Origin of the sequence: uncultured Muriicola sp., assembly GCF_947258935.1 — a bacterium.
Classification (GTDB): Bacteria; Bacteroidota; Bacteroidia; order Flavobacteriales; family Flavobacteriaceae; genus Muriicola.
On the sequence record NZ_CAMYKH010000019.1, the window covers coordinates 1 to 45,823 of the forward strand.

Sequence of the window (45,823 nt, forward strand, 5' to 3'; positions counted from 1 at the left end):
TTTCATGTCCTCGTTTTGTCCCCAATCTGCAGGGAAAGCACTTACCGCAACTTTCGTAGGCGGCAAAATCGAACAGATGCTCAATGTAGCGCATCATGGGATAATTTTCCGGGATACTAACCACTGAACCGTGTCCCAGTAAAAACCCAGCATTTGCAAAGGATTCAAAATCCAGGGTAAGCTCGTCCAGTTTTTTAACAGGAACTACCCCACCTAAAGGACCTCCTATCTGTAAAGCCTTTACCGGGCTTATAAATCCACCTCCAAGTTCATAAATCACTGTTTTCATCGGAGTTCCCATGACCACTTCGTAGATCCCGGGGCGTTTAAAAAAACTGTCCAGGCACACCAATTTAGTACCTGAAGACTTCTCGGTGCCAATTGCCTTCCAAGCGGCCCCTCCCTCGCTGATAATGTAGTGTACCGCAGCCAGGGTTTCGACGTTATTTACTACGGTAGGTTTGTTGAAGAGCCCGCGTTGGGCGGGATATGGAGGACGGATCCTGACTTCAGGGCGCTGTCCTTCTATGGAATTGATCAGTGCTGTTTCTTCCCCGCAAATGTAGGAACCCTGAGCCTGAATTATTTTAAATTCAAAATCAAAACCGCTTCCATGTATGTTTTGCCCAACCAGGGCATGGTCTTTTAGCTGCTCAATGGCATTTTGAACAATGTTTACTGCCTCCGGGTACTCGGCCCGAATATATACAATCCCGTGATGTGCTCCGGTTACGTAGCCGCTAACTAGCATGCCAAAAAGCACCGAATGAGGCCGCTGTTCCAGCAAATACCTGTCGGAATAAGCCCCGGGGTCCCCTTCGTCTGCATTGCATATAATGAATTTGACATCCCCTTTCGCCTTGCTGCAAAACTCAAGTTTGAGGCCCATAGGGAATCCTGCACCCCCTCTGCCCCGAAGGTTGGAGGTTTTGATCGCTTCCAGCGGCCCTTCTGGTTTATTTTGTAACACCTCCAGCCAGGGTTTGTAATATTCTTCAATACTGCTAAAGGGCTTGGTCAGAATGCCCTCATGGTTGGCACCCACATGGTAAGTATCGGGCCGGCTTTGGGCTTTGTCCTTAACGATGGCCGTCAGTTTATCGATAGCTGTTCCCGAAAAATTTCGGCCCTGAAAATGAAAAGAAGCATTTTCGTGGCATCGCCCCAAACATGTCATATGCCCAATCTGATTCGCAGAGAATTCCGTCCTGAGTTTTTCTAGTACCGCTGCTTGGGTGCCAGCACACTCACATGCCGTACCGTTACATACATACACTTTTTTACCCTTGTTTTCGGGTTTGAGAAAGTCGTAAAAAGAAGCTGTCCCGAAGGTATTGGCTTTGCCGATCAAAAACTCCTCCGCGAGCAGGGCAAGTTCCTTTTCATCTGGCGTACCGGCAGGCTGCGCCAGGTTTCCCAGTTTGTCAAAAAGGTTTTCTTGAAGGCCTTTACGGCCAAGTAGTTCGCTTAAATTGTCGGACATACGCTAGCTTACTTTAGGGTTCAGGGAACTAACTCGGTTATTGTTTAATCGATAGGGGTGGGCGTAACAGGTGGCCCGTCCTTCACGACAAAAGCCAAGAAGGGTAATACCGAATTCTTTGGCATAATCCACGGCCAGGGAAGACGGAGCCGATACGGCGGCTAAAAATGGGATTCCCGCTTTAAATGCTTTAATAGTTATCTCGTAGGAGATGCGCCCGCTGACCGTCATCGATTTGGCTTCGTCTAACCTTCCCACTAACAGCAACCACCCGATTGCTTTGTCCACGGCGTTATGGCGCCCTATATCTTCCTTAACCACCAGCAGGGATCCATTGGCATCGAATAGTGCAGCTGCATGGGTACCCCCGGATTGTTTGAAATCATGCTGGCCACGATTCATTTGCACAAACATATCTGTAAAACTTTCTGCGGAAAATTGCGTGGATGCCTCTATGGTCTCGCCCATATAGTTCTGTTCCCCAAGTTCTGTTTTACCACAAATCCCACAGGAAGAAACAGACAACAGACTTCGGCTGTTGGAATAGCCGACACCCAGATAGGCCTGCGGGATTTCTAAATCTACAACGGTTACAATGCCCTCTTCATTTTCCTTTTGAAATATGGTCTTAGGGTGAAACTGTGTTGAAGATATTATGGCTTCGCTGTGCAACAACCCGCGGATCAGGTCGTTATCTGCGCCCGGTGTCCGCATGGACATGGTGAAGGGCTTTCCATTAATGTTGATTTGCAGGGCTTCTTCCACGGTAAGGGCATCGACCACCGGGTCCACCCCTTGCACGTCAAATTTTTCCCCCTGATAGTTACGCGTTGCCATTATTACGACTCGTTTAATTCAATTCGCACGCTATCTTGTTTATTAAATATACGGGTTTTTCGGTAATTCGGGATAAAGCCAGGGGCTTGTGTGGTGTTAAAAAGTTTGTCAATGGTCTCGTCGGTATTTTCGTTTGGCAATAAATAAAGATTCCTCCCATTTTTACTATTCCTCCTTAAACCAACTGGCGTATTTTACATAGGAGTTGGCAATGCGCAGTATCTCACCCTGACTTAGTTCCGGACTAATATCTTTTAACTTTTTTGCGGGCATCCCACCATAAACCGTTCCCGACGGCACTACGGTGCCTTTGGTGAGCACAGCTCCGGCTGCTATTATGCTATTAGAGCCCACTATACAGTCGTCCATAATAATACTACCCATACCTATCAATACATTATCCTCAACGGTACAGCCATGTACAATTGCGTTATGAGCTATGGACACGTTATTTCCAATGTTTGTTGGTGCTTTTTGGTAGGTACAATGAATAATAGCACCATCTTGTACATTTACCTTATTTCCTATCCTGATATAATGCACATCGCCACGGATCACCGCATTGAACCATACACTACATTCATCACCCATGACCACATCACCAACAATAGTGGCATTATCAGCTATAAAACACTCTTTGCCGAATTTTGGGGTCTTCCCCTTAATTGTTTTAATTATCATAGCACTAAATTGTAATTAACACGGGTAATCTACCTCTCATTTATTCGAAATACGAAAGTAATTCCTTTTTTCTGGAAGCAGACACCATCAACTCTTTACCATTCGAAATTACAACACTTCCGCCTTTGCCTTTTCTATATTTTACTACCTCATTAATATTCACCAGAAAAGATTTATGAATGCGTACAAAATGAAATTCTGCGAGAGATTCCTCAAAATATTTGAGGGTCTTACTTACTAGAATCTTCCTGTCAGCTATAAAAATCTCGGTATAATTGTCATCGGCTTTACAATATAATATATCCGACACATTGAGTACCTGAAAACCATCTAATTGTGGTAACGTAATCTTGCCTTCTGCTTTCTTTATTGTTGTGGATAAAATTCGATCATTCAAGAGATCTTCCTTCGAAATAATCTCCTCCACATAGGCGACAGATTTTATAAGCTCATCTATATTTATTGGCTTCATAAGATAATATGCTGCATGCTGGTTTAGCGCTTCTATGGCATACTGATCATAAGCTGTAACAAAAACTGTCTCAAAAGTCCTGTTGGGCAATTTCTCAAGAAGGTCAAAAGCATTTCCAAATGGCATTTCCACATCCAGGAACACCAAATTGGGCTGTTCACTTTTAATAAGAGTAATCCCTTCTGCTATGTCAGCTGCTTCACCCACAACATTTACCTCACTGCAATAGTCTCTGAGATAATTCCGGAGTATTTCCCTGCTAGTAACCTCATCATCGATAATAACAGCTCTTAACTTCATCAACTTTTATTTAATGTTAAAATAACCTGCGTTCCCGAGCCATTCTCATTCAAATCCCTGACCTCAACCGAAATATTATTTTTGTACATATCATTCAAAATGGCGATTCGTTTTTTAATATTCCGCATGGCAGTAGATCGTTGTTTTTTTTGATGCTGCGTCTTTAATGCGGCCGACTTCTTTCTGCCTATACCATTATCTTCTATACAAATCTCCAGGCTTTCATTATTTTTTTGTGAGACACTAATTTTTAGGAGACCTGAAGATTCTCTATAGCGAAGTCCATGCCAAATAGCATTTTCGATATAGGGTTGTAACAGCATCGGAGGTATTTTATAGACCTCCCGGTTGATAGAATCTTCCACTTCCATGCTGTACGAAAATTTATCAGGGAACCTGGAATGCTCCAGTTTCAAATATAATTCCAGTAATTCAATCTCCTTATTTAGTGCTATAAAATCTTCTTCTGAGTTTTCGAGAACCGTACGCATCAGCGTGGAAAAATCGCTCAAATACCTGTTGGCGCTTCTTTCGTCGTGTTTGGAAATATAGTTATTGACGGAATTCAAGGCATTAAAAATAAAATGGGGGTTCATCTGGGATCTGAGCGATTTTAAAGCTAACAGGTTGTTCGCCAGTTTTTGTTTTTGTGTACTTCGGTAGAAAAAGAAGGCTGCAAGCGACATGAAAAGCATCCCGAATAGCAAAGAATAAATGACCCACAACTGCCTCTTGTTACTTTCTTCTGTCAACCGCTGCTCTGCCAGGGCCAGGTCATATTTACTCTGAGATAATTCTCGCTCTTGTTCCAGGCCTGTAATGCGGTTCTGGGATGCCGCTATTTCCCGATTTAACCTAGCTGCCCGTGATATTTCCTGTTCTTTGCGGCTATATAAGGTGTCTACTACGGCAACGTACTTTTGATAGGTTTCCAAAGCCCTGTCAAAATCACCTTGGCGACTGTATACCTCAGACAATTTCCTTGTGGCATCTTTTTGAACAAATAGATCTTCTTCTTGGTCTGCGGTTGCAATACTCCGTTCCAAATAGGGAACGGCCTCATCGTATTTATCCTGGGCTATATAAGCATTGGCAATTTTATAGTTGATTCGCTGACTGGTTATAGAGTCAGCACTTTTTAGATTACCTAAATTTTTACCAACAGGGGCCTGAATTTGCTCCATTTCCTGTAAGCTACTTTTCCGCAACTGTATCTCATCATCATACTGATTTCTTTTATTCAGAAAATCAGCTACCTTTTCTTTTTCCTGAATTGCTCTTTTCGGTGTCTGTTTCTTAGCCTCTCTTAAGGAATTATCATAATAAGCATTCGCTTCTTCCAAACGGTTCACTTGTGAATAAGCATCGGCAATTTTGGAATTTAGATCTGGAATTTTTGGACTGATCTGATTTTTTGTCGCAATTTTTAATCCTTCCTGATAATAGGCAACTGCCTTATTGGTATCTCCCAAACCTGAATGGGCTTCACCCAGGTTTTCATAAATTTCCACCCGCTGATAGGGTACAAGAGCCGTGTTTTTTTCCAAGGGTGTTAAGATGGTTATCGCTTCTTCCCATTGACGGTTTACATTATAAACTTTTCCCAAAGCAATTGCGGTACTGCTGCTGTAATGCGCTTCAAGCGCATCTTTATAATTGACGATTGCAAGGTCTAACTGCTGATAGTAATTATACACCTCTGCCAGTACAACAAGAGATGCGGCCAGTTCCTTTTTATTACCCCTATTCCCTAATTCTGCAATAGAACTGGCGATATAATCTATACTTTTTTCAATATTGGTCGGTTTAAACATCCTGGCCGAATCCAGATAAGCCTTATGCCGGGCAGTACCAGCAACAGAAAGGGCCTTTGCTGTTCTGCTAGCGGAAATTTCATTATAGCCTTCCACCAATACCAAAATCTTATCATCACCTTGAATAGTATGGTTTATAGTCTCAAACTCTGCGCTGGTAAACGTTAATATGTCCCCTATCGCAGCCTTAATCGAAAATTCGCCCAGGGCATTTGTAGAAGTATAACGTCCTTGGTTAGAAACTACTTCGGCCCCAGCAATAGGAGCATTACTATTTTTCTCTTTAACCGTCCCTTTAATGCTTAGTTCCTTTCTTTGATTTTGTGTCTGGGAGTTAGCATTAGAAACGACCAGGAGCATCGCTATTACTAAAAGTAATTTTACTCGCATGATTCGTATTATTAGGATAAACTTAGTCCATTTGAATCGTTTTAAAAAATGGTCTTTGCGCCGATCCTTGCAATAAACGTATGCTTTTTTAAACTTCCCGAAAGCAACCTGCCTGTTCCCTCATTCAGATGACCTGTTCACTCATTGCCGGTTTTTTAAAAAAAAGTTGCACCGTACTTTTCACCTAATATCATAACCCTTTAAATAAAAACAAATGAAAAAGTATGCCCACAAAACAATGATGCTCTTGTTATTACTATTTATAGGAACAAGCTTTGCTCATAATCAAAAATCTGCAGAACACTTCTCATCTAATGATCTCCAGAGTAACCCGGAATCTAAAATACATTCCAGGCAGCCTGTGGTGAAAATCGCGCTATTGTTAGATACCAGTAATAGTATGGACGGACTTATCAATCAGGCAAAATCACAACTCTGGGACATTGTTAACCAATTTGCCTATGCTAAATGTGGTAACAATAGTCGCCCTGGCCTGCAGATAGCGCTTTACCAGTATGGTAACAATGACCTAGCGTCACAGGAGGGATATGTGCAGCAAGTACTTGGTTTCAGTAGTGACCTGGATGAAATCTCGGCAAAATTATTTTCGCTTACGACAAACGGGGGAGAAGAATATTGCGGACAGGTAATCCACCAGTCCCTGCGACAATTAGATTGGGGTAAAAATCCAGACGATTTAAAAATGATATTTATTGCAGGCAATGAACCTTTTACACAGGGTAAAAAGGATTTTAGGGAATCTGTTATAAATGCCAAAGAGAAGGATGTAATTGTGAATACCATTTTTTGCGGCGATTACAGACAAGGAATAAAAACTCATTGGCAGGAAGGCGCCCTACTTGGCGGAGGGGAATATATGGCCATTGACCATAATAGGCAGGTTGTACATATTAAAACTCCCTATGATGAAATCATCATCCGACTGAATGCACGATTGAATAACACATATGTATCATATGGTGCCATGGGTGTTAGTCGTATGGCCATACAGGAGGAACAAGATTCGGAAGCCATGGAATTGCAGGAGGCGGTAGCCGTAAAACGTGCCGTAAGTAAAAGTTCTGAAATTTACAATAATGCAGAATGGGATCTTGTAGACGCTTCCTCAAGGAAAGATTTTGACCTGGCTAAAATTAAAAAAGAAACGCTCCCTGCTTCGCTCAGAGGAAAATCTGAAGGACAGATACAGGAATTCCTAGCCGAAAAAAAAGCAGAACGTCAACGTGTTCAGAAGGAAATACAGCAGGCAAATGCAAAACGAGAAGAATATCTGGCCAAGCAAGAGAAGAACGAAACAGGAGAACTAGAGCAAGCTATGTTAAAAGCCATTAAAAAACAGGCTGCTCAAAAAAATCTGTATTGGGAGTAAAATTTAGAATAGTCAAGATAAACGGACTTCAAGATTCTTCTTGGAGTCCTTTTCTAGTTGGCAGCAGGGCAAAAACAATCGAACCTGTTCTGACGTTCCGGACCAAAATCGTACCCCAGGGTGATCTGGTGGAAACCACCATTGTCAAAACGAATGTCCCCATTCTGATAAGAGTAATTATAAGAGAACATAAAGCGGTTATAGTTCACTCCAATAATAGGCGTGAATAGTTGTAAGCGCTGCTCCCCAAACTGTCCATTGGCTTGGTACTGAGCCCCATCAAAGCTTCTGCGATAGGAAAGTCCGGCCCAAACGGTCCCAAACGGAACATCTTTATAAACTTTTGCATTAAGATCTACTGTTTCTTCTTGCGTAAATTCAGTGATCTGAAATAAGATCGAAGGTTCTACTCGCCATTCAGTTTTTCCAAAAATATAGCCTACGGAAAACAAATACCTCCTTAGATTATCAAATTCAATGGCAGTATACAAGTCTCTTCCACTCCCAAGTGCATTTAATAAGGTAGCGTGGGCATAGAATTCCATATAATTATAAGACATGCCAAAATCGACATTAAAATAACCTACACTATTCCTCGCACCGGAAATAATCGGATCTGGAATAACCGACCGGAATTCGGTTTCGTCCAGGCTGCTAAGGATAAAGCCAGCACTAAGTCCAAAAGACAACTGATTAAGTAATCTGATATCTTCTCCAAATTGCAAATGATGGGCATATGTACCCTTTAAGCCTGTTTGTGAATGGTAGCCATTAGCGTCATTGAACAAGATAACTCCTACCCCACCTGGGCTCTCTCCTAACCTCCAATTAACACTTAAAGTCTGTAAATTGGGTGCTTCATCTACATTAAACCATTGTTTTCTGGCCGTAAGCCGTATTTTACCTCCCAGCCCTATACCCGCCATAGATGGGTGCACCAGATAGTAATTATCCGATAAATAATCAAAATAAACAGGGATGCCCTCTTGCGCATTAGAAGTACCAATGAAGCCGAGGTAAGCAATTAAAATAAAAAAGAGTTTTCTCATCTAGGATGGGACAAAGTGAATGGCTGTACGTTCAAATATAATGTATAACGGCTTAAAGCGAACATTATTATATGCTGGTTAGCTTGAAAAATGGTTGTATTTTTGCTTAAAATAGACAGCATGAAAGAGTATATAATTACCGTGAAGGAGACCAATACCCCGGCTATCTTAAAATTTGAGGCCAATCACTTTCTTACAACCAACACCAATTACGAGTTCAAAAATATAGATGAGGCCAAAGCGTCCCCATTGGCGCAGCAACTATTTTACCTTCCTTTTGTAAAGACAGTATACATTTCCGGCAATTTTATTGCCTTGGAACGATTTGATATTGTCGCCTGGGAGGATGTACAAAATGAAGTAGCCCAGCAATTAGTAGAATATCTTAATTCTGGTGCCCCTGTGATCATTGAAGAGGCCCCAGCAACTAAAGTGGCTATTACCTTGTATGCAGAGGTAACTCCAAATCCGTCTGTGATGAAATTTGTGGCCAACAAGAAATTAGTGCCTGCCACTTTTGAATTTAAGAACATTGATGAGGCCCAGGATTCTGAATTGGCTAAAGCACTCTTCCATTTTCCTTTTGTAAAGGAAGTTTTTATGGATGAGAACTACATTTCAGTTATGAAGTATGAGGTAGCGGATTGGAATGATATTACCATGGAACTTCGGGAAATGATCCGTGTTCATATTGCTGAAGGAAAAGAAATTGTATCGGCACAGGCAGAGACAACTCAAAGTAACAAAAATCCCGAAAAACAGGCGGCAATTGCATCCGATGACGAAACCTCTCAACAGATCATCCAGATCCTGGAAGAATATGTGAAACCGGCGGTTGCCATGGATGGGGGGAATATTCTCTTTCAATCCTATGATGAAGAGCTAAAGACCGTGAACGTGATTTTACAAGGCGCTTGTAGTGGCTGCCCCTCTTCTACCTTTACCTTAAAAAACGGCATTGAGACCATGCTTAAAAACATGATGGGAGATAAGATACATGAAGTTGTTGCTATCAATGGCTAATACCCTTCTGAATACTTGCAATTTCTTCAAATTCTTCGGACCTTTAAAGGAACCTAAAATGTAAGTATTATGTCAATTTTAAAAGTAATAGAAGTATTAGCAAATTCTAGTGAAAGCTGGGAAGATGCAACCCAAAAAGCGGTCGCTCAGGCCTCTAAATCGGTAAAAAACATTCGTTCGGTTTATGTGAATGAACAAAGCGCCACCGTAAAAGACGGAAGGGTAGATGATTTTAGAGTAAATGTAAAGATCACTTTCGAAGTGAAGTAGGTCTTTTAAAAAAAATATAAAGCACCTTTATTGGTGCTTTTTTTTTGATCATTTTGTAAAGCTGCATACCTTGAATACACCCTCAGCACATACCAATGCCCTGATCCGTGAAACCAGTCCGTATCTTTTACAGCATGCCCACAATCCGGTAAACTGGAATGCCTGGAATCCCGAAGTCCTTGCCCAAGCTAAAAAAGAAAATAAACTGATTTTGATCAGTATAGGGTACGCCGCTTGCCACTGGTGTCATGTGATGGAACATCAGTGTTTTGAAGATGAGGAAGTCGCCGAAGTAATGAATCAGCATTTTGTCAATATAAAGATAGACAGGGAAGAAAGACCAGATGTGGACCATATCTATATGGATGCATTACAGATGATGACCGGAAGCGGTGGCTGGCCCCTGAATATTGTGGCTTTACCAGATGGCCGCCCTTTCTGGGGAGCTACCTATGTTAGGAAGAACGATTGGATCACGGTTTTAGAACAATTGGCAGCACTCTATAAGACCGATCCTAAGAAGGTAACAGACTATGCCCAAAATTTGGCGAACGGCCTTCAAAGCATCAATCTCATTCCTACTCCGGAAAAACAGGAAACGATCACCAAAGAAGCCATAAAAGGTGCTGTCTCCCAATGGTCACAATACTTTGATACTTTTTTGGGAGGACATAAGAGGGCCCCAAAATTTATGATGCCTGTAAATCTCGATTTCCTCTTGCACTATGCCACCTTATTTCAGGACAGGAATATCACAGATTATGTGCACACTACACTTACCCGCATGGCCTATGGAGGCATTTATGACCATTTGGGAGGAGGGTTTTCCCGCTATTCGGTAGACACCAAATGGCATGTTCCGCATTTTGAAAAAATGCTCTATGACAATGCCCAATTAATCTCCTTATACGCCAAGGCCTTTGGAGCCAATGGTAATATTTTGTACAAAAAAGTGGTAGAGGAAACCATTACCTTCCTGACACAGGAATTGATGTCCCCAGAAGCCGGATTTTATTCTTCCCTGGATGCTGATAGTCTCGATCAAAAAGGTAAGCTTACCGAAGGGGCTTATTATGTATGGACAGAAGCGGCACTGCAAGAACTATTAAAGGATGATTTTGCCCTCTTTAAAGATTATTACAATATAAATTCCTACGGATTTTGGGAGGAGGAACTGTATGTCCTGATCCGGGATGCCACTGATGAAGAGATAGCCAACAAACACCACCTTGATGTTGAAACCCTCAATAAAAGAATTGAGAAATGTAAAAAACGCCTGTTGACCAAGCGAGAATTACGTCCCAGACCAAGGTTAGATGATAAGATATTAACCTCCTGGAATGCCTTGATGATCAAAGGTTTGGCTGAGACCTATCGCTATCTCGGCAATGCGAAGTATCTGGTCATGGCTAAAAAAACCGCTGCCTTTTTAGAACATAGGATAGTTAAAAAAGATGGGAGTCTATACCATAACCATAAGGAAGGAAAGAGCACCATTGAAGGGTTTTTAGAAGACTATGCCACTCTGATCGATGCATATTTGGCCTTATATGAAGTTACTTTTGAAGAAGTGTGGCTGAAACGGTCTGCTTCACTAATGGACTACTGTCTACTACACTTTTTACAGGAAGAAAGCGGTTTGTTCTATTTTACTTCCGATACCCAGGAGGTTATGGTTAGAAGGTCGCTGGAAACTACAGACAATGTGATTCCTGCCTCCAATTCTATCATGGCTCATTGCTTATTTAAACTATCGGGCTATTACCCCAAAGCCGATTATTTTGCTCATTATGAAAAGATGTTAGCCCATATGCGTGAAAGCATCCTGAAAAATCCCAATAGTCATGCTCACTGGCTTCAACTCCCGCTATTTCATATTTTTCCGTTTCGGGAAGTGGTTATCACCGGAGAATCTTATCAGGAATATGCTGCTATCATCAGGCGTCAATATTTTCCAAATATTCTCCTTGCCGGAACAGATAATAAAGGGACACTCAACCTTTTTGAGAATAGGATGGAACCTGCGAAAACTCTGATCTATGTCTGCGAAAATGGGGCATGCCAACTTCCGGTATCGTCGCCAGATGAAGCACTTTCATTACTATGAACTCTCTAAAGGCTTAACAAGACTTTAAAGAATAAAATTTGACAATACTCTTAAATTTCCGTTGCTTTGCAGCCTAATAAAATAATATGGCCTCATTTTCAGAATATACAGAATATTTAGACCAGGGTGTACAGTGGATTATAGAGATCTTACCAAACCTTATAACAGCCACAATAATACTTGTTGTAGGTTATTGGATCGTGAAAATCATTAACCGACTGGTTCATAAATTCTTTCAAAAAAAAGATTACGATCTGGCATTGGAGTCGTTCCTCCAAAGCTTTATCAGCATTGCCTTAAAATTATTGCTCTTTGTATTGGTGATAACCCAGTTGGGAGTAAAATCATCTTCCCTAGTGGCATTGGTTGGTGCGGCTGGTTTAGCCGTTGGCCTCGCCCTGCAGGGTTCACTTTCCAATTTTGCAGGAGGGGTACTGATCCTGGTCTTTAAACCATTCAGGGTAGGCGATTTTATTTCGGCTCAGGGAGTTGATGGTACGGTAAAGGAGATCACTATTTTCACAACAAAATTGAATACATTTGGGAACCAGGTGGCCATTCTGCCTAATGGTCAACTCTCCAACAACAACATCATTAATTACAATGCCGAGGATACCCGCAGGGATAAGATCGATATCGGCATAGGATATGGTTCCAACATCAAAAAAGCCAAAGAGATCCTGCTGGATATTTGTGCCTCTCAGGAAGGGATCATGAAAGATCCTGCTCCCGCAGTATTTGTGGGCGCATTGGCAGATAGTTCAGTAAATCTAACCTTGAGATTCTGGGCAAAAAATGAAGATTTCTGGGCAGCGCACTTTTTTGTGATGGAAGAGACCAAGGCCCGTTTCGACAAAGAAGGTATTGAGATCCCTTTCCCACAATTAGATGTACATCAGAAAGGATAGTTATTCAAATTAAAGGGAATGGAAGATCATTTCTTCTTCTGCTGAAGAATAAAATCCTTTAAGTAATAGGGTTCGAAATACGCGACATCTTCAAACGAACCTTGCTGATATTTTCTATAGGCCTCCATAGACATTGTCTTGGAGGATGGTATAAGAGAATCGTCAAAAGAAAAGTTGGGATGCGTAAGTACATCCATGCACTTTGCAGCGCCACTCCCAACAAGACAAACTTTTCCTTTCATTGCAAATTCCGCAAAGGAAGCAGGTTCAATGATCACTGCCTTGGTAGGCACTACTTCAGCATGGTCTGCATCAAAAACCGCAGCATAGACCTCCATTCTTCTCGCATCCAACATCGGAATAACTACCCCGGAAGCAATCTCCTTCTGCAGGGCCATTCCCTTAAGAGTTGCTGTAGATATCAATGGAATATCCAGTACGTAACATAGCCCTTTAGCTGCTGAAACTCCTATTCGGAGTCCGGTGTATGAACCAGGACCCTTACTAACCGCTATAGCATTTAGCTGCTGTAGTGATACACCTGCCTCTTCCAGAACTTCTGAGATAAAAAGATGGAGCTGTTCCGAATGGGAAAAGGAAGGACTGTTATGTTCCTTACTAGCCAAAAGCTCCCCTTCCCTGGCAAGGGAAACGGAGCAATTGGTTGAAGCTGTTTCTAACTGTAAGATCAAGGCCATAAGGCCACAAAGATAGATTAGTTTAGAACAATAGGAAGACCATAGAAGAATTCCAGGACCTTAATTCTAAAGATATAATTGTACTTATTGCGAATTACCTCGGCCTCAGCGTTGTCTACTCTGGATTGTGCCTGACTAAAATCGAAAGCGTTCATTAGGCCTACTTCAAAGCGATCTTTGGTATAATCATAAGCCAGCCTGCGAGCATCGAGCGTCTTTTGAGAAGCTTCATATGCCTTTGCCGTATTTTCAACATCTACATAAGCCTGATTGATAGTAGTTTCAAGGTCTAGTTTGGTCTGTTCCAATTGCAACCTGGCCTGTTCCACACTGATCTGAGAACGTCTGATGTTATTGCGCGTGCTGAATCCATTAAAGATAGGGATGTTCATCTGAGCCCCATAAGAGATCCCATCGTTGATCCACAACTGATCCTGGAAGGCTATCTTTTCACCTGTGAACGGATCCCTTGTTTGATCAGAATACCGGGTGTTGTAGTTAAAAAAGGCTCCAATTGTTGGGAATACCGCCCCTTTGGCAATTTCAAGATCTTTTTCTGCGAGATCTACACCAGTTTCTGAAAATTTAATGTCGTTTCGAAAGGACAATGCCTTGTCAAAGATCACTTTAGGTGAATATTTAAGAATGTCTGATGGTGGAACATTAAAATCTTCATCCGCGATATCGAAATTCTCATAGTCCGTGATCTGCAGGAGTTGAGCAAGCGCAATTCTTGATAACAATACCAAATTTTGGTTATTGATGATCGTCTGCTCCTGAGTAGCTGCCGTTGCTTCTACTTCCAAAAGATCACCTCTTGGTACTACACCCGACTCCACTAGTTCCTTGGTCCGTTTCAGATCCTCAACAGTAACTGCATATTGGGCCTTAGCCACCTTTAATGATTCCTTGTTAGAAAGAACGCTTAAATAGTTATTGGCAACATTCAGCCTAATATCATCTACAAGATCATTGAGCCGATATTGGTTGGAAACCTCACTGAGTTTTGCCCTGTTTATCCTGTGAATATTTCGAAGTCCGTCAAACAATGTAACACCAGAAGTAACATTGGCACTGGCTGAAAAAATAGTTGCAGAAACAAATCCATTGGTCGTAGGATCCAGGATAAGTCCTGTACTACCAGAGGTACTCGTCTGTGCATTTAAATTAGGCAGCATATTTCCTAATGCATCCGATTTATCTATTCTTGCATTCTCCAGGTCTAGTTCAAATTGCTCAATTGTGAGGTTATTATCTACTGCAAATGTGACACATTCCTCCAAGGTCCATTTTCTCATTTGTGCAGTGATTGTTCCCACAGACAAAAGGAATAGTAGTATGGATATTTTAAATCTCATGGTCTCGTTTTTTGATTGCTTATTCTTTGATTACTTGCTATTATGATCAGGAGTTAGATTCTTCCTCTTCGTCTTCTTCTTCACCCTTTTTAATCGGCTCCGTTTTATTCCAGATCTTCACATTGTCACTTTCAGTAAGACCAGAAACTATTTCTACATTTACTCCGTCAGAGATCCCTATTTCAATGTCTTTTCGTTCAAAGTTCTGATCTCCCACAGATAGCTCAACATAAGGCTTATCTGTTTCCTTATCGAATTGTAAGAGGGCTTCTGGAATTACCAGGATGCTGTCCCGTTTCTCAAGAACTAAAGATGCGTTCGCACTGTAACCTGCCCTGATGAAGATAGAGTCGTTTACCTTTACATCTCCTTCAATTTTGAATTGAACGGCACCTGCTTCCTCTACACCTTTTGGAGCAATAAATTTAAGTAACGCCTCAAATTTTTGATCCTCTATTGCCCCTAAACTAATTTCTAACGGCATTCCAAGCCTTAATTTTCCTACTTCACCTTCATCCACTTTTCCTTCGAAGATCATTTGGCTCAGGTCAGCAATAGTGGCTATGGTTGTTCCATCGTTAAAGTTGTTACTCTGAATAACCTGGTCACCTACTTCAACCGGGATCTCTAAAATAGTACCATTCACTGTAGCCCTAATATTGGTATTGGCACTAGCCGATCCTCCCGCAGATCCAATTCGGATGATCTGATAATCTGCCCTGGAATTCTCCAGTTCAAGTACCGCCTGGTCATACCTTAATTTAAGGGCATTAAAATCCTGGCTAGAGATGACCCCTCTATCAAACAATTGTTTGTTTCGGTCGTACTCAATTTTAGTATTGTTTAAAGATGCTTCAGCATTTCTTACCCTACCTCTGGCAGAGTTAAGCGACTGCTCATTGGGAACCACTTTGATCACAGCTATCAGATCACCGGCTTTTACCGGGTCTCCTTCCTCCATAAATATCTTTTCAATGATCCCGGATATTTGAGGCTTGATCTCTATCTCATCCTGAGGTATGACCTTCCCTGTGGCTACCGTTTTCTTTTCAATATTGGCAATAAAAGGATTCTTGGTTTCATAGGTAACAGCGCCTTTACTATTTGATTTAATAAAGAAAGCCGCGGCCCATAAAGCTCCTAAGGCTAGGACTGCTATTAGTCCATATTTTACATATTTGTTCATCTTCTTACTGTGTTATTTAAAGTTGTTAGTTATTACTCTTCTCGTAAGGCATCTATGGGTTTTATACTCACAGCACGTTGCGCCGGAATAAGGCCTATTAAAGTACCTAAGATCACCATCACCAATAACGCTCCAATGACCAGGGGTATGGGCACCGTAGGATTGGTATAAGGAAAATCTGAATCCTGTGTTAAATTGTTTATTAAATTCAAAACTCCGGCTCCCATAATAATACCTATGACCCCTGCGATCATGGTAAGGAAGACAGATTCTAAAATGATAAGCGATCTTACTTCGTTAGGAGTGGCACCTAAAGCCCTGCGTATCCCCAATTCCTTGGTACGTTCTTTTACCGAGATCAAAAGAATATTCCCAATACCAATAACACCAGCTAAAATGGTAGCAAGACCAACGATAAGTGATACAAATGTGAGCCCATTAGCAAACCCCATGATCTTATTAAAGATCTCTCCCAAATTAAAAGCTCCAAAGGCTCTTTCATCATCCGGGTGCACTCTATGAATACTTTTTAAGACAGATTTAATGTCTTTCTCAACCTGTACAACATCGGCATCGTCATAAGCCGCAATTGTAAAATACTGTGCATTGTCAGCAGTGTTATACAGCTTTTGAAAAGTTGAAAATGGAATATAAATATCCCCATCCGTGCCAAATGGTGTAGTTTGTGTAAATTTATGAACACCCACTACCTGGAAATAGATCCCATCAATTCTTATATATCCTCCAATAGGATCCTCATCTTTTTCAAACAATTCCTGCTCCGTACGCTCCCCAATTACACATACCTTCCTGGCCTGTTCCTCGTCTTCATCATTTATAAAGCGACCATTGTCATAGATCTTTTGCGTTGCCATCTTTGCGATAACCGGAAAGTATCCATAAACAGGATAACTGTTCGATTTTAGACCTCTTACTCCCTGGGCCGCTTCTCCTCCAAACACACCTTTGGTGTTTACCGGAGCTATGTATTGTATTTCAGGAATTCTGTTTTCCAGAGTAATCGCGTCACCTACCTTTAATCGCATTCGCCTTCCAGTTTTATAGCCGGCGTAAGGCATGCTTGTAGACTGTGACCATGCCCAAATACTGTTTTTGGCAACGGTCTCAAAATTACGCTCAAAACCGTTATCCAAACCTTTGGATGCACCTGCGAGTACTATATAGATAAATATCCCCCACATTACCCCAATCACCGTGATTATGGTCCGCGTTTTATTCTTTCCGATAGAACCGAAGATTTCTTGCCAGGTATTTTTATCAAATAAAAATCGCATATTATTCGTCGTTTAGAGCTTCAATCGGTTTTATTCTCGCTGCGCGTTTTGCAGGTATATAGCCGGCCAAACTTCCAAAAAGGATCAAGACCAGGGTTGCAGATATAGCAAGTCCTGTGCCGATGCCCGGATTTAATATAAAATAGTCGTCCATTAGCTTATCACCCAGGGTACTTAAAAGCGCCATCCCAATGATCATTCCTAAAAAGCCCGATATGGTGGTGATAAAGATAGATTCTAATAGAATTACTGAGATCACGGAACGTGGGGTTGCCCCAATAGCCTTACGGATCCCAATTTCCTTGGTACGTTCCTTCACTACATATACCATTATATTGCTGATCCCAATTATTCCGGCAATGATAGTACCGAATGCTACCAAAGCAGCTATAATGGCCAATACCCCGGCAAAGTCCTGGTTTTGTTTTAACTGATCGGCTACATTGCGAACAAAGAAGCCATTTTCGTCATCCGGACTAATAAATTTCTTGTCTTTCAGATACTTTTCCAGACTACGTTGAAAAACCATGGCTCCTGTATACCCCAATTCTTCTTTAAAGCCAATAACGATCTGCCCTATTTTATCTGTATTCTTTTCAATTAATTGACGTGTAGTATAAGCCATATAAAGTTGACGTTCCTCATTGTCACCCCCATCGTCCTGGAAAACACCTACTACCTTAAAAACACTCCCACCAACATCTATAAATTTGCCCATGGAGTTCATTGTTCCAAACAAGTCTTGTTCTACCAACCTGCCTATCACAACATTCTTGGTCCTGTTCTTAACATCTTCCTGGTTAATATACCTGCCCTTCATCATAATGGTCTTCTCGGCAAATTGCTGGCCCCAGTCTACCCCAATAGTGGTGTAGTTATTAGACTCCTCTTTATATTTAACCAAGGCACTTCTAAATATCCTTGGTGAAATATATTCCACGAACATGGAGAAATCTTCCTTTATATCTGTAAGATCATCGTTTTCAAACTCGATCTGTCGTAGCGACTTATATCCTTTGTAAGGAACAGATGTTCTACCTGGAAAAATATATATAACATTTGTAGCATCCTGAGAGAAGAAGAATTCGAAGGTATTCTGAAGACCATTGGTCATACCTACCAGACCCACAAAGATCAGTATCCCTAAAGACACCGTAAATCCGGAAAGAACGGTTCGAAGTTTGTTCTTCCGAATGGTGAGAAATATTTCCTGCCAGGTATCCCTACTAAACATGCGCTTTGGCTCTAACTTGTTTTACCTTTTCGTCTTTAATGATAACTCCATCCCTGAGGTACACTATACGTTTGCACATCTGCGCAATATCAGTTTCGTGGGTTACTACCAGGATGGTATTGCCTTGATCATTGATCTTTTGAATAAGTTCCATTACCTCGTAAGAAGTAGTACTATCCAATGCTCCTGTTAACTCATCTGCCAACAATACCTTGGGTTCTGCTACCATGGCTCTTGCAATAGCCACCCGTTGTTTTTGTCCTCCGGAAAGCTCACTTGGCAGGTGATGCGACCATTCTTTCAGGCCTACCTGCTCCAAGTACTTCATGGCCTTTTCCTGTCGCTGTTTTCTGGGCATCTTCTGATAATAGAGAGGGAGTGCCACATTTTCGAGCGCGGTCTTATAGTTGATCAGATTAAATGACTGGAAAATAAATCCAAGGAATTTGTTTCGGTAATTGGCTGCTTTGGTTTCATTTAGATTTTTGATTGGAATGCCATCAAGATCGTATTCCCCCTCATCTGCCTCATCTAACATCCCAATGATATTCAATAAGGTAGATTTCCCGGAACCAGAAGAGCCCATAATCGCCACCAATTCACCTGCTTCAACGGAAAAGTTGATTCCTTTTAATACGTGCAGAGAATTACTTCCCATCTTATAAGATTTATGAAGATCTTTTATTTCAATCATGGTTGGTGCTTTTTAGTGTATTGTTGCCAATCCCTCGATAAGACTGGCAAGTTGTTGATTTGTTACAAATATTTCTCGAAAAATTATGTTAAAATACTTTATCCATCATATCCTTCAGACTGTAAGGCATTCCATACCTTGATCATATCTTCTGCTTTTAGACCCGACTTTATTTCAACGTAGATCCCATCACTGATCCCTAATTCCAGATCTTTCCGGGTAAATTTCTGATCTCCTGTGGCTATTTCAACAAATGGTTTTTTGGTTTCAGGATCGAACTGAACCAGAGCTTCTTTTATGGCTAAAACATTATCTGCACGGGCCAATATAATGGAAGCATTAGCACTAAGTCCTGCTCTTATGAAAACAGTATCACCCTTATTGAGAGTCCCCTTTATTTCGAATTGTATAGCCCCATTTTCGGCTTTTCCTTTTGGGGCGATATAGTCTAGCACAGCGTTGAATACTTTGTTCTCTATAGCTCCAACTGTGATCTCCAGGGGCAGATTCTCTTTGATCTTCCCTACTTCAGACTCATCAACTTTCCCTTCAAAGATCATCTTGTTCACATCTGCAATAGCTGCAATGGTAGTTCCTTCGTTAAAGTTATTACTTTCAATTACCTGGTTCCCTACTTCTACAGGAACTTCCAGGACCATGCCACTTACAGTAGCCCTAATTAATGTATTTGCTGCATTGCTAAGCCCCCTGGTGGTGCCGGTCTGCACAATGTCATATCTTTTATTGGCAGCAGAATAGGCTTGTTTCGCCTGGTCATAATTTACCTGAGCCCTTTCCTGGTCAACTTTTGAAACTACGCCTTTGGAAAAGAGTTCACTTTGGCGCTCAAAATTACGCCTTTGATCTGCCAAGTTGATCCTCGCATCTTCAATCCCATTTTTAGCATCATTCAGAGCATTTAAATTAGGTACCACTTTGATCTTGGCGATCAGATCCCCCGATTTTACAAAATCGCCTCCTTCTACATAGATCTCTTGTATTACGCCAGAAATATTAGGTTTGATGAGTACCTCTTCCAGGGGCAGAATACTTCCGGTAGCAACTGTTTTTCTAATAATGGTGCGTCTTTCTGCTTGCTCAGTTTCATACACCACAGGGTCCTCGGAGTTCTTCTGATATAAGTAGATCATAGACGCCCCAAAGGCAAGTACAATGACCAACAAGGTGATGATAGTAATAGATTTTTTCATTTTTTGATAGTATTATTTTGATTGATTTATTTTACTCTGTTCTCAAGGCGTCTATGGGTCTTACTTTTATAGCACTTTGTGCGGGGATAAATCCTGCCAGCAGACCCGAAATAATCAGGATCACCAGAGCCGCTGTTACTACTCCCAGATTTACACTTGGATTAATAAACATATCTACCGGGCCATTGGCATCTAATATGGCATTCACCCCATAGATAAATAGGGCTCCACATACGATCCCTGCCATACCGGAAATTATGGTAAGGAAAATAGACTCTAACAGGATCTGTTTTTTAATAGACCATGGGTCCTCACCCAGGGCCCTTCGAATTCCTATTTCCTTAGTACGCTCCTTCACCACGATCAACATTATGTTGCTAACCCCAATGATCCCGGATAAGAGCACCAGAACACCAACGAAATACCCAATAAAACTCATGGCACCAAACAAGCTTTCCACCCGATTGAATTCTTCGTATAAGTCAAAATAACCTACAGCCCGGGTATCGTCCGGATGTATCTTATGCGTCATTTTCATCTGGTTGACTAGGTTCATTTTCAGATCTGAAATAGGATACCCATCTTTTGCCGTGATAGACATCCATCCCACATTATTCCCCCTGTTAAAAGCCTGGGAAAAAGAGGTAAAGGGCACATATATTTCCTTTTGTCCCTCCTCTCCATCTCCATTATTGGTCCTTTTCTTATAGGTACCTACTACCATAAAATTTACTCCTTGAATCTTGATATAAGACCCCAACACTTCTTCTTCCTTTTCATATAATTCATTGCGAACACCCAGACCAATTACGGCTATCTTTCGTTTAGCATTAATGTCATTGTGATTCAGAAAACGGCCTGAGGTAATTGCCATGGGTTCTTGTTTTATAATCTCCGGATAATCCCCATAGACATTATAAGCCCCTATTTTGATTCCTTTTACTACGTTGTTACTCCCGCGAAAGCCCCCGAGTTGATTTCTGGGGGAGATATACCGTAATTGAGGAAATTTTTCCTTGAGTGTTGCCACGTCCTCAACCTTAAAACTAAAATTCCTTCCAATTGGAAGACCCATATGTGCTTTGGTGGTACTACGGGTCCATATAAACATTGTATTGGTGGCGATGTCCCCAAAATCTGCCCTAATACCGTTCTCTAGTCCTTTACCTGCAGAAAGTAAAATAATTAGAATAAGGATGCCCCAGAAAACCCCAAAGGCCGTAAGAACGGTCCGGAACCAATTACTGGTTAGGACCTCCAAGACCTCTTTCCAACGATCTCTGTTAAACATAGCTCTTTGTTGCTTTTATCTTATTCATCACGCAGCGCATCAATAGTATGGATATGGGCAGCTCTCCACGCCGGAAAAAATCCTGCTATAGTGCCTGCCAGGATCAATACAAAAACTGTGGCCAGGGCAACATTAAAATTTACTGAAGGATTTTTTACATAGTCTACCTCAACATAAGGCCCTACTATTTCCAACAAACCCATACTGAAAATGAGTCCGGCAAATCCTGAGATTGCGGTTACAAAAATAGCTTCATGCAAGATCATCCCAATAATAGACCAGGGTTTTGCTCCCAAAGCTTTTCTTATCCCGATCTCTCTGGTGCGTTCTTTAACTACAATGAGCATAATATTGCTCACACCAACCACACCGGCAATGATGGTACATATCCCTACAAACCAGAAAAAGAATTTGATATTTCCTACAAGACTAAAATATCTTTTGGCCTCCTCAAGGGCACTCCAAACCTGTATAGCACTGGTGTCGTCCGGGGCTACGGTATGAACTTGTTGCAGATGTGAACGCAAATTATTCTTAAATGCAACAGCCTGAATGACCGCTTCATCAAAATTTTCAACCGGGGGTAAAGTGTATGAGATATTGCTGATCCTATCCCCACCATTAAATACTTTTTGTGCGGTAGTAACCGGAATATAGATGCGTTCTTCTTCGCGTTCCTCCCGTTCGTCAAAGACCCCAACGATCTTAAAGAGTACTCCTGAAATATTGATAAATTCCCCAATTGGGGTGTCTACTGCCTTAAAAACATCTTGTTTGATCTTTCTTCCTATTATGGCAACTTTTCCTGTATTTATCTCATCGAAATAATTGAGAAAACGCCCTTCGGCTAGTTTGGCATTATCGATAAACTGATAGTCATAAGAAACACCACGAACCCCGTACACCAGAGCCTCTTTTCCGTAGTTAACTGAAACGTTGCGTACAAAAATAAGAGGCGATTTATACTCTACCTTATCACTAAACAAGGCATTTGAACTATTGTAATTATCATTGCGCAATTGAATACTCCTACCGGGATTTAGACCCTTGTATTCCTTGGTAGTTACTCCCGGCCATACCTCAACAATGGTGGTGGCATCTTGCTCAAATTCATAGCTGATACCATTCTGCATGCCCTGACCAAAACCCAGAAGAATGACCAACATAAATATCCCTGAAGCCACAGAGACGCCGGTAAGAAAAGTGCGTAATTTATTTTTTCGGATGGTATCGAAGATCTCCTGCCACCTCTCAAGATCGAACATTGGGTTAGTGTTTACAAAATGAGATACTATATATAGACTGTTAAAGGTCTAATTTGTTACAGTAAAACCTGTAAAAACCATGTTAAATCTTAGAAAATTCAGGATTTCATTTTTCGGTAGATAAAAAAGAAAAGTGCCCCGATCAGGATATACGGAATTGCCATTAGATAGACGATGCCATTATTGATTCCTTCTGCTACCGCAGTATTGTCATCACTTTCCAGGACCGCCCTGCACATCGCACATTGTGCTTCTCCCACAAAAGGGAGTAATAGCATAAAACTCAATACCAGGAGTATTTGCTTTTTAAGTAGGAAATTGGTCTTTTTAGACATTGAATAAAAATCTAATAATTAAAAACTGTAATAAGGTGAGATCATAAGATAAACTACTACCCCGCTTACTGCAACGTAAAACCAGATAGGAAAGGTAATCCTGGCTAATTTTTTATGCCTTTCAAAATTCTTCAAATAGGCTCTTGCATATGTATGTAATACAAGAGGTATAATGGCAATAGATAAAAGAACATGACTGATCAAAATAAAATAATATACGTACCTGATAATACCTTCGCCGCCAAAAGAGGTAGAATCTGAGGTCATATGATAGGCCACATACATCAGCAGAAAGACCAGTGATAGGGCAATGCAACTTGTCATCAGGTTTTGATGCAATTGACGTTTTCCATTCTTAATAGCCAATACCGCCGCAATCAACAAAAGCGCGGTAAGTCCATTAATAGAGGCATATATTGGGGGCAGGAAACTTAAGGGTTCCACATTCGGAAGGCGTACACCAAATAAAATAGCTACAACAAGCGGGATCAAAATTGAGATGATCATTATCCCTCTATTCACTTTTTTTTCTTTTAATGTAACGGCACTCATCTTACTCTTCCAATAATTTTTTTATGTCTTCTTTTAAAATACTTATCTGTTCTTCTTCGCCCTCAAGATTCTGGCCTTGAGATGACTTAATGGTACCCCTGTAATAAATAAGAGGATTGCCATAGTTGTCTTTTCTAGACCGTAGATATCCATTCTTGTCCACAAGCGCAAAAAGACCGGAATGTTCAAATCCTCCTGGTACATCGGGAGCAATGGCAGCAAAAATATTAAAGCCCACATTGGCCAGTTCATATATTTTTTCTGAATCCCCTGTAAGTAAATTCCAGTCCATATCCGTAATACCATACTTCTCAGCATAGGCTTTTAGAACAATAGGCGTATCATAGTCCGGATTGATAGTAAATGATGCGATCCCAAAATTTTCAAAATCTCTAAATTCTTCCTGGATCTCCACAAGATTTTCACTCATAATAGGACAAATGCTCGGGCAGGTTGTAAAAAAGAACTCAACCACATACACCTTCCCTCGGTAGTCTTCATTACTTATAAGCAGACTGTCCTGATTGAGAAAATTAAAAGGAGGTACTCTGCGCTTATTACCGTCTAGTGTTATATAATCTAAAGATCCATCAACTCCTTCTGCCACATTCATTCGGGTATTCTCCACCACCTTCCCCGACTTAATTCTGTCTACGATCCTGGGAATAAAGATGATACCAAAGATCAGTACGATAAGAGAGACCCAAACATAGGTGTACTTGTTTTTCATTAATCAGATCGCTTTGCGTTGTTTTTCTTAAGGGCCAATCTGTATTCTGCAAGGATGATCTTTACATCATCTTCCATCTTATTATTTAATTCTGCCACAGAAGAAGTATTAAAACCATATTTAGTGCCCTCGTCCTCATCTTCTTTTCTGCCTCTAAGATTTTTGTCCTTATCTATAATAAAAACATAGGGTGTTCCCATATCCCCTTCTAGCGGCACGTCTGTTTCCAGTGAATTGTAAAAATTTAGTATATCCTTATCCTCTGCATAGATAAATTTCCAGTTAGAGGCATCCGTTAGATTATTGAGTTCATTTTTGATCTCCTGAACCACAGAATCTGTACCAATAGGCATCACCATGACAATCTGAAAATCCTTGAACTCATAAAAGCGTTTATAGATCTTCTGATTCAGATTAAAGGCATTTCCCTTTTTTAAGGCTGCATTCCTGCCCAAAAACCCCAAGATGGTGATCTTGTCATTTAGGGTCACTGAGGCATCCAAGGTGCTAACGTCATCTACATTGCCAGTTAGGGTAGGAAGTTTCCCAAAGTTGTTTACCCCCGAAGCAAAAAAGATATAGGCCACCAAGGGAAGTATAAATAAAACAACAAGGACAAAAGTTTTTTTCATAGCCATTTGAAACGCCTTACAAAAATAAAAAAGACGGTTGTTATACCGTCTTTATTTGTTGTTAATTCCATGTTAGAAATTCCATTCTATAAAGCCGTCCTTAAAGACGTTATAAATATAATCTGCTTCAAATAGCAAGATAAAGATAAGGTAACTGACCAGGAAGATAGGTGTCCATACAATGGCACGTCTTAGCGAACTTTTTTCGTCTCTGAGGTGCATAAAATCCCATGCTATATAATATGCCTTTACCAGGGTGAGTATGATGAAGACCCAGTTGAGTATCTTCATTCCTATAAAGGTATTGGCTACTAATATATGTGGTTTTGTGATACCCAAAGCAACTTCAATGGTGGTCACTATAGTAAGGAAAATAAGAACGCCCCAGATCTTTTGGGTGTTCGATTTGAATTTCACTGTACCCCTAAAGATGGCTAATTTATGTTCGTGTGACATGCGTATTACTTTTATAAACTTTTAATTCGATGACTCTTTAAACAAGGTAAAAGAAGGTAAAGACAAATACCCACACAAGATCTACAAAGTGCCAGTACAACCCAACTTTCTCAACCATTTCATAATGGCCCCTACGCTCATAGGTGCCTAAAATAATATTAAAGAAGATAATGACATTGATCACTACTCCTGAAAAAACGTGAAATCCGTGAAATCCTGTAATAAAAAAGAAGAAGTCGGCAAATAGACGGCTTCCGTATTCATTTCGAATAAGGTTTGCACCTTCTACCACCAACTGTGCATCTTTGATCTTGGTAAGGGATTCTTCTCTGGTCAGTAAGGTCTTTTCACCTTCTTCAGTAATGGTCTCGGTCCTGATCAGAATATTGGGATCTGCTAAAAAGCCCTCGGTAACTTCATTCACAGTATAGCTTGGCAAACTTCCTTCTCCATAAAACCAAACTCCGTCATTGTAATCGTGAACGGATCTATCACCCGGAATTACTTTTGCAAAATCTGCAAGTGCAGCCCGCTCTCCCGTATCTGCCTTTACAAATTGAAGTATACGACCACCTTTTGTCTCCAATGCACCATAGTCGCCTTTTATAAAAGTAGCCCATTCCCAGGCTTGCGATCCAACAAAGATAGCCCCACCAATAATGGTAAGGAACATATAGAGGATGGCCTTGTTCTTCATCATTTTATGACCAGCATCCACAGCCAACACCATGGTTACAGAAGACATAATAAGTACAAAGGTCATAAAGGCCACATAGTACATCGGAAAATTCCCATGAATAAAAGGTACGTGGGTAAACACCTGATCGGCAATTGGCCAGGTCTCAATAAACTTAAATCTTGAAAATCCGTATGATGCTAAAAAGCCAGAAAAGGTTAGCGCATCCGAGACAATAAAGAACCACATCATTAATTTTCCGTAACTCGCTCCTAAAGGTCGGTTACCACCTCCCCATACATTCTCTTCCTCTGCTCCTGTAGTGATCGTAGAATCCATAAAGTATTGATCGTATTAAGATAATTTTAGCAAAAATACATTTTTTTCATCTAAAGAAAAGCGATTCTCATTCTGAAAAGGTCATATTTTTCATTCTGTTTTAAAAGAAATAGAAAAAGAGCATCAAATAGACCCAAAGAAGATCCAAAAAATGCCAGAAAGTAGCTCCTAACTCCATTCCCAGTAAATTGTCTGGGGTGTATTTTCTTTGCAATTGGCTAACCAATACTACCAAAAGCGAAATGATCCCAGCTACCACATGAAGAACATGGACGGCAGCGATCAGAAAAATATAGGACATGGTAATATTACTGGTAGGACCTGTAAAATAGTATCCCTGAGCAATGATCTCTGAAAATCCCATGAACTGAAGTGCAATAAATACAATACCAAGAATCAGCGTTGCAATTAACCAATTGGCAGCTGTTTTTTGTTCATTTTTGCGAACAGCACTCTTCGCAAGTATATAAGAGAAACTACTTAAAATGATCACTGCAGTGCTATAAAAAAAGGCTGTTGGGAGCTGAAAATCTGTTAACCAGTCTTCCCGGACACTACTCACAATAAAAGCACTCGTCCATCCGGCAAAGCCCATCAGCAGACTAATGATCCCAAACCAGAGCATCATTTTCTTGGCCCTGGCATTCTTTTCTTTCTGCGTTCCTTGAGTAAGATCCATAGTACTTATATAAATTTATCTGCTACATATACCACCTGCATAAGGCTGATGTAGCTCACACTGGCCAGCATTAATTTTCTGGCCGAGGCATTATCTCTTTTTTCAAATAGTCTTAAAGCAAAAACCAGCATTACCATTCCCAATAGGAAAACAATAATGCCGCCGGGGATAGACAGTGAAAGTTTACCTGTGATCCCAAATACCGGGATCACGGAAATGATGATCATCCAAACGGTATACATAATTATCTGCACTGCGGTTCCCTTATCTTTATTCCCTGTTGGCAGCATTTTAAAACCCGCTTTTTTATAATCCTCGTCCAGTATCCAAGCCAGAGCCCAGAAATGTGGGAATTGCCAAAAAAATTGGATCATAAACAAGGTTCCCGGTTCTATTCCGAAATCGTTTGTAGCAGCTACCCACCCTAACATAAAGGGGATGGCACCAGGTAAGGCTCCTATAAAAACCGCCAGAGGTGTTTTGGTTTTAAGAGGAGTATATAGACTGGTATACATAAAGATGGAAATAGCCCCGAACATGGCCGTTTTTGGGTTTAGGATATAAAGTGTTATAACCCCCAAAATGGTCATTATTACAGCAATAATAAGTGCTGTAGAAGGAGACATCCTTCCTGAAGGAATTGGCCTGTTTCTGGTTCTGGACATTAAAGCATCAAGGTCCTTTTCTATGACCTGATTATACGCATTGGACGCCCCTACCATACAATACCCCCCAAATGCCAACAGAAAGATTGCTGTCAATTCAATCCGATCTGCTCCCAAAAAATATCCTGCTATGGCAGAAAAAACCACACTAAGGGCAAGCCTGGCTTTGGTGATCTCCTTGAAATCGGAGAAAATCAATGCCCATGTATTTGTTTTTGCCGTACCAACCACCGTCTTCATCTACAAAATTATAAGGCTGCAAAGATACAGTCCCTCATATATTTTTGCAACCAATTGACTCTCTTTATGGTATCTTTAAAAAAAGATTAAATTATACCTCTTATGAAGCTATTACCCATCCTAAACACTGGCCTTTTATTGGTTTTCAGTATCCTGACAATCCATGCTCAAAACAAAGAAGTAATTATAACCGTTGACACTCTTTCACCGCAGGTTTATATGTTAACCGGGCAAGGTGGAAATATAGGTATCTATGTTGGCACGGACCATGTCTTTATGATAGATGATCAATTCGACAGGCTCAGTGAAAAGATAAAAGCGAGCATAGCACAACTTTCAGATAAGCCTATTATGTTTCTTTTTAATACCCATATGCATGGGGATCATACCGGTGGAAATGCAAGTTTTAACGAGCCTCAAACCACCATAGTGGCACATGATAATGTACGGAACCGGGTAATGGAGCGGGAGCAGAAAAATCTGGATGAAGCCAAGATCAGTGAAACTTTTTATGAAAACATGTTACCGGAAGTTACCTTTTCAGACAATATTACTTTTTACGATGGCAATGAGACCATTTTAGGATTTCATGTACATGAGGCACATACCGATGGGGATGCCCTGGTCTATTTTATGAACAATAATGTGTTACATATGGGTGACACGTATTTTGCAGGACGTTATCCGTATATTGATCTCAATAGTGGTGGAAGTGTGGAAGGACTTATTAAAACCCAAAAGAAAGCCCTTATGGTCATTAATGATGAGACCGTAATAATTCCAGGGCATGGCCGACCTTCCAGTAAAAAGGAGCTTACAGAATACATCGCCATGCTGGAAGTCATAAAGGGAAAGGTGCAAATGGCCATCAAAACAGGAGCCAGCCTGGACCAGGTTAAGGCGAATACAGAAATTACTGCCAACTATGATGCGATCCATGGAGGTGGATTTATCTCAGCTGAAGCGATACGAGCAATTTTTTATAATAGTTTAAGCCAAAAAACCACAGAGTAATCTATGGAATCCTATAAAAATTAAAAACCCCGACCATTTGGCCAGGGTTTTTAGATTTATAATGTAGTATATATTATTGTAGTTTAAACACGATCGGGATACTGAAAGGCACCCTTACCGCTCTACCCCTTTGTTTTCCGGGGGTCATTCTTGGTAATTTCTCAATGATACGTAATGCCTCAGCTTCTAAGTTCTTATCTGGACCTCTGTATCTTATATTTCCAATACTTCCGTCTTTCTGAATAGTAAACATTACATTCACACGTCCTTGAACACCCATTTCCTGAGCTATCTCAGGATAACGGAAATTCTTAATGATGTGTTTCTGCATCATTTCATTAAAACAAGCTCTTTTGTCACTGGCTCCTTCACATCCTGGAAAAACTGGTACGTCTTCAATCACAGCAAAAGGAACATCAACATCTAGATCATCTTCTTCAACCTCTACATCATCTACCTCAATGATCTCTTCTTCCTGACTGGTCTCCGTAGATTCAATAACGGTTTCTTCAACCTCTACCTCATCCTCTACTACCTCAATAACTTCAGGAGCTGCTGGTGGCGGTGGCGGTGGCGGTGTCTTAATCTGTTCTGTTAGCGGTACTTCCTCGTCTAGCATATCCTCCACATTAAGGGAGATATCATAATCTGCGGCCTCATCGTAGGTCTTCCACTCGAACGCTATAAAAACTAATGCCATTACTATGGCCAACCCAGCAACAAAATAGAGGCTACTATTGTTCCTTAAATCGGCTTTTGGACTCTTTTTAACTTCCATAATTCTTGATTTAAACGTTCGCTAATTTAACTATTAATTTATAAAAATCGCAATTAATTTTCCCATTTTAAGCCAGATCTCTTGGAAAATACACCCATTATCAACAAAGTTCCCAAAAGTGTCCCTGTAGAATTCGCCATCACATCCATTAATTCACCACTTCTATAGGTGGTCATATAACTTTGTATTACTTCAATAATTATACCATAAAGCACCAATCCAACAAAGGAAATTCCCAATACTTTAGCTTTGGCTATGTGGCCCTTAGAAATTTCTCTTCCAAATAGTCCGCCCAGCATGCTTGCAATAAAATAAAAAGTGAAATGTACAAGCTTATCGAAATAAGGAATGTTTATATCCAAAGAATTATTGTCCTCAAAGGATACCAGGCTCATGACGGTAATAAAAACCATCCAGCTAATAAAACCAATACGATACCTGATCTGTTTAAGCACCTACCAATTCCTTGTAGGCAGCAGCACTCAATAGGCCATCTATTTCAGAGGAATCACTAATTTTTATCTTGATCATCCATCCTTCGCCATATGGGTCCGAATTTACCTTCTCCGGTTCATCTTCCAGTGCTTCATTAAAAGCAACGATCTCACCGCTGAGAGGCAAGAACAGATCTGAAACAGTCTTAACTGCTTCAACCGTACCAAAAACCTCGTCCTTATCCAGGGTCTCATCTAAGGTCTCTACTTCCACATACACAATATCTCCCAATTCTCCTTGCGCAAAATCGGTAATGCCAACGGTTGCCGAATCGCCTTCAATGCGAATCCATTCATGATCCTTCGTATACTTTAATTCGGATGGTATATTCATATTCTAATAATTAGTTATGAAGGCAAATGTAACGGATTCTGATTAGGTTTTCAAAAAAGTAGCCGGGGTTAATTCCCAAAATTGTACCGCAGGGTAAACCCGGTATTAATTGTGGTCTGAGGGAAGGCCGTAGACACTGCAAATTGAGAGAAAGAATGGTCGTAAAAGAACAAGGCATTAAGGCTCTTGCTCAAAGCGTAGTCTGCTGTAAATTTGACAGATAACAGGTTTTGTCCTGAGGTGATCTGATTGTTATCCAGGTCCAGATTTCGGATAATGGTAATGTTATCCCTAAGCGTAACATCTGCCTTCAGGTTGAGGTCTCCTTTGAGTCGCTGCTTCTCACCTCCTATGTTGGTCACAAATTTTACGTCCTTAAACCTGTATCCCAATCCTATGGTATATTCCTTGCCGTTGATCTCGGTAAGGAGATTGTTGTCAAAACTTAAGGAAAGAGCACGATCTGCTCTAACTTCTGCAACTACACTCATGGAGTTCTTCATCTCAAAATCTACACGCATCAGTGGGTTAAACTGATCGGTGAGAACTACATTACTGATGATATTTTCTGATAGGAAATCCTGATTCTCGGGATCTATATTTCCATTTTGACGTTCCAGGTTAGACTGGTAATTATTGATGCTATATGCAGCCCTATACCCATGACTCAGAGAGAAACGCTTGAATTTCTTCTTAAACCACTTATTACGCATAAGTCCTGTATACTTTATATTCCAGTTTGGAATAGGGATATCCCTGAAAGCATCGAGATTTACCCTATTCACATCCTGCCCGGTATACGCGGCAAAGAATGCAGGTAACAATACGTCCTGACTGGTATTTCCATAGCGAGTTGGGAAACCATCTGCATCTACTCCTTCATCTGCCCCACCCCTGTCTGATAGAACCCTGTTAGCGATCACAATACGGTTGTCCTTAAAGGTTTCAAAATTATCTGAGGTAAATTCGTCACTCTTAGAAAAGAAGGTGCCAAGCATCATAGTAGAAATGCTGAAATTTCCAAAGGTATTGGGTGTTTGTACTATGTATTCACCAGATTCGATCTTAAAATTTTCCTGCAGGCTACTTGAGAATTGACGATCTGCAACTAAGTCAATGGTCAGATCTTGCACAGGTTGTGCTGTGGCTGTAATATTTAATTGCTTGTTGGTGCGTTTTATAAACTGCTCGTTAAATTCGGGGAAGGTGGTCAACCATCCATTCCTCGCAGCTTCAAAACGAACGTCCGACTGGCTTCCAAATACAAATCCAATGGTGGGTCTTGCCGTCCCAATAAATCCAATAGATTGTGTATAACCAGGCAATACCTGCCCATTGTTCTCATTGTAGTTCACATTGAGACGTTTTATCATGGTAATTACATCGATAGCCGTATTCCATAACCCGGAGGTTTTTTTAAATCGTATTAATGTCCTCGCCCGTGACCTCTCTGATAGCATCTCCCCCGCGCTGCCAATCAAAATTGCTGGTATAGGTATACTGGGCATTTATAAAATCGAGAATCGGGATCTTGTTAAGCGGTAATTCATAATTCAACTGCATTTGCTGAGCATGCCTGTTAGGCTCGCCTATGTCAAAAAAGCCATCCCAAACATTTAAGTCCTGGTTGATCAGAGAATTGGGATTCCCTTCTTCTTCAAAGTAATTCCGAACAATATTATTATTAGAGGAGGTTAGATTTAGGCGCAATGATTTGGTGATACTATAATTCAGGGCATACTGCCAATTGAATAAATAATTGCGTTGTTGTAACAAGGGTAACTCCAAACGTTCTACACCAGGTTCCAGCACATCCCTAAAGCGTTGTTGGTTGAATTGACGGTTAATATCAGATTGAACTGAGATACTTGTGGGCAACAGATTTAGGTTAAGGTCCTTAAGCCATTTCCAGTAGTCGCCGGTAAAAAGAGAATCTTTCTTTGCAAAAGGAGCTACAGAAACCGGTTTGAAATTGTGGTTGTAAATAAATCCTGTCTTTACGTTCTGATCCCGCAAATTGGCGATCTCAAAATCCCGATGCTCGGTTTCATTAAAGGAGTAATTAAATGTAAAGTTCTCTATATCGTAAAAATTGGCTTCCGCATCTTCTCCCCGGTTCTTTCGAACACCGATAAAATTAATACTGGTCCTTTTTGTATAATCCTCTGCCTGTTCACGGATCTCATCGGCTTCCTGTGCTGTAGCTGCAGTAGCGATCCTGTCGTCTAACTTAAGATCATCATAGACGGGGTCGAATTCCGGAGTCACTAATTGTTCTGAAATTCCATAATTAAACGGGATCTGCAGGTTCCAACTTTTTGGCAGTAGTTGGCCTAACTCAACATTGGTCACCACATCATATGAAACAGCATCTTCTCTTGATCTTTCATTGGGCATCTGGTCAATGGCTCCAAATCCCGAAGTGCTCTTGCTCCCTGTGGCGGACACATTCGCAAAATCGGCAATATTTCCATCAAAGGCTGCGATAGCTGCCCAACCGCCCTGGTTATCTAAGCCGGCTAAGCGCAATTCGTTAAACCATACTTCCGCTCTGGCAGGAGTATTATCAATGTTCTTAACACCCACCATCATGCTTCGGATGCTCCCAAGGGAGGGATTACCACGGATACCGATCCGTATTTGCCCAAGCGTCCTTGGTGCAAACTCTGAGACCGAAACCACTTCCCCGTTTACGATCTCGTAATAGGCAACATCACCCAATGTCTGATCTGATATGCCTTGTGACTTCACCTTTTTCAGATCATCCAGGGCAATATCCAATTCGTTGAAATCGGGCCATATATCCTCCGGAGAACTGGCTCCAAAAGGAGTGAATTGCAATGGTACTTCAATTTGATAATAGTTCTCTGAAAAGTCGGTCCCTATTCTTAGAAATCCAACAAGAGGAATATCATCATCCAGATAATCTGAATTCAGGATCTCTTCAGCATGCATAAACATTTTTAGGCGTTCGTACTGCCGTACATCTATATTCACATTCTTAAAAACTCCTCTGGAATCTTCAGCTTCAAGATTTTCCACTACAAAAGAAAGCGATTGTTCATTCTGCCGTATGATGGTATTATTGTTATTCAGCTGTTCTCTGATAACTCCCGGGGGCAATACATAAGGGATAGGAATCCTGGAGTTATTCTCTTCAATATTCACTGTATTTACATCTACTATGGTATTATCATCCGATGGGTCGTCATTATTCTCCTGAAGGGTTTTGGTGTAATTCCTCCAATCGCCCCTAACAAGATCGAGGGTTGCAAAACGCAACACCACATCATCAGTAAAGCCGGTAAGGTACATCCTCATAAAACTTATGGACCTGAAATCTGAGATGCCTCCCACGGCATCGGTGAAATCGCTTAAAGGAATTTTATACTGAATCCAACGTCTGTTCAATTGGGTGCCATTAGGCAAATTTGGAGTAATGCCTTCTTTGATGTCTGTAACATAAGGATCATTTACCGTAGTGTTAGGCCTTATCTGAATGCGGTACTCATAGTAACTGTTGATGGTATTCATAGTAAGATCCCTGTCCACATCTTCCACATCTGGCAAGGTAGTAGACCCCCTGTTTGTATTGGTCACGGTGACAGGCGAGTTTCCATCAACATTATTAAAGTCGAGATATCGTTCCAAAATACCCCCTTCACGATTCAAATAATATTGGTAGTTGTCCAATGCGGGGTCCTCTGCCGGACCGTTATAGCCCTGAATAGCTTCGTCTGCATCCGTTAACCCGTCAAAACCAAGATCTTGCAAGGCTCTGTTGGTCTCGTCCGCATCAAAAGCGTATACCAAAGATTGAGTAGCCGGTACCTTACCCCAAATAGTATTGGTGGTAAGATCATTGCTATTCACTCCCGGCAAACCATTCTCATATTGTTTTCGTCCATCGGCCAGGATATCCTCAGAGATGTTTCCAAGGTTAAAGACCAATTCTCCGGTTCCTGTTGCAATACCATCCACATACGGATCCATCACCCAGAACTGTACAAATTCTACATTAGATTGCTCAAAATTTGTACTACTTAAGGAGCGCATGATACCTGCCCATTTCTCATTAGGCAATTCAGATCCAAAATTGGGGTTGGCGTTATAAGGTCCTTTTTGCGTTGGATAGTAGGCAAGATCCAGCGTATTCTGTACGGTTGTTTGTCCCTGGGCGATATCTACCTGCGGAAACACCTCATCAATAAAAACGCGACGGGTTTCATTGGTTGAAAGATCATTATCTGAGACCCCCGAAGGTCTTTGATTCGTAAAAAATATAGGATCTATGGTATACCATGCCATCTTTGCTCTTTCATATCCAACCTGTAGATCGGTCTCACCTTCGTTTAAAAATTCAAGTGGTGTACTTGCTAATGACCATCCCAGGGAAGAACGAATGTCTATAAGCGCCTGGGCTCCTTCAAAATCATCCAGATAGGTTGTCGTTTCGCCCATAAAATCGGCATTCTTTGGAGAATTTGGGATTAAATAGGCAACCTCACCCCTCAGGGAAATATTAGAAGGTACATCTGTATCTATATTGGGTAGTTTGTTGACCAGGCGAGTTAAAAACGGGACTTCGGTAGAGAAGTTTCCATTAAGACCAAAAATGGTGTTGTTAACCGGTTCTATCCCGAAATTCGATTTTTGGGTTAAAGGCCGCTCATTTAAATTAAGGAGGGTACCTCCCAAGACAAATTTCTCATTGAACTGGTGTTCCACATTTACTCCGGTAAATCTTCGTGTTTGTTGGCCAAAAACAGCATTATTCTCTACTGAGATATTGATGGGTGTGTTAGAGGCTTGTAAACTTGGATCAAGGATCTGAACAGTCCCGGCCTGATAGTTAACCGTATAGTCTATCCCTTCCTGCAATTGTCTTCCACCTGCTGTAACTCTAACAGAGCCTCTGGGTACATTAAATGCTCCGATAGGTATTCCGTTACTTCCTTCAGATTTGTACCTTCCTTTTAGTCTGAATCGGTTTTTCTCAGCATCCTGAAGAGAAGAGGCCTTGGTGTTGGAGTACATGTTCCTGAAAACATACTTCTGCTGGTTAACATTATAGCCCTGATCATTAGCCACATCATAGGTTCCCCCGCCTAAGAGGTCAAATAGGAATTCTCCAAAAGGTTCTACTTTGGTAAATATGATCTGCCCGCCCTGGGTATTAACGGTGATCCCGGGAACAAAATCGAAAAAACCATCCCCTCCTGGTTGCACGTCCCTGTACACGTTGAGTCGGTCCAGGTTAAAGACATCCAACAAAATTCGGTCCTCTAAGGGCTTTGGTGTTGATGGCCACCCCGTATTTGGATCTACCGGGGTGATATAGTTTCTTGGGGTTGGGTCGGAATACAGAATGTTCAATTTAAAATCGTCCTCACTCAACTGGAAAGCTCCTGTAGAATAAATATTTTTCATCATCAGATCCCAAATAGGATCATTGACATTGGTAATATTACTTTTAAGTAACTTGAGGATCAGGGTGTTGTTTGTTATCACTGGCGTTACTCCTCCTGCGACAGTGGTTGCATCCAAACCGCCATTGGCGAATTCCCCTACCTGGTATACTTCTCCGTTATAGGTATATTGAAAGGCTACCCCAAGCACTTCGTCATTGCTCAACCGCTGATTCAGGGATATGTAACCCAGCTGAGTATTATATTGGTAATCTCTGTTAGGTTCTAACTTTCTGGCATTTTCGAGTATAGCATAATCAAATCCCTGGTTGATCTGGTACCCCCCTGAAATATTAAACCCGCTTTCAACGGTTGCAATATCTCTAATGTCCGGGGTTAATGCACCTCCACTGTTAATAAGGGCCGGGTCAAAATCATTGGCTCCGTTCCTTGGCAGTTCGGGATTTGTTGCGGAGAAATTAAAAAAGCCCACCGGATCTCCATTGGCTATCCCTATACGAGTTTTCTCTTCCAGAGCCTCTCCATTTCGCACATTTAACGTTTGCTGACTCCGGTTGGTTACCCATACTTCTAATCGGGTGATCTGAACCTGACTTCGGATATACGGATAATTAGATAGCGCCTCATCGTATTGATCTCTGAAGTACTGGGCAAGATAGAAGTGCCTGTCCTCATCATAGTCTAGTGCGGTAAGTTCAAATTCGTTAAGTGTACCCCCACCCTGAGCCACTACTGTATTGTTTTGTGACCGTTGTTCTGAAAATACGGCAGTTACTGTGGTCTTACCAAATTGCAATTGGGTCTTTACCCCAAAAAGACTTTGGGCCCCTGTAATGAGGGAACTGTTTAAAGGCATATTCACATTACCCACCTCAATTTTTTGAATTATATCATCCTCGGTTGGTGTATAATCTAGTTTAACAAGGTTTTGAAAATCAAAGGTGGCTTCTGTATCGTAATTGGCGGTTACCTGCAGTCTTTCACCTACTTTACCTAGCATACTTAAACTAATGCGCTGGTCAAAATCGAAGGAGAGATTGGTCCGGTTTCTGGGTGAGAGCGCCGGATTGTCATTCTTTTGCCAGATAACTCCCAGGTCCATAGCCACAGATCCTTGTGGAATTACTTCAATGGTATTACCTCCAAAAACAGATTCAAAAAAATTGTTGTTGACATAGAAATTAGGGAGCAGGTTTCTCCTTGCTTCTTCACTACCTTCTTTCTTGCCGGAATAAGCGTCTAGCTTTTCTTTAAAGTAAGACTTAATATTCTCCTTGCGTACCAGGTCCATATACTGGGCCGGAGTTAGGATCACGGGATAGTTTATGTCATATTCCCCAACGCTTTCCGTATAAATATACCGGTCTAGTTGAGGGTCATAGGTGTATTTGGAAACAATACTTTTGGGGTTTGGCATTTTAATCTTGCCGAGTGCAACTCCGGTTTGAACAGAGTCTACAGATTGTTCCCCAGTTTCCTGAGACCATGAATACCCGGCCCAAAGGAAAATGAAGGATAGGAAAAATAGCTTAAATGAAGATTTAAGAAAAGTTTTTGCCCCTTTTTTCAAACTAATTACAAATTTTTCAGCGCATGTTTGATAATGTCCTCTACGCTTAGTGAAGCATCTTGGCCTAAAACCTTGTCTACCGCCTTTTCGGCTTGCTTTCTTTGAAAGCCAAGAACCTCTAAAGCAGATAACGCTTCTTCTTTATTTGTATTGTTCGAATTTGGGTAAACTTCGTCCAGATCGTAAATTTTTAAAACTTTGTCCTTAAGATCCAGAATTACACGTTGCGCTGTCTTAGCACCAATGCCCTTTATAGCCTGTATTGATGGGACATCCCCGGTGGCAATAGCATCCCTTATCTGAAATGGTGTCATGGAAGAAAGCATGGTCCTCGCCGTACTAGATCCTATCCCTGAGACAGACAAAAGCAATCTAAAGATCTCCCGCTCAGAAGCTTCCATAAATCCGAAAAGAGTATGGGCATCTTCTTTGATCTGTAAATGCGTGAAAAGCTGAATGTTTTCAGAACTTGGAAGTTGGGAAAAAGTATGCAACGAAATATTCACAAAATACCCCACCCCCCCACAATCTATTACCACATGTGTGGGATGTTTTTCTGTCAGCCTTCCTTTTAAATGAGTGATCATTGAATTGTTTTATACTGATTGAGATGTGTGAATTACGCTTATTTTTTCACTCCTTTTTTAGCTTTTCTGCGCTTCTCCCGCTCCTGTGCGTCTATCACTGCCACCGCCGTCATATTAACCATTTCTTCTACACTTGCTCCTAATTGCAAGATATGCACCGGTCTTTTAAGACCCAACATAATAGGGCCTATGGTATCTGCTGCATGTAGCTCCTTGAGTAATTTATAGGTGATGTTTGCCGACTCCAGATTTGGAAAAATTAAGGTGTTGACCTTTTTTCCTGCCAGTTTTGAGAAAGGAAACTGACTTTGAAGAAGTTCTTTATTCAGCGCAAAATCGGTTTGGATCTCACCATCCACTACCAGATGCGGATCAGTTTCATGGAGAATGCGTACTGCCTCCTTCACTTTTCTTGAGTGTGGATGTTTCGAGGATCCGAAATTTGAATAGGAGAGCAATGCTATAACCGGGTCAAAATCAAATGCCACAGCCAAATTTGCTGTCATCCTGGCTATCTCGGCTAATTCCTCGGCAGTTGGGTCTATGTTAATTGAGGTATCAGCCAGGAAAATAGGTCCCCGATTTGTGATCATGATATGGACCGTAGCTGCCTTAGAAACATTGGCCGCTCTGCCAATAACCTCAAATGCGGGTTTAATAGAAGATGCGTATGACCTGGAATACCCTGAAATCATCCCATCGGCATATCCTTCCAGGACCATCATTGAACCAAAATAATTCCGTTCACGCATCCTGCTCTTTGCACTGTAAAGGGTAGCCCCATTACGCCTCCTTGCTTCCCAGTATTTATGAGCATAATGTGTTCTTTTCTCGAGTGAATTTTGCCCGTATTGGTCAATAATTTCAACCTCTGCATCAAATTCTAATTCCTTCTTCAATTCCGTTATAATCTCCTTGTTTCCCAATAATATAGGATGAGCTATACCTTCCTCATAGGCTATCTGCGCAGCCTTTAGTACATCTAGCTGGTCTGCTTCGGCAAAGATGATCTTCTTTGGATCGTTCTTTGCCCTGCCCATCAGCAAACGCATTACTTTATTATCCTCACCAGAGCGTTGATAAAGATCCTCCTTGTATTTATCCCAATCTGTTATAGGCAATTTGGCAACACCACTTTCCATGGCAGCTCTGGCTACTGCGGGTGGAATTTCCGCAATTAGGCGCGGATCAAAAGGTTTTGGAATAATATACTCCCTTCCAAAAGTGAGTCTGGTTTCGCCATAGGCAATATTGACCTGTTCCGGAACGGGCTGTTTTGCAAGTTCAGCCAGTGCCTTTACAGCGGCCATTTTCATTTCTTCATTGATCTTTGTGGCACGAACATCGAGTGCACCACGAAAGATAAAAGGAAAGCCGAGCACATTATTCACCTGGTTAGGATGATCTGATCTTCCGGTAGCCATGATCACATCTTTCCTTGTTTTTACAGCGAGGCTGTACTTGATCTCCGGATCCGGATTGGCCATGGCAAAAACAATTGGATCATCCGCCATAGATTTCAGCATTGCCGGGGTCATTGTATCAGCGATTGAAAGACCAATAAATACATCTGCACCTTTTAGTGCATCCGCCAGGGTTTGAAAATCACGGTCTGTAGCAAATTCTTGTTTTTCAAGAGAAAGGTTATCACGATCCTTCCGAATTACTCCCTTCCTATCTACCATAATGATTTTATTGGCATCTGCCCCAAAGGCCTTGTAAAGTCTCGTACAGGAAATGGCTGCGGCACCTGCTCCACTGATCACTATTATTACATCCTGAATCTTTTTCTTTGCTATTTCCAAAGCGTTTATCAGTGCTGCAGAAGAGATGATAGCCGTACCGTGCTGATCATCGTGCATTACAGGAATATCTAATTCCTCTTTTAATCGGCGTTCTATTTCAAAGGCTTCAGGAGCTTTGATGTCTTCCAGGTTGATGCCACCAAAAGAGGGAGCAATGATCTTTACGGTCTCAACAAACTTGTCAATATCCTTGGTATCTAATTCAATATCGATCGCGTCTAAATCGGCAAAAATCTTGAACAGCAGGCATTTTCCCTCCATTACAGGTTTTGAAGCTTCCGGACCAATATCTCCCAATCCTAAAACTGCCGTACCATTGGAGATAACGGCAACAAAATTTCCCTTAGCCGTGTATTTGTAAACATTCTCAACATTTTTTGCAATTTCTAAACATGGCTCTGCTACTCCGGGGGAGTAGGCCAATGCGAGATCTCGCTGCGTAGCATAAGGTTTTGTAGGTACGACCTTGATCTTTCCAGGGGTAGGTTCGGCATGGTATATTAACGCTTCCCTTCTCTTCTTATCTTTCGCCATACATTAAATTTAGAAAACAAATTTAAGAGTAATTCTTGGGATACGAACATATCCCAGAATACTAATAGAAATCCTACTAGTATTTGAAATTTTATGTCAGACTATTCGATTGAAACTAGATCTGGTATATCTTTTTATACGCAAAAACAATCTAAAATCACTTTGCCGGCACAGCCTTTCCTCAGTCCTAAAGGACCTTATTCCCGGACTTGTGCTTGCTTTACATTTAAGCGCATGGCTAATATAGCGGCAATAATAAAGAACCCTCCGGCAAAAAGTATCGCATTAATGGCACTGCCCCCCAATAAATATTTGTAAATAGAGCCAAAGGTTAAGGTTTCAATCCCCATAGGTATCACAATCATCATATTTAAAATTCCCATGTAGACTCCCCTTCTTTCTTGAGGAACCACTTTTGAAACCATGGTATAAGGTATACCCATCATGGCGGCCCATCCTATTCCAAATAAAACCATAGGTGCTAATACGAGCAGGGAATTCTCAATAAATGGTATTGCGAAGAGTGCCAAGCCGGTACCCACCAGGCTAGCAGCGTATATTTTTTTACCCCCATATTTCAAAGTAAGCGGCACCAGGGCAAGCGCCACAACCATGGTGACTATATTATAGGTCAAACTCATTTGAGCGGACTGCGATGCAGCTTCCGATATACCATAACCCATTGTTTTCATAAACAGTGGGGTAATGTATTGCCAATAAACAAAGAGTGCATACCATTGAAACAAATACACCGCGCTTATCTTCCACATAAACGATGGCATATCTCTTATAGCACTTACTATTTCTGCAAAAGGCTTGGCAATACGGGCACCAATCGGTTGGCTCTTATCATGATTGATTTCTTCTAATTCCTCCGCGGAAGGAGGAATTTCAGGAGTCTTTAGAACAGACCATAAAACAGTAGTTATAGAAAGGACACCTCCTACATAGAAAGAATAATACATCCAGGTAGGAACAACATCTGTGCCTTCAACGACCTCAGCACCAAATATCTTTTGAAATAAAACTATAGAACCCATGGCCAATAAGATACCAGCCCCTACGAATAAACTCTGCATTTGATACCCCAGGCTCATCTGCTTTTCTGGTAATTTATCCCCTACAAAAGCACGATACGGTTCCATGGCCATATTGTTCCCCACATCCAAAATCCATAAAAGACCTACAGCAAACCAAAGTACTGGACTAGACGGAAAAACAAATAAACAAATACTTCCGATTAGCGCACCTATTAGAAAATAAGGCTTACGTCTTCCCCATTTTGGAGACCAGGTTTTATCTGACATTGCACCGATAATTGGCTGCACGATCAGACCCGTAACTGGACCCGCGATATTTAAAATAGGTAGCATTTCTTCAGAAGCACCTAAAAATAAAAACAAAGGATTTATTGCGGTTTGTTGTAGTCCAAAACTATATTGGATTCCAAGAAAGCCAACGTTCATATTGAAGATTTGCCAAAAACCTAAGGTTGGCTTTTTAATTAAACTCATAATGTGCGCAGTTTATTAAATTATGAATGCATTAGTAATCCTAATTAACAACCTTTCAATATAGGGTTTTATCATTGTTCTGAATAAGATCTTAAATATAAAGTTGAAATTTTTAAAACTAAATCGATGTAGTTACAATCCAATTATTCCAGAAATTTGATGTTTCGTTTTAATCCTGAAAATTTTGTGCGTTTCACGGCAGATCCTTTAAAGACCTTTTTAAAAACATCTTCAGTGATCTCTTCCCACTCCTTTTTACTCATGGAGAGTATTTCCGGATTAGGATTGAACAAAGGAGTTTGATGCGATTTTGAGAATCGGTTCCAGGGGCATACATCCTGGCATACATCACACCCAAAGATCCAATCATCTAGTTGACCCTGGAAAGAAGAAGGGATCTCATTCTTTAATTCGATGGTGAGATAGGAAATACACTTACTCCCATCTACAACATAGGGTTGTACAATTGCCTCGGTAGGGCAGGCGTCAATGCATGCGGTGCAAGTGCCACAATGATCCGTCACAGGATGATCATAATCTATCTCCAGGTCTACGATCAGTTCGGCAATAAAATAGAAAGAACCATGCTGTTGGGTAAGGAGATTACTGTGTTTTCCCATCCATCCCAAACCACTTTTAGCAGCCCAGGCTTTATCGAGCACAGGGGCCGAATCTACAAACGCCCTCCCTTTTACCTCACCAATGGTCTCCTCAATAAAGGCATGAAGTTCCCTTAATTTTGATTTAATGACCTGGTGGTAATCTTGCCCATAGGCGTATTTTGATATTTTATAGGTATCCGCTTCCTGTTGCTCAGAAGGAAAATAGTTCAATAACAAAGAAATAACAGATTTAGCATCATCCACCAGTTTTCTCGGATCCAATCTTTTGTCAAAGTGATTCTCCATGTACCCCATCTCCCCATGCATATTAGCCTTTAACCATTTCTCCAGCCTGGGTGCTTCTTCTTCAAGGAAATCGGCCTTGGAAATACCACATGACAAAAAACCAAGGCGTTTGGCTTCTTCTTTTATGAGTTGGGTTTCCTTTTTTTTAGAGTTCACTTCAATTAAAGGCAAATTACTTTGTAATTAATGAATTGAGCTAAATTACAATTATCTTTCAGAATAGATTTTCTGAATTATTTGAAACTCCTAAACCATTAATTTTAACCTTAATAAAATATCACCAAAAAAACCGAAGCTTAGGACTTCGGTTTATATAAATTGCTGCCAAATGTGTTAGCTACTTTTAATTTGCAGGTGCAAAGACAGCAGCAGCTATATCTGCACACTCTCCAATTGCATTAGGATATACTGTGAATGGGGCATACAAGAATGGCTCATCACAACCGCCTCTATAAGTGCTAATTTGTTCATTGACCAATCCAGGTACCACAGGGCCATGGGTTCTTAACACCACATGAACTTCTGCACCAAAAGTATTCCCAACTGTCAAACCTCCTACAGAAGGAAATCCAAAACTCTCATTCATTGATTCTGGAGAATCATCTCCTGCTTTTAAATGTGCTGAAAAATTTCCCTTCCCATTCTTGCCAACGACGTGTCCGCCTGCATACATCACTTCAACTTCCACCTCTACCGGTGTTGCAAAATCCCCTTCATTGCATTCTCCGGGAGTTGCACAATCTTGAGGATTGTTCCAGATTACCCACCATATGGTATAGGCTCCCGGGTGTAAACCCTCTGCTTTGAAATTAACTGTTATCCCATTTTTATTTCTATGTAATGTTGAAGTACCGGTAATTCCCCCAAGGCCTCCTATTGATGTCATTTGTTTACCAGATGCTTTTGCAGAAACACCAATAAGTTCATCTGGTTCAGATTCTGTAGAGCACGAAAAAGCGAATACTAAAAGTAAAGCAATTCCAAAATTCATTAAGGTTTTCATAATATTGATTTTTAGATTAATACAATACTAAAGATGGCATAATTCCGGGATAACCACATAATCGGAATGTTGCAATTACTTTAATGTTTTTTGGTGTTCATACAACATAACTATAATCCTATAACCTATGTTGCAGGAATATCTATTTCTTGTTTTAAAGTGGGATTAAAAAAAATTGATAATCAGGTTTTGAGATAACCTAATTTTCAGCAAAGGAATACTTTAATTTTGAGAAACCAATTTTATTATAAAGAACCTTGTAGCGCGGATCATTGCGAAGTGGAATCAACAAGGGTTCCTCCCGGAACCAGGTAAGTTCCACTTCATGCCGGTCATAGGACCTTTGAAGCCACATAAATGCCTTTTCATATTCCTGGAGCGTGCAGTAGTATAGCGCAATGAACCATGCAGGGCTGCCAGAAGATCCTTTTGCATATTCATTTTCCAGTTCTTGCAAATGCTTTGAAGCTTTATTTTTATTTCCATCCATATAAGAATAAACTCCATTTAACCACATAAGAATAGTACCATAGTCCCCTAAATAGTACAATAATTTAGCTGATTCACGCAGATACCACCAATTATCGCTAAAAAGTGTATTGCCAGCTTTCATTAAATCAAGAGCCCCCTTTCTGTTTCCTAAGAGCATTAAAGCCTCCCCTTTAAAAGTATAAAATATCCCAACCGATGGGTCAATGGCAATACTTTTATCCATTGCCACAATAGCCTCTTTATATCTCCCGGTCTTTATTGCATAATCAGCTATAATTGCAGGCGTCCTATCAAAAATAAAATTTGATAGACAATGTTGATAATAGGGTTCAACCCGTTCAAAATCCCAATCATAATAAAAATAACCGGTATACAACATATCCTCTAACTCACTATAAGAACTGTCTATTTTCTGAGCCTTTTCCAATGCTTTTTTACCATTGGCCCAAGCTTCTTGTTCGGGATATAACCCCCAGACTAATCCACCTGTCATCCATACATCTGCCAATCCTATATAGGGCTCAATATAATCACTATCCAATAATATTGCTTTTTCAAACAATGGAATGGCACTTGTGAACGAACTTTCGTTCTCTTTGTACTTTTGAGATTTTGCTAACAGATAACTTCTATAGGCTTCTTCATTGTTCGTTGGTTTTTTTTGTATAGCCTCATATTCACTATCCGAAATCTGAATGTCCATTTTTCTTGCGACATTTTCCGCAACCTCTGCCTGGATCTTAAAAATATCATTGCTATTCCAATCCCCTGTATATTCATCGGCCCAAAAATGATCATCGGCCTGGCCATCAATTAATTGAAGGCTCACTTTTATTTTATCTCCGGATTTTTGGAAACTACCTTCCAATATATGGGTAACACCCAATTCACTGGCAATTTCTGGTATACTTTTGTCGGAATTCTTGTACAGTAATATGGATGTTCTGGAACTTACTTTAGTGAAGGATTTGATTTTGGTAAGTCTTGAAATAACCTCATCGGTCATACCTTCACAAAATGGATCCATAGCGGCATCACCACTATAATTTTTAAAAGGAAGTACGGCAATAGATTTATCTGTGTTTGAACTTGAAGCGGCTT

General features: G+C 40.8%; 37 protein-coding genes and 2 pseudogenes. 6 read left to right on the forward strand and 33 right to left on the reverse strand.

Features of this window, described 5'->3' with window-relative positions; translation table 11 throughout:
• From Q0X72_RS05160 to Q0X72_RS05180, 5 genes are all read right to left on the reverse strand, one after another.
• Positions 1-1,483, reverse strand: a 1,483-nt coding sequence (locus Q0X72_RS05160) for an NADH-ubiquinone oxidoreductase-F iron-sulfur binding region domain-containing protein (protein WP_297762578.1), incomplete at its 3' end; no start/stop codon positions are given.
• 3 nt (positions 1,484-1,486) lie between these two features.
• Complete coding sequence (gene fdhD, locus Q0X72_RS05165) at positions 1,487-2,320, reverse strand: formate dehydrogenase accessory sulfurtransferase FdhD (protein WP_297762579.1); 834 nt, start codon at positions 2,318-2,320, stop codon at positions 1,487-1,489.
• Between the two features lie 165 nt (positions 2,321-2,485).
• Complete coding sequence (locus Q0X72_RS05170; protein WP_297762580.1) at positions 2,486-3,001, reverse strand: gamma carbonic anhydrase family protein; 516 nt, start codon at positions 2,999-3,001, stop codon at positions 2,486-2,488.
• Between the two features lie 40 nt (positions 3,002-3,041).
• A complete protein-coding gene (locus Q0X72_RS05175; RefSeq protein ID WP_297762581.1) occupies positions 3,042-3,773 on the reverse strand; it encodes a LytTR family DNA-binding domain-containing protein in 732 nt (243 codons plus the stop codon).
• A complete protein-coding gene (locus Q0X72_RS05180) occupies positions 3,773-5,977 on the reverse strand; it encodes a histidine kinase (RefSeq protein ID WP_297762582.1) in 2,205 nt (734 codons plus the stop codon). The genes Q0X72_RS05175 and Q0X72_RS05180 overlap by 1 nt, the downstream gene beginning before the upstream one ends.
• Positions 5,978-6,191: 214 nt before the next feature.
• Between Q0X72_RS05180 and Q0X72_RS05185 the strand changes: the two genes are divergently transcribed.
• Entirely contained in the window at positions 6,192-7,367 is a 1,176-nt protein-coding gene (locus Q0X72_RS05185; protein ID WP_297762583.1) for a vWA domain-containing protein, read from the forward strand.
• A 53-nt stretch (positions 7,368-7,420) separates the two neighbouring features.
• Here Q0X72_RS05185 and Q0X72_RS05190 read toward each other — a convergent pair whose 3' ends face one another.
• Positions 7,421-8,416, reverse strand: coding sequence for a type IX secretion system membrane protein PorP/SprF (locus Q0X72_RS05190; protein ID WP_297762584.1), 996 nt, complete (start codon positions 8,414-8,416; stop codon positions 7,421-7,423).
• Between the two features lie 120 nt (positions 8,417-8,536).
• On the opposite strand from Q0X72_RS05190, the gene Q0X72_RS05195 reads away from it, so the two are divergent.
• The 4 genes from Q0X72_RS05195 (at position 8,537) to Q0X72_RS05210 (ending at position 12,724) form a co-directional block, all read left to right on the forward strand.
• The gene (locus tag Q0X72_RS05195) at positions 8,537-9,439 is read left to right on the forward strand and encodes a NifU family protein (protein WP_297762585.1); all 903 of its coding nucleotides are present in this window, start codon (positions 8,537-8,539) and stop codon (positions 9,437-9,439) included.
• Between the two features lie 69 nt (positions 9,440-9,508).
• The gene (locus Q0X72_RS05200) at positions 9,509-9,709 is read left to right on the forward strand and encodes a dodecin family protein (protein WP_297762586.1); all 201 of its coding nucleotides are present in this window, start codon (positions 9,509-9,511) and stop codon (positions 9,707-9,709) included.
• Positions 9,710-9,779: 70 nt separating this feature from the next.
• Complete coding sequence (locus Q0X72_RS05205; protein WP_297762587.1) at positions 9,780-11,816, forward strand: thioredoxin domain-containing protein; 2,037 nt, start codon at positions 9,780-9,782, stop codon at positions 11,814-11,816.
• Between the two features lie 86 nt (positions 11,817-11,902).
• Complete coding sequence (locus Q0X72_RS05210) at positions 11,903-12,724, forward strand: mechanosensitive ion channel domain-containing protein (protein ID WP_297762588.1); 822 nt, start codon at positions 11,903-11,905, stop codon at positions 12,722-12,724.
• 26 nt (positions 12,725-12,750) lie between these two features.
• On the opposite strand, the gene tsaB is transcribed toward Q0X72_RS05210, so the two are convergent.
• The 17 genes from tsaB to cyoE form a co-directional block, all read right to left on the reverse strand.
• A complete protein-coding gene (gene tsaB, locus Q0X72_RS05215; RefSeq protein WP_297762589.1) occupies positions 12,751-13,422 on the reverse strand; it encodes a tRNA (adenosine(37)-N6)-threonylcarbamoyltransferase complex dimerization subunit type 1 TsaB in 672 nt (223 codons plus the stop codon).
• 17 nt (positions 13,423-13,439) lie between these two features.
• Positions 13,440-14,780 (reverse strand): TolC family protein, encoded by a 1,341-nt coding sequence (locus Q0X72_RS05220; protein WP_297762590.1) that lies wholly within the window; start codon positions 14,778-14,780, stop codon positions 13,440-13,442.
• Positions 14,781-14,826: 46 nt separating this feature from the next.
• Positions 14,827-15,966, reverse strand: coding sequence for an efflux RND transporter periplasmic adaptor subunit (locus tag Q0X72_RS05225; RefSeq protein WP_297762591.1), 1,140 nt, complete (start codon positions 15,964-15,966; stop codon positions 14,827-14,829).
• Between the two features lie 32 nt (positions 15,967-15,998).
• Complete coding sequence (locus tag Q0X72_RS05230) at positions 15,999-17,261, reverse strand: ABC transporter permease (protein ID WP_297762592.1); 1,263 nt, start codon at positions 17,259-17,261, stop codon at positions 15,999-16,001.
• Position 17,262: 1 nt separating this feature from the next.
• Positions 17,263-18,495 carry an ABC transporter permease gene (locus Q0X72_RS05235; RefSeq protein ID WP_297762593.1) on the reverse strand — a complete coding sequence of 411 codons (1,233 nt, stop codon included), beginning with the start codon at positions 18,493-18,495 and terminating at the stop codon, positions 17,263-17,265.
• Complete coding sequence (locus Q0X72_RS05240; protein WP_297762594.1) at positions 18,488-19,189, reverse strand: ABC transporter ATP-binding protein; 702 nt, start codon at positions 19,187-19,189, stop codon at positions 18,488-18,490. The genes Q0X72_RS05235 and Q0X72_RS05240 overlap by 8 nt, the downstream gene beginning before the upstream one ends.
• Positions 19,190-19,287: 98 nt before the next feature.
• Positions 19,288-20,400 (reverse strand): efflux RND transporter periplasmic adaptor subunit, encoded by a 1,113-nt coding sequence (locus Q0X72_RS05245; protein ID WP_297762595.1) that lies wholly within the window; start codon positions 20,398-20,400, stop codon positions 19,288-19,290.
• 31 nt (positions 20,401-20,431) lie between these two features.
• Positions 20,432-21,691, reverse strand: a complete 1,260-nt coding sequence (locus Q0X72_RS05250; protein ID WP_297762596.1) for an ABC transporter permease — start codon at positions 21,689-21,691, stop codon at positions 20,432-20,434.
• A 20-nt stretch (positions 21,692-21,711) separates the two neighbouring features.
• Complete coding sequence (locus Q0X72_RS05255; RefSeq protein WP_297762597.1) at positions 21,712-22,956, reverse strand: ABC transporter permease; 1,245 nt, start codon at positions 22,954-22,956, stop codon at positions 21,712-21,714.
• Between the two features lie 98 nt (positions 22,957-23,054).
• Positions 23,055-23,291: a hypothetical protein gene (locus Q0X72_RS05260; RefSeq protein ID WP_297762598.1), complete on the reverse strand. Its 237-nt coding sequence runs from the start codon at positions 23,289-23,291 to the stop codon at positions 23,055-23,057.
• A gap of 18 nt (positions 23,292-23,309) precedes the next feature.
• Positions 23,310-23,843, reverse strand: a complete 534-nt coding sequence (locus tag Q0X72_RS05265; protein ID WP_297762599.1) for a DUF420 domain-containing protein — start codon at positions 23,841-23,843, stop codon at positions 23,310-23,312.
• Between the two features lies 1 nt (position 23,844).
• Positions 23,845-24,573, reverse strand: coding sequence for an SCO family protein (locus Q0X72_RS05270; RefSeq protein ID WP_297762600.1), 729 nt, complete (start codon positions 24,571-24,573; stop codon positions 23,845-23,847).
• Positions 24,573-25,205, reverse strand: a complete 633-nt coding sequence (locus tag Q0X72_RS05275; protein ID WP_297762601.1) for a hypothetical protein — start codon at positions 25,203-25,205, stop codon at positions 24,573-24,575. Before Q0X72_RS05275 ends, Q0X72_RS05270 begins: the two co-directional genes overlap by 1 nt.
• 72 nt (positions 25,206-25,277) lie before the next feature.
• Entirely contained in the window at positions 25,278-25,661 is a 384-nt protein-coding gene (locus Q0X72_RS05280) for a cytochrome C oxidase subunit IV family protein (RefSeq protein WP_297762602.1), read from the reverse strand.
• A gap of 37 nt (positions 25,662-25,698) precedes the next feature.
• On the reverse strand, positions 25,699-26,676 hold the full coding sequence (locus Q0X72_RS05285; RefSeq protein WP_297762603.1) for a cytochrome c oxidase subunit 3: 978 nt from the start codon (positions 26,674-26,676) through the stop codon (positions 25,699-25,701).
• A gap of 100 nt (positions 26,677-26,776) precedes the next feature.
• The gene (locus Q0X72_RS05290) at positions 26,777-27,355 is read right to left on the reverse strand and encodes a heme-copper oxidase subunit III (RefSeq protein WP_297762604.1); all 579 of its coding nucleotides are present in this window, start codon (positions 27,353-27,355) and stop codon (positions 26,777-26,779) included.
• A gap of 5 nt (positions 27,356-27,360) precedes the next feature.
• On the reverse strand, positions 27,361-28,260 hold the full coding sequence (gene cyoE / locus Q0X72_RS05295) for a heme o synthase (RefSeq protein WP_297762605.1): 900 nt from the start codon (positions 28,258-28,260) through the stop codon (positions 27,361-27,363).
• 102 nt (positions 28,261-28,362) lie between these two features.
• Between cyoE and Q0X72_RS05300 the strand changes: the two genes are divergently transcribed.
• A complete protein-coding gene (locus tag Q0X72_RS05300) occupies positions 28,363-29,274 on the forward strand; it encodes an MBL fold metallo-hydrolase (RefSeq protein ID WP_297762606.1) in 912 nt (303 codons plus the stop codon).
• 73 nt (positions 29,275-29,347) lie between these two features.
• Here Q0X72_RS05300 and Q0X72_RS05305 read toward each other — a convergent pair whose 3' ends face one another.
• The 10 genes and pseudogenes from Q0X72_RS05305 to Q0X72_RS05350 all read right to left on the reverse strand — a co-directional run.
• Positions 29,348-30,052, reverse strand: coding sequence for an energy transducer TonB (locus tag Q0X72_RS05305; protein ID WP_297762607.1), 705 nt, complete (start codon positions 30,050-30,052; stop codon positions 29,348-29,350).
• A gap of 53 nt (positions 30,053-30,105) precedes the next feature.
• The gene (locus Q0X72_RS05310) at positions 30,106-30,507 is read right to left on the reverse strand and encodes a VanZ family protein (RefSeq protein ID WP_297762608.1); all 402 of its coding nucleotides are present in this window, start codon (positions 30,505-30,507) and stop codon (positions 30,106-30,108) included.
• Positions 30,500-30,880, reverse strand: a complete 381-nt coding sequence (gene gcvH, locus Q0X72_RS05315) for a glycine cleavage system protein GcvH (RefSeq protein WP_297762609.1) — start codon at positions 30,878-30,880, stop codon at positions 30,500-30,502. Before gcvH ends, Q0X72_RS05310 begins: the two co-directional genes overlap by 8 nt.
• A gap of 68 nt (positions 30,881-30,948) precedes the next feature.
• Positions 30,949-37,879, reverse strand: a pseudogene (gene sprA / locus Q0X72_RS05320) (cell surface protein SprA).
• A gap of 5 nt (positions 37,880-37,884) precedes the next feature.
• Complete coding sequence (gene ruvA, locus Q0X72_RS05325; protein WP_297762610.1) at positions 37,885-38,466, reverse strand: Holliday junction branch migration protein RuvA; 582 nt, start codon at positions 38,464-38,466, stop codon at positions 37,885-37,887.
• A gap of 38 nt (positions 38,467-38,504) precedes the next feature.
• The gene (locus Q0X72_RS05330) at positions 38,505-40,805 is read right to left on the reverse strand and encodes an NADP-dependent malic enzyme (RefSeq protein ID WP_297762611.1); all 2,301 of its coding nucleotides are present in this window, start codon (positions 40,803-40,805) and stop codon (positions 38,505-38,507) included.
• Between the two features lie 197 nt (positions 40,806-41,002).
• Positions 41,003-42,319, reverse strand: a complete 1,317-nt coding sequence (locus tag Q0X72_RS05335) for an MFS transporter (protein ID WP_297762612.1) — start codon at positions 42,317-42,319, stop codon at positions 41,003-41,005.
• A gap of 143 nt (positions 42,320-42,462) precedes the next feature.
• Entirely contained in the window at positions 42,463-43,383 is a 921-nt protein-coding gene (gene queG / locus Q0X72_RS05340; RefSeq protein WP_297762613.1) for a tRNA epoxyqueuosine(34) reductase QueG, read from the reverse strand.
• Positions 43,384-43,570: 187 nt separating this feature from the next.
• A complete protein-coding gene (locus Q0X72_RS05345; RefSeq protein WP_297762614.1) occupies positions 43,571-44,230 on the reverse strand; it encodes a hypothetical protein in 660 nt (219 codons plus the stop codon).
• A gap of 199 nt (positions 44,231-44,429) precedes the next feature.
• Positions 44,430-45,823, reverse strand: a pseudogene (locus tag Q0X72_RS05350) (hypothetical protein); the annotation flags it as partial.

Excerpts from the sequence above, each read along its gene's own strand:
- fdhD (WP_297762579.1), bottom strand. The coding sequence starts at position 2,320 with ATGGCAACGCGTAACTATCAGGGGGAAAAATTTGACGTGCAAGGGGTG.
- Q0X72_RS05170 (WP_297762580.1), bottom strand. The coding sequence starts at position 3,001 with ATGATAATTAAAACAATTAAGGGGAAGACCCCAAAATTCGGCAAAGAG.
- Q0X72_RS05175 (WP_297762581.1), bottom strand. The coding sequence starts at position 3,773 with ATGAAGTTAAGAGCTGTTATTATCGATGATGAGGTTACTAGCAGGGAA.
- Q0X72_RS05180 (WP_297762582.1), bottom strand. The coding sequence starts at position 5,977 with ATGCGAGTAAAATTACTTTTAGTAATAGCGATGCTCCTGGTCGTTTCT.
- Q0X72_RS05185 (WP_297762583.1), top strand. The coding sequence starts at position 6,192 with ATGAAAAAGTATGCCCACAAAACAATGATGCTCTTGTTATTACTATTT.
- Q0X72_RS05190 (WP_297762584.1), bottom strand. The coding sequence starts at position 8,416 with ATGAGAAAACTCTTTTTTATTTTAATTGCTTACCTCGGCTTCATTGGT.
- Q0X72_RS05195 (WP_297762585.1), top strand. The coding sequence starts at position 8,537 with ATGAAAGAGTATATAATTACCGTGAAGGAGACCAATACCCCGGCTATC.
- Q0X72_RS05200 (WP_297762586.1), top strand. The coding sequence starts at position 9,509 with ATGTCAATTTTAAAAGTAATAGAAGTATTAGCAAATTCTAGTGAAAGC.
- Q0X72_RS05210 (WP_297762588.1), top strand. The coding sequence starts at position 11,903 with ATGGCCTCATTTTCAGAATATACAGAATATTTAGACCAGGGTGTACAG.
- tsaB (WP_297762589.1), bottom strand. The coding sequence starts at position 13,422 with ATGGCCTTGATCTTACAGTTAGAAACAGCTTCAACCAATTGCTCCGTT.
- Q0X72_RS05220 (WP_297762590.1), bottom strand. The coding sequence starts at position 14,780 with ATGAGATTTAAAATATCCATACTACTATTCCTTTTGTCTGTGGGAACA.
- Q0X72_RS05225 (WP_297762591.1), bottom strand. The coding sequence starts at position 15,966 with ATGAACAAATATGTAAAATATGGACTAATAGCAGTCCTAGCCTTAGGA.
- Q0X72_RS05230 (WP_297762592.1), bottom strand. The coding sequence starts at position 17,261 with ATGCGATTTTTATTTGATAAAAATACCTGGCAAGAAATCTTCGGTTCT.
- Q0X72_RS05235 (WP_297762593.1), bottom strand. The coding sequence starts at position 18,495 with ATGTTTAGTAGGGATACCTGGCAGGAAATATTTCTCACCATTCGGAAG.
- Q0X72_RS05240 (WP_297762594.1), bottom strand. The coding sequence starts at position 19,189 with ATGATTGAAATAAAAGATCTTCATAAATCTTATAAGATGGGAAGTAAT.
- Q0X72_RS05245 (WP_297762595.1), bottom strand. The coding sequence starts at position 20,400 with ATGAAAAAATCTATTACTATCATCACCTTGTTGGTCATTGTACTTGCC.
- Q0X72_RS05250 (WP_297762596.1), bottom strand. The coding sequence starts at position 21,691 with ATGTTTAACAGAGATCGTTGGAAAGAGGTCTTGGAGGTCCTAACCAGT.
- Q0X72_RS05255 (WP_297762597.1), bottom strand. The coding sequence starts at position 22,956 with ATGTTCGATCTTGAGAGGTGGCAGGAGATCTTCGATACCATCCGAAAA.
- Q0X72_RS05260 (WP_297762598.1), bottom strand. The coding sequence starts at position 23,291 with ATGTCTAAAAAGACCAATTTCCTACTTAAAAAGCAAATACTCCTGGTA.
- Q0X72_RS05265 (WP_297762599.1), bottom strand. The coding sequence starts at position 23,843 with ATGAGTGCCGTTACATTAAAAGAAAAAAAAGTGAATAGAGGGATAATG.
- Q0X72_RS05270 (WP_297762600.1), bottom strand. The coding sequence starts at position 24,573 with ATGAAAAACAAGTACACCTATGTTTGGGTCTCTCTTATCGTACTGATC.
- Q0X72_RS05275 (WP_297762601.1), bottom strand. The coding sequence starts at position 25,205 with ATGAAAAAAACTTTTGTCCTTGTTGTTTTATTTATACTTCCCTTGGTG.
- Q0X72_RS05280 (WP_297762602.1), bottom strand. The coding sequence starts at position 25,661 with ATGTCACACGAACATAAATTAGCCATCTTTAGGGGTACAGTGAAATTC.
- Q0X72_RS05285 (WP_297762603.1), bottom strand. The coding sequence starts at position 26,676 with ATGGATTCTACGATCACTACAGGAGCAGAGGAAGAGAATGTATGGGGA.
- Q0X72_RS05290 (WP_297762604.1), bottom strand. The coding sequence starts at position 27,355 with ATGGATCTTACTCAAGGAACGCAGAAAGAAAAGAATGCCAGGGCCAAG.
- cyoE (WP_297762605.1), bottom strand. The coding sequence starts at position 28,260 with ATGAAGACGGTGGTTGGTACGGCAAAAACAAATACATGGGCATTGATT.
- Q0X72_RS05300 (WP_297762606.1), top strand. The coding sequence starts at position 28,363 with ATGAAGCTATTACCCATCCTAAACACTGGCCTTTTATTGGTTTTCAGT.
- Q0X72_RS05305 (WP_297762607.1), bottom strand. The coding sequence starts at position 30,052 with ATGGAAGTTAAAAAGAGTCCAAAAGCCGATTTAAGGAACAATAGTAGC.
- gcvH (WP_297762609.1), bottom strand. The coding sequence starts at position 30,880 with ATGAATATACCATCCGAATTAAAGTATACGAAGGATCATGAATGGATT.
- ruvA (WP_297762610.1), bottom strand. The coding sequence starts at position 38,466 with ATGATCACTCATTTAAAAGGAAGGCTGACAGAAAAACATCCCACACAT.
- Q0X72_RS05330 (WP_297762611.1), bottom strand. The coding sequence starts at position 40,805 with ATGGCGAAAGATAAGAAGAGAAGGGAAGCGTTAATATACCATGCCGAA.
- Q0X72_RS05335 (WP_297762612.1), bottom strand. The coding sequence starts at position 42,319 with ATGAGTTTAATTAAAAAGCCAACCTTAGGTTTTTGGCAAATCTTCAAT.
- Q0X72_RS05345 (WP_297762614.1), bottom strand. The coding sequence starts at position 44,230 with ATGAAAACCTTAATGAATTTTGGAATTGCTTTACTTTTAGTATTCGCT.